The organism is Methanobrevibacter sp. (genome assembly GCF_045126245.1).
Taxonomy (GTDB): Archaea; Methanobacteriota; Methanobacteria; order Methanobacteriales; family Methanobacteriaceae; genus Methanocatella.
The window spans coordinates 1-47466 of sequence record NZ_JBGVOG010000037.1; the positions used below are offsets into that span (position 1 = coordinate 1).

Here is a 47466-nt window from a genome sequence, read left to right on the forward strand (position 1 = left end):
AATGGAAGTAATGAGGTTGTCCATGGTTTCTGCAGTTCCTTTCACTGCCCAGTCCTTGTCATTTTTAGGTTCGATAGCTTCGGTAGGGAACTCCAGAGGTTCAGCCATCTGTCCCAATGTACCGTCAGCAAGTACAACCACAGGATTTCTCCATTTGTCTGCAAGTTCAAAAGCTTTCATGGTCAAATCACACATTTCCTGAACGCTGTTAGGTGCCAAAACTATGTTTTTATAGTTTCCGTGACCTCCGCCCTTGACGATTTGGTTGTAGTCTCCCTGTTCGGGTCCGATGTTTCCAAGCCCAGGTCCTGCCCTCATGATGTCCACAATCACTGCAGGAAGCTCTGCACCTGCAAGGAATGTGAAACCTTCCTGCATAAGGCTTATTCCAGGTCCTGATGAGGATGTCATAACCCTGTGTCCGGTTCCTGATGCACCATAAACCATATTGATGGATGCCTCTTCACTTTCGGCCTGTACAAAGTTTCTTCCGACCATCGGGAAGTATTTGGACGCTTCATGCAATATTTCGCTTGCGGGAGTAATCGGGTATCCAAAGAAACAGTCGCAGCCAGCATACATTGCGCCGATAATAACGGCAGTATTTCCTTTTACCATTTGATTAGCCATTATTTTCCCCCTTTATTAGCTACTTTAGCCTTTATCATTCTTCCAACTTCATCGTTAACAATCTTTTTATATTGATGTACTTCCAGCGCCAAAGGTTCCGGGCATGTGAAATAACAGTCTTTACATCCGGTACATCCGTCGCCGCTGTAGAATGCAAATTGATATCCTGCGTCATTCATGTCTTGTGATAGTAATATTGCATTTTGAGGACATCCGACTATACATCTCATACAGCCTTTGCAAATCTCCTTATTAATAACTGGGTAAGATATTTCTTCTGTCATTTTATCCTCTATTTTGATCTTTTTCTCTAATTTCAACTCTCCTTGTTTTACCACTTATTGTCTCTGGCAGTTCATCAGTATATTCAACCATTCTTGGGTATTTATAAGGAGCTGTAACTCTTTTAACATGATTTTGAATGTCTTTAGTAAGTGATTCTGACGGTTCGAAGTCAGGCTGAAGGACAATTGTTGCCTTTACGATTTGACCTCTAACCTCATCGGGATAAGCTGTAATTGCACAGTGGCGCACAGCTTCGTGGGAAAGCACTGCGCTTTCCACTTCATACGGTCCTATACGGTATCCTGAAGATTTGATGATATCATCGTTTCTTCCAACGAAGTGAACATAGCCGTCCTCATCAACCCAAGCGGTGTCTCCACAATGGTAAAATCCGTCATGCCATTGTGCGGCCTGCTTTTCAGGGTCTTTATAATATTCTTTAAACAGTCCTGGTGGAACCCCTTCGGATACATCAAAACAAAGCTCTCCCTCATCACCAATTTCAACTGGATTGTCATCTTCATCGTGAAGTTCCAGTTTATAAAGAGGAGAAGGCTTACCGATTGATCCGACTTTCGCATCCAACCAGATGAATGTTCCGATTGACAGTGTGGTTTCGGTTTGTCCGAATCCTTCCTTGATTCTCAAGCCCGCAATGTCATAGAACCTTTCGGACACTTCAGGAGGTAATGGTTCGCCTGCTGTTGCAACATATTTTAGATTTGAAAAGTCATATCCGGAAATGTTTTCCTTAATCAAGAATCTGTAAACGGTTGGTGGCGCACAGAATGTGTCCACCTTATTTTCTATGATCTTTTCAAGCAGTTTTATTCCGTTGAACCTTACATAGTCATATATGAAAACTGCTGTTCCGGCAATCCACTGGCCGTATATGTTTCCCCAAACGGCTTTTCCCCATCCTGTGTCTGATGCGGTGTGGTGCACTCCGTCTTCCACAACATTTTGCCAATATTTTGCAGTAGGGATGTGGCCCAGACAGTAGGTGTGTCTGTGTGAAACCATTTTCGGAAGTCCGCTGGTACCTGATGTGAAATAAATCATGAAAACTTCATCGGACATAGGATTTTCATCTCCGGCAGGTCTTTCATAAACCGGGCTTTCGTCTTTTATCGCTTCGTTGAAATTGATCCATCCTTCCCTGTCGGTTTCAATCACGAGCTTTATTAAATCCCAATCAAGCTCTTTTTCAGCTTCTTCATAATCCGGAAGTAAGTTGTCTTCTTCTACAGACACGATAGCTTTTACTTCTGCTTGCTTTAATCTGAAATCGATATCATGAAGCTTTAGCATGTGGGTTGCAGGAATCGCTATGGCTCCGAGCTTGTGCAATGCAACCATACAAATCCACCATTCGTATCTGTTCTTTAGGGTAAGCATTACCTTATCGCCTTTTTTGATGCCTAATCTTTTAAATAGATTTACTGTCCTGTTTGAATATTCTTTCATGTCTTTGAATGTGAATGTATGCTTTTCATCATCGTTTGTCCAAATCAAAGCTATTTTTTCAGGGTCGATTTCGGCATATTTGTCTACCACATCAAATCCGAAGTTAAAGTCATCATCATATTTTAATTTAAAGTTTTTATAAAAGTCTTCATATGAGTTGAAATCAACTCTTTCAACAAAATCTCCTATTAGTGAAGTCATTCAATTATCTCCTATAAGCATTATATTATCACAGCTAAAAATTTAGCCGGTTTATCGTTAAGCGCTACCATCGCATGTCTGTGTGCTGAATCAAAGAAGATGCAGTCTCCTTCGTTTAATACTATTTCATTGTTGTGGATGTATATCTTAAGTGAGCCTTCAAGCACATAGTTGAATTCCTGACCGGGGTGTGAATTAAGTGAAGGCACGGGATTCTTTTCGGGGTCCACAACAACAAGGAATGTTTCAGCCTTTTTGTGAATGAAATTTGAGCATAGGTTTTCGTGGGTGTACTCTTTTCTGCGGTCAACTGAAACTCCTTTGTTTGCACGTGTAACATCAAAGATGCTCATTCTGCTTTCTTCGCCAGTTAATAATAATCCTAAATCAACTTTAAAAATATGTGCAAGTTCATATAAGAAGCTTGCAGGGATGTCTACTTCGCCTGTTTCATATTGAATGTAAGTTTCATCTTTAATATTTAATTCAGATGCAAGTTCACTAATTTCAATATCTGAAAGTTCTCTCAATTCTCTAATTCTATTCCCAATATCTTTGTTGTATTCATTCAAAATAAACACCTTATTTTTTTTTCAATTGATTATAATGATATAATAAATATTATAACATATAGTAAGTATGATTTTAACTTTATTTAAAGGTTGTTAAAAATCGTGATAATTCGTTATAAATTCACAAATTTTCAAAAAAATTAAAGTTTATATATTAAAAAAAATTAATTCTAATTAATCAATAATTTTAAAATGGTGAGCTGATGGCATCTTCAGAAATAGGTAACAATGTAACTTTCAAAAAGCAATTAGGTTTAAACTATGAAATCGACCAGAAGTATGTGGGAATTAAAATGAAGGAAAACAATATCTTGTCCTTTAATTTCAGAATTCCTGGAGCTTTAAAGGATGAAGTTGAAGCATATTTCAAAAGATTCAAATTGGGAGAGCCTATTTTGGTCGATATCGGTGGAACCGGAGATATCAGATGCGATTTTAAAGGTGTTTCACCTGTTTTGAAAAATAAGGATGAATTCGACCAGTATTTCATCTCAGCAACCTTGCAGGAAGACAAGAAATACGACCCTCTCGAAGAGGAAAAATGTGAAACCTGCAGCGGATGCGGATTCCACTAACCAACTCTTTTTTTAATTATATTTTATTTTCAATGCACCTATTTCATCAAGGATATATTTTATAAGAAGTATTGTGGACACTCCCACTAATCCTCCAAGCAAAATAATCCATGGAAACTGTGAAACCATCGCGTCAATGTTTATGACATCCAGCAGTGTCGCCACAAGATTGTTTATGAAGTGAACGCTCATGGGAATCAGGATATTGTCTGTTTTAAGGTATAGGATGCACATGCATATTCCGAAAAGAAATGCGCTTATTATTCCTCCAAAGTCATGGCCGATTGCAAAAATGAATGATGAAATCACCATTGCAGGAACGATTCCGGTTCTGATTTTCAGTCTGTTGAAGATCACTCCCCTGAATATCAGCTCTTCCATAACAGGGGCATATAATATTGTAGCTATTGCGCTGAAGAGGAATGCGCCGGGAGTCAAATCCACATGGTCAATGTCAAATCCGGTAATCCATGTCGGGTCAACGATTCCCATTGCAAAGTCCATGGCGACAATGACAAAAAGGAAGATAAACGCAAAGATAATGTTTATTGCAAAGACATAGAGTATTTCATTCATATTCTCCTTTAAAAAAAGCTTCTCAAAGTCTTCGCTCAATCCTACAGTGTCCTTTAGGCACCATGCGAAGAAAAACAGCATAAACGATAAAAGCAGTATGAAAAGCAGATCATCATTGTAATAGAATTCGGGAAATATCGCCACTACCACTCCGCTGAGAATGATTGAAATAATTATTCCAACAATAAGCTCTCTGATTCTAATTGTTCTGAGGCGAACATTAAAATCCCTCACCTGCCTGTCCATTATATTATCTCACAATACTGTTTTAAACCAGTTGATTGTTTCTTTCAGCTGTTCTTCAAAATTATCTGAATCGGATTTGAAATTGATTTTTTCAAGATTTGAAACGTCAGCCAGGGAATGCTTGATGTCTCCTGCTCTCTCGGGAAGGTATTCCGCTTCAACATCGCTTCCAAGAGTTTCCTTAATAATCTCATACAATCTGTTGACAGAAAGTTTCTTTCCTGAAGCGACATTGACTATTCCGTTATAATCGGATTCACAGGCCTTGATATTTGCCTGGACAATGTCCTTTACAAAAATGAAGTCTCTTGTCTGCTCGCCGTCACCATAAATTACAGGCTGTCTGCCTTCAAGAAGCGCACTGATAAAATTAGGTATCACTGCAGCATATTGTGAATTTTTGTCCTGTTTCGGTCCGAAAACATTGAAATATCTAAGAGCAGTGTAATTCAGACCATAGCTGTCATAAAATGACTGCAGATATAACTCACAGCTTGCCTTGGAAGCGGCATAAGGTGATGTCGGCATCGGAAGCTCACTTTCTTTAAGTGGCATATTGAGATTTTCCCCATAAACTGCAGATGATGAGGAAAATATGATTTTTTTAACGTCATTTTTCACGGCGGACTCTAAAAGCTTTATGGTGGCATTGACATTGTTTTCGGTACATCCTACAGGGTCATCAACACTTAACGGAACACTGGCCATGGCAGCCAAGTGGAAGATATAGTCGATATCCTTCAGCAATTCATCCAAATTTGCATTGCTTAAGTCTTCAATTACAATTTTCAAATTCTCGTGTTCTGGATTTTTTAAATTTTTTAAAGCCCCTGTGGAGAGATTATCAACAATTGTAATTTTATTATTGTCTATTAGCTCATCTGCGATATGTGAGCCAATAAATCCTAGTCCACCAGTAATTAAAATATTTTTATTCTTCATTGAGCCACCAATAATTAATTTAAATAATAATTAAGCTATTATTTATTATTTTTAAGTAACAATATTTATATATTTTTATATGTATATTTATTAGTTGAGAGGAGTCTAATAATATGTTTGATTTGGTGTATGATACCATATTTTTTGCTTCATATGGCAATATTTATGGAATTGGCAATATAACCATTGGTCCATTTGACATTTTGATGGCTTATATTGTAGCTATCGTAGTATCAATTATAGTAGCGTTAGTTTTAAGGATTCCATTATTGCCTGGCAAACCATATAGGTATTCTTTTGATGTGAGTGCATTATATCCTACTCCAATAATAGCCATGGGTATTTTTTCAATTTTCTTGGTTTTAAACTATACTTTCATTTATAATGGAATTGTATTGGCGGCTGTTATAGGTATTTTGTCCGCATTGTTTGTGAAATACTTATTTGATTTCGTATTTCCAAAGCCTTTGGATGAAAATGGTGGGGAGGATAGCAATGAATGAAATAATTGGAATTATAATTGCTGCTATTCTATGTTGGATTAACTTTGTTATTGTCGACACCTATTTCGGACTTCCTGAACAGCCTGGCGTTAGAGGAGCAAGGATTGTTGGTGAGGATGTCAAAAGAAGAGGTGGAGACATTGCTGGCGGATTTTTCCAAGGAAATATTTTATGTTCTCCGGATGCTTCTGCCGGTACATTAATGGCTTCCATCGGATATTTGCTTTTAGGAATTCCCGGAGGGATTATTGCGGCATTTCTTGTATGCATTGGTAACAGATTATGTGCTGATCCGGGATATGCCGGAACTGTTGGAAGTTTAACCGCAACAATTATCATATTTATTTGTTCATTTGTTGGTTTTACTCCTGAAATGTTTATTGTGGGGATGGTAATTGCTATTTTAACCATTCAGGGAATAGATCAGGTTAGGGCATCTATAATTTTAGGAAAGATAGCTCAGAAACTCAATAGGCATGCAGAGGAGTGATAACATGTATGTTGAAATTATTGGAATTATAGTCATTTTCGTAGCATTGAGAGCTTTGATAACTCAAAATAGGGCTGAAAAATTACTTTATTTGAACGTTATCGGATTTGGAGTTTCTGCAATTATTGCTTTAGTCATCAATACTCCATTTGCTCTTGTAGTTGCAGCTGCATTCTTTATTTGTTCCACAATCAGTGCAAATGCAATTGCATATACATTAAAAAGGCTGGATGACGAGATAATATTGGAGTGAGACAAAAATGGAAATCGTGTCAATAATCGCAATGGCTTTAATGCTTATAGGTGCGTTTGGGATAATATTTCTCAAAAAACCGTTAGATAAAGTCATAATGTTTTCAATACTTGATGCAGGATTCGTATTGGTTCTTGTCTTGTTCAAATATTTGGATGTGGCAATGTTTGCCGCTTTGGCAGACCCGTTATCCACATTGGTATTCATTCTGGCCATTGTGAAAATTAAAGAAATCAGAGAAAATAAGCTGAACAGTGGTGATATACAATGATTGACGTGCAGATATTCTTTTATTTCGGTATATTCTTAGCAATCGTCGGAAGCATTGCTACAGCATGGGGTCCGGGAGTAAACGACCCTATCGTAAGAACCTTCAATACTGAAGTGGCTTCAATCGGTGTATGCCTTGTGTTATTATGCTATAATCATGTTTTGGCATTATTGACATTGCTTGCAACCACTGTAATCATTACATTAATCTTATTTAGAGCTATTATTCGTTTAGAAGAGATGGGGGCAGACGTATGAGGATTGGAGTTTTATGGAATAAACTTGCTGAGCCTAAAAACATTCCTCGTCTTTTTGCTTTCAGTTTAGGAATTATCTTAATCATCGGTTTAATAGTGCCGATGGCATTGAATCCAGATCAAATTTATGTAAGGCCAGCCCCACAAGAGCAGGTGGATGACGGCTTGGCTATCGCTCCTTATGATAGGGGAGGGGAGGTTTTAAAACAACCTGGCAATATTAACCCTCAGTATCCGGATAATTCCGCTGAACTGGGTATGATAACTGGATATATGTCTCCTCTGGCGGAATGGGTGTCATCAATATCCCCATATTTCGGAACATCAATTTATTCATCTCCTGGTGGGCTTATAGATGAAATTTTATATTATACAAGGGGTTTCGATACAATATTGGAGTCCAGTATTTTAATGATGTCATTCATTATAGCATCATGGTTATCCGTTAACTATACAATGAATAGGAAAAATGAGGAAAACGAAATTAAGGAAGATGTTAAAAAGGCAATTAATAACTCTACACAGGTAGCTAATGAAGTTAAAGCCAGTGACCTCAAGGCCAGAACAAAACAATTGAGGAGGGATAACTGATGGTTCTGATACCTGCATTTGTTCCTGAAGCATTCATTGCAATGTATTTGCCTGCAATATATGCAGGTTTGATTGTCGGGTTCATAGCAACAATGGCAATCGCCATGAAAAGAGAGGAACTTCACATCCTCATTTTGACTGATTTGGTGGGCCTTGCCATGATATTCGTTGTTTCTGCAGTGGGAACAGACCTTGCGGAAGCGTTGATTTTACCTGGTCTGGTTGTAGAGTTGGCCGAAACTTTGGCAATTTCCGAGATACTGATTACTCGCGAAATGCGTATAATTGAACAGGACCCTAGAAGAAACTTAAGCAAGTCTGCGTCCCTGTTCCCTCAGCCGTTTTCATTGAATATGGAAATATTGACTACAGCTCCTAATTTCATAGCTTTGGTATTAATCGGTTATGGAATTTTCCTGACAGGATTTACCGGAGGGGCGGTAGCCGGTGGAGGAATTGTTTTATACGCACTGTCCAAAAAGGCAAGAGGATTGCCTGTATTGGTATTGGATGGAATTGCAGGAGTTTCCGGAATAGCTTGGTGTTTATGGATTATAGGATTTTTACTGTTCTTCGTAACACCTCAATATTGGTTATTAAGCTTATTCCTGGCGGCTTGCGGATTATTATTAAAAGTAGCTTCAAAAGTAGGATTGATTGGACTGCTTATGAGAGAGGACATTGACAAGGAGTAGGTGAGGAGTATGGATTTTGTTACACTTGGAGGAAATTTGCTTGGAACAATTCCACTTGGAGACATTGTGTTGTACATCACACCATTTAACCTGTTCCTTTTCGCAGTTTTACTGGGTTTTACTGCATTGATTGCATTCAGTAAACCTGAAACTCAGATAGAAGCTACCATGCATTATTTAAACAATACTGAAGTTAAGGTAGGTCCAAAGGAATTCAAGCAAAGAAGATTCCTGTCTGTAATCTGCGGTATAGCATCTGCAGGCGCCATGATAACAGGAGATTTATTTAATTTCACTCTGTTCATGGCTTTGGTTGGAATCTTGAATATAGGTATTGTATCCGCCGTAAAGCAGACAAGCGTTTTAAACTCAGCATTTAATTATGGTTTGATTGCCATGATGTGCAGTTTACCGCTGTTTGGTGGAGCGGCAATTATACTTGCATCAACAGGAACACTGTCCCTGGCTGTATTGTCTCAGATGCCTGCCAGTCCGATGGTCGTATTTGGTGCAGCATTGATGTTGATTGGAATCTTAGGTGAAAGTGGTGTAGCGCCATTCTTTGCAAGTAAGGCAGAAATGTTCAGGACTGCAGGTTCTCCGTTTATTGTCATTATTCACTTAAGTTCCCTGTTCATTATTGTAAGAGCTGTTGAAATTTTATTATTGGTATTGTGGTAGATGGTAGTATGGTTAGTCAGAAATTCACATGTATTGTATTATTGGCATTATCAACAATAGCTATCCTTGCCTGTCTGGTCATTGACTTTGAGGCATGGATTGTTTATACAGTTCCCATATTTGGCATTCCATTATGGATTTTATCTTTAGGTTTATTGACTATGGCTAAACCAAGGCCTGAAGATGCAGAAGAGAGGGTGAAAGAACCATTTACTGGGTATTAGAGTGGTATTATGAATTTGATGGCGGAAATTTTAATTCAGGTTATTATTGCATTTCTGGCGGGAAGCTTGCTTCTAGGATTGCACAGAAAAATCATGGCGCGTGTTCAAAAACGTCCGGGACCACCTATAGTCCAGCATTTGATACACTCTTTGAAATTTTTCTTTAAGGAAACTGCAATTCCAAAAACAGTTTCAAAGGTATTTTATATTGGTATCGTATTTATATTGGCTTTGGTTTGGATTGTAGGGGTTATTGTAGGGCCGGTAGCTCATGATTCATTATTGATACTGTTCGGTGTTTATGCGGTTTATAAGATTGTTGAACACAACTCAGGATCAAGTTCCGGTTCTCCATACGGTAAGTTAAGTTGCGTGAGGGCTGTCCTTTCAGCGGCAAGTGAGCTTCCTTTGTTTGCAGCAATCATATTTGTCTATATGGTAACAGGCACTATGAACATTGGTGAAATCATTACTTATCAATCTGCTCATGGCCCATTGGTATTCTCAATTCCTCTTGCGGCTTTGATGTTCTTCATGCTGATTATTACCAAATCCCCATATTCTCCATTTGCAATTACAAAGGATAAGGTTCTGATTTCCGGTTTTGAAACAGAACACTTCGGATTCTTAAGGGGATTCATGCTGTTTTCAGAGTCCATCGCATGGTATGTTATGCTTTGGACATTCCTGACAATATTCTTCGGTCCGTTGAATGCTGTGGGGTATCTCATAGGAATGATTGTAATCACATTCATTACAGGATTTATCAATGCTACAACTCCAATATTCAGTCCGAATCATTCAGTCATGACTCAAATTACTATAGGGGCAATATGCTTCTTTGGAACTTTACTTATGATATTTACAGGGGTGGTTGCATGAATAGTGAAGATGTAATTGTTTATTTAACCGCACTGGTTGCCGTTGGAGTAGTAGTCATCGGTATTTTGACAACAGTTTTCCACTCACTCATCATAGCTCCGATAGTAGTTATTGGAATAATATTGGCGGCATTCGTATTGCTTGCAAAAGGCAACTTTTCACATAGGATTGAAAGTATAGAGAAAATATGTTTTGTTATAACATTTATAGCAATAATTTGTTCATTTATATTGCTTTATAAACCGATGTAGGAGATATTATGTTAGATTATATGATTTATATACTCGCATTTGCTGTTGGGTCCATTGTTGGTCTTGTTTATAGTTACAAACAACATGGAGAACCATTTGTTGCAGTGACTGATATTAATATAATCGCACTTGTAATTGCAATTGTAGGATGGTTTTTAGCATTCAATTCAGGCAATGTTATTTTATCTGCTGTTGGTTTTCTTTTAGGCGGATTTATAATGGGTGAACGACCTGGGTACGGTAGAAAAGAAACAGCCATCGGTTTAATAATTGCAATAGTTGTGTATTTGATTTTAAGAGTAACAGTATGATGTGATTGGAATGGATGATGATGCTAAATTAAGATTGATGCAAAAAAGAATTATAAAAAGTTATGCTTGGCAAAGAGATGTTGTAGTTCCACTTTCCAAGGAATTCGATTGTACTGTTGATGAGTTGGAGGATGTTTTCTTCGATTTGTTTGATATGGATACTCTTCAGGCATTGCACGGAACATTCATGTCTGCCGAAGAGATTTGCCTTTCACAAAAGCTCAATGCAGATTTAAGGCTGTGCTGGTTCATTCAAACATTGGAAGCGATAACTCCACAAGATGGTGAAAAGCTTAAAGAGAAATTGATTGGGGAGTATAAGAACGGAAAATCTTATGATGAGATATTGAAAGAAGGTAGATTAGAATTATTCGAATTATTAAAAGAAGAATCAAAGCGTTAATGTTTATTATATTATAATAAAAAAGAGGGAGTAAAATGTTAAATGCTATTAGGGATGTTGTGAGGAAAAGCTCAATTCATGTCTGCATCGTCAATTGTGGCGGTTGTAATGGGTGCGATGTAGAATGCGTAGCATTGCTGTCTCCAAGATATGATTTGGAGCAATACGGTATATACGTTCACAATAATCCTCGTGAAGCTGATGTCCTATTGTTGACTGGTGCTGTCACCGAACAATGGATTGATAACTTAAAAAGAATATATGACAAGGCTCCTGAACCAAAAATTGCAGTAGCGGTAGGAAACTGCCCTCAGTCTGGAGATGTGTTTGCTCAAGAGGGTGGCCGTGTAAATGCCCCTGCTTCTGATTTCATTCCGGTTGCAGCGGCAATTCCGGGATGTCCTCCTAGACCTAGTGAAATATTGGAGGCCATTTTGGCTGTCGGACCACAAGCTATTGCAGATAGAGGGAGGGAAAGCCAATGATAGTACCTATTGGCCCAATTCACCCCGCTTTAAAAGAACCTATCAGACTTAAACTTAAAACTGAAGGTGAAAGGGTTGTTAAGGCGGAGATTGAATATGGTTATGTTCATAGGGGAATTGAAAAAATAATTGAAGGTAAAACCTGGCAGAAAGGTATTTATCTGTCCGAAAGGGTATGCGGAATCTGCTCATATGAGCACACACAAACTTTCGCGGAGACCATTGAGAAAATTTCCGATGTCGACGTGCCGGTAAGGGCGCAATTCTTAAGGGTAATTACAAATGAGCTGGACAGAATTCAAAGCCATTTTCTTGCTAATTCCACATTCTTCAAATCAATGGATCATGAAACCCTGTTCATGCATGTTTTGGAGTTAAGGGAATATGCCATGGATTCAATTGAACTTTTAACCGGAAACAGAGTCAATATGGGTTGGAATGTTGTCGGTGGTGTCAGAATGGATGCTGACGAACGCCATTTCAAACCGATACTTGAAAACCTTGACAAGATTGAGGAAAGCTTTGACAGGGTTCGCGCATTATTTGCAGAAGGTCCTGCACTTGCATTAAGATGCAAAGGCATAGGTTACATGTCTAAAAAGGAAGCAATCAAAGGAAGGGCTGTAGGCCCGATTGGAAGGGCTTCCGGAATCAAAGAGGATTTGAGAAACGGACATTACACCTATGATGATTATTTTGACTTTAAGGTAATCAGAAGAAATGAAGGTGACAATTACGCAAGGACTTTAACCAGGTTTGATGAGATTCCGGAATCAATCAGCTTAATCAGACAAGCTATTGAAAACATTCCTAAAGGGGAAGTCCGCACACCTGTAGACTTGAAATCAGGATATGCAATGCGAAGAAATGAGGCTCCCCGTGGAGAGGTTACCTATATGATAGAGACAAACGGTAACCTAATCAAAAACATTTCAATAAGAACCCCTAGTATTGCAAATATGGATTCATGTGCAAAATACATGATTCGTGATGTTCCGACAGTTGCCGATGCGGTATCTACCTATGCATCATGCGACCCTTGCGTTGCATGCGCTGAAAGGGTGGCGATTACCAACGAGCACGGCAAGACTGATATAAAAGACTTTTACGAGGTAATCTAAATGTCTTCACTGATGTGGTATATTTACGATTTTGCAAGAAGGGCATGGGCAGATGCATTCACAAATGCAAAAACCTCTCCTGAAATTGCTGAAAAGCCGGAAAGATTTAGAGACTTCCCGAAAGTCAACAAGGAATATTGTATAGGTTGTGGGGCTTGTACCGTATCATGTCCTTCACCAAATGCGATAAAAATCATAAGGGACAAGGACAATGAGGAAAGCGAAGGGCTGACCTACCCGGTAATCAATCCGAGCGCATGTATCCGATGCGGTTTTTGTGCTGAAGTATGTCCTACTGACCCTAAAACATTGGAATGTGGTTTAAACCATTTAATCTTACCTGAATTCAACATTATTCCATCTAAAAGGCAGTTCATAGTTGATGACTATTTATGCATCAAGTGTAAGAAATGCATGAAGCAGTGTCCTGTCGATGCAATTGAAATAGTCAATGACAAACTTCAGGTAGACCAGCTGAAATGCATCTCCTGTGGGGACTGTTTAAATGTTTGTCCGGTAAATGGAGCTATGAAAGGTGTGTTTGTTGAAAATTTACAGGACCAAAAAGATTTGATTCTTTTGACTGTAAATTACCTTGAAGACTACATCAACAGCAAAGAAGAGGACTTGAGGTCTTTAGAACAAAATGACTTGTTGCAATATGATGTTCCCCTTTCAGGAATATGGGATGAGGCATTGAATATCCTTCCTGATGAAGAGGTTTCTTTAGAGATTATTACTAATGCCGTAAACAGACTTAAGATTAGAATTATTGATTGGGACGAATCCAAATGTGAAAAATGTCAGTTGTGCGTCCCGGAATGCCCTACAGGCTGCATCACTTTTGATGAGGAAAATGATACTATTTCAAGGGATAAGGATAAATGTTTACGTTGCAGTATTTGTTACCAGACTTGTCCATTTTCAGTAATCAAGTATTTCATCGCCAAATTCTCCCTCGATGACGGTGAAACTATTCATACTACTGTAAAGGCATCCAATTTAAATGAGAATATTGTTATGGAGTGAGTGTTATGATTGATAGTTATACTAAAACACCAAGACCATTAAGGCACGTTGATGTCGATTATGTCATTGACCAGACAAAATGTGCGAAATGCAGTGACAAGCCTTGTCTTACATCATGTCCAATTGATGCAATTTATATGGATGAGGATGATGGCTTCATCAAATTAAGAAATACCTGCTTTGGTTGCGTATTATGTCGTAATGCTTGTCCGTTCGATGCAATCACTCTTGATGTTAAAATGGATCCTCCTTTAAAGGAAAATGTTCCAAACATCAATGTAAAACTTTGTAAGGCATGTGGAGCATGTGTTCAGGCTTGTAAGAACGGTTCCATTCACATTGTAGCTGACGGTAAACAGGAGCCTCACAGTGAAATCGATAAGGACACATGTATCCGTTGCGGATATTGTTTCAGGGTATGTCCGACCGATGCGATAAAGTATGGCCAATTGCTTCCTAAGACAGTTAAGGGAGGTAAGGCCATAGTTGTAAACCAGGATAAATGTATCGGATGCATGACCTGTACCAGAGTATGTCCGTCAATGGGTGCGATTAATGTGGCTAGAACAAATAAGCTGCCTTATATCAATCCGGGATACTGTGCCAGATGTGAGGAATGTATGCATTCATGTCCTTCAACAGCAATCAAGTATTCGTCACGTAAGAAAGCTTATAAAATGTACAGTGAGATTAAATCATTTGATATCGTATCAAGCATTGCCGATTATGATATGAAAAGGCTGTCTCTTGACCTGATTAGTTTAAATAAGGTCTTGGAAAAGGTAGGAAAATCCATTGCTTTGGAATTCGATGACCAGAACTTTGAAAACTTCATTGAATACAATGTAAATGACATGATGGAAAAGGAACTGAAAATTAGTTTGGATTCAAGCATTGAAATTGATAAGTTTTCAAAGCTGTTCGGATCCTATCTTATGGACAGAAACATTGAGGTCTATGACAACAAATGTATTGCCTGCGGGGATTGCTATAACGTATGTCCTGTAGGGGCAATAGAGACAAACGGTCCGAATCCAATAAAAATCAATGATGATTGTGTATACTGCGGAAAATGTGTCGAACAGTGTAAATTTGATGCCATAGGTGCTTATGATGATTATTTCTACAGTAGGGACACTGATTTGTACTATGCAAGGTCATTTCTGCATGGTCAAAGGAAAGGTGATTTCTCACTTTCACAAACAAAATGTCAGGCCTGTGCAATATGTGTTAAAAATTGCCCAACAAATGCATTGGCATTGAATGATGATAAAATAGACTTCGACAGCGAAAAATGTATTTATTGCAGAACTTGTGAGGCGATTTGTCCTCTTGCGGCTATAAGAATTGTTAACTTCAGGTGATTGGATGTTTGAAAAATCATTTATTACAGATTGTGAAGGGCCATTGACTTTAAATGACAACGCTTTTGAAATGTCAGCTCATTTCATAGAAGATGGCGACCAATTGTTTAAAGTTCTCAGCTTATATGATGATTATCTGGCAGATATAGTCAAGAAAGAAAATTATAAAGCTGGAAATACATTAAAATTAATCTTGCCTTTCTTTGTTTGTGAGAACATAAAAAATTCTGACTTGATTGATTTTTCACAAAAAAATATTTATGCAGTCAACGATTCAAAATTCCTTTTAAATTACTTGAAGGAATCAATGAATACTTATATAGTTAGCACCAGTTATGGCCAATATATTGAGGCTCTCTCCAATTATATGGAATTCCCATTCAAAAATACATTTTATACGAAAGTAGATGTAGATGCCTTGACATTAACTGGTGAAGAAATGGAAAAAATCACAGAATTCAAACATGAAATATTGGACAATCCTGAAAACTATGAACTGTTTGATGAAATTTTCTTTTCTGAAATTCCGAAGATGGGCATATATGAAGAGATTGAAAAAGTAAATGTTGTTGGAGGCCCGGGCAAAAAATTGGCTATAGATGAGATAATCGAAAGAGATGGCATCGATGTTGGTGAAATCCTCTACATTGGGGATAGTATTACCGATGTGGAACCTCTTGAATTTGCCAGAAAGAATAACGGAATCAGCATTTCATTTAATGGAAATGAATATCCGTTGAAAGTGGCTGAAATAGCTATTGTATCTCCAAGTGCAATTGCAACTTGCGTAATAGCAAATGTATATTCAGACACTAATCGGGCCAATGTTTTGGCATTCATAGATGAATATAATGATTGTGATGATTTAAAAGTCTTATTTGAAAAATATGGCGTTGATTTGAATGTTAAGGATAAGTTCTTTGATGTCTTTGACAATGAAGAATATCCAACAATCAAAATTATTGATGATGAAAACTACGAGGATATCCTAAAGATAAGCAAAGACATGCGAAACAATATTCGCGGAGAGGATATCGGGGGATTGGGTTAAGTTTAACGGAAGGTAATAGAATGAGTTATGAAAAGGTGCAGGATACATTTTTTGAAGCTTTTGAAGGTAAATGCGTAAGAGCTTTAATTACCGGACCAAACGAAAAAATTGTAAAAAGGGCGGCTTATGATTCAACTTCAACTCCAAGCGCCGTAATCGGCAGGGTTGAAGGAGGGGTTGAAGGATTTTTGGATAAAAGCGAAACTCCCGACGGCAGATTTGGTGCGGTTGTGCAATATTGGTTGGATGGAAACGACGTGGAAAAGTTCGCATTCGAATTATCTTACAGATTAAGGCAGGACGTTTTGGTTAAACCGTTCACACGCATATTTGACTATTCAACATCAAGCAATGACGAATTTATTGAAATGATGGACATTGTTGGTCATTGCGGAGATGGTTATGAATGGATTGTCGAGGATTATGGAAGAAAAATGATAAATGTTCCGATTGCAGTCCCTGATTTTCAGATTGAAGAGAGATTCAGGTTAAATGATGGAATCATGGGTGGAAACTTCTGGTATTTATGTTCAACCCCTGAGGCAGTTTTGGATGCGGGGGATGCAATAATCGATGCAATAATGAATGTTGAAGGGGCCACAACTCCATTTGACATCTGTTCTGCTGCTTCAAAACCTGAGACAAACTATCCCGAAATCGGACCGACCACAAATCATGTTTACTGCCCTTCCCTGAAAGATACTTTGGGCGAGGAATCGAAAGTTCCGGAGGGTGTTAATTATATTCCTGAGGTTGTTATCAATGCAATCGATGAGGAATCAATGAACAAAGCTATTAAGGCAGGTATAGATGCCGCTTTGGAGTTTGAAGATGTGATATGTATATCTGCAGGCAATTTCGGAGGAAAGCTTGGGGATAAAAACGTTAATTTATTGGATATTTTAAAGTAAGGTTTTAAAATGGAAATTTACGATAATGATCTTAATGCAGAAGTAATAGGATTCGGAGCATTGAATGTAGACAAGCTGTATTCAGTGGACAAAATAGTTTCTACTGATGAAGAAAGCTTCATTAAAAGTGAAACTGACGCACCGGGAGGTTCTGCAGCCAACACTATCGTTGGATTGTCCCGTTTAGGTTGTTCAACATCAATCATTGGGAAAATAGCCGAAGATGAGGATGGCGATTTGATAGAATATAATTTGGCCATCAACGGTGTTTTCACAAACAATCTGATTTATTCCGAGAAAGGATCAACAGGAAAATGCATTGGATTTGTTGATAAAAAAGGTGAAAGATGTCTCTACATATCTCCTGGAGTAAATGATGACATTAAAATCGATGAAATAAATCCGTTGAATATCATGAGATGTAAGATAATGCATTATACCTCTTTTGTTGGAGAATCATTCAATACTCAAATAGAGCTTTTGGAAAAATTGGGTAAGGAAACTCTCCTAAGTTTTGATCCTGGAATGCTTTATGTTGAAAGGGGATTCGATGAGCTGAGGCCGATTCTTGAGAGAACGGATATTCTGCTTATCAATGAACCTGAATTAAGATTGTTATGTAATAATAGTGATGCCGATTTAAAAGAGTTAACCACAGGTCTTTTGGACTTGGGAATCGGCACAGTTGTTGTAAAGCAAGGTTCCAAAGGTGCTTTTGCCGTAAGCAATTCGGAAGAATGTTTTGTTGAAGCATATGAATGTGATGTTGTTGACACTACCGGTGCGGGCGACAGTTTCAACAGCGGATTTCTATATTCCTTTTTAAAGGGATTCAGCCTTGAAAAATCTTGCAGGATAGGAAATTGGGTAGCCAGCAAAGCCATTCAAGGTTTTGGAATGGAAAAGTTTCCTACAGCAAAAGAACTGGAGGAGTTCTTTTAGATTAATAATGTTTATTAAATAATTAGTTAGTTGGTAATAATATGAATGTATCTTTTATAAAACAGATGAAAAACCTTGAACGTGAAGTTCTTTTGAAATCTGTTGAATTAGATGATGATGGAGATGATTTCCAATTTGAGCTGGAAGATTTCAGTACTGAAGAGGAAATTATAGCTGTCGCACCTAAATGTGTAAGATGTAATACCTGTGTTGAAGCATGTCCTGTTAATGCAATCGAACCAGCTAATATTTTTAGAATAGCTAAAATAACTGATAAATGTGTCAAATGTGAAATATGTGTTCAGACATGTCCTATTTCAGCAATTAAATTGATTTACAATTCAGTTATTTATGACCATGAGGAAGATAAAGATGTTATTGAATATGATTTGAGTAATGTCCGTTCCCCTCATAGGGTAGTTAGGATGAATGATATTTCAATTGACTATTCGGTTGATAATAATTGGGATGATTGCGCTAATTTGTGTCCGACAAATGCATTCTCTCTTGAATTTAAAGAGTTTTTCGATGATTTAAATATGGATGTGGGAATCGAATTGATTGAAGATGAGTTATATCCATATGTCAATGAAAAGATGTGCATTGGATGCGGGGCATGTGTTGCGATATCACTAAATGATAATGCTGTTGAACTTGATAGATATATAGGGCCTATTGTCCACAGCAGATGCATCGATATCAACCATGATGCATGCGTAAATTGTTATTTATGTGAAGAGAATTGCCCGACAGGGGCTATTGAATTAATGGATGGCGAAGTTGTTCTTGACAATGATAAATGTATTAGATGTGTGGAGTGCACTCATCATTGTCCTGTAGGAGCATTAAAACGTGTTGAAATGGAATAAAATTGGGGTTTGTTTATGAGAGCAAAAGAATTAATGGATAAAAATTTTGTATATTTGAACTGTGATGACAGTGTTGTTGAAGTTTCAAAAGTAATGGAAGAAATTAGACGTTTTACTTGTCCTGTTGTAAATGACAATAAGCAGCTGGTAGGATGGATAACTTCTTTTGACATTACTCGCGGATTAAGGGAAGGTAATGAGAAAATTTCAGAAATCATGAGCGATTATGAAGATATTGCGACAGTTAATGAAGAGGATCCTGCAAGAAAGGCAGTTCTATTAACCGCCAACAACAAATATGTGACAGTTCCTGTGGTAAATGATGATAATCAGGTAATAGGAATGGTTCGCGCTTGTGATATCGTTGAACTTCTATCTGATTTATATGACATTAAGGTTGAAAATTTATACAAGGCAATGCAAAACCAGCTCAAAGGCGTAACATGGGAAGAGTTAATGGCTGCATCCGCTTTGGTGTCTACAAAAACCACTGGAGTAAAGATTTCTGCTGAAGAATATGAGGCAAATATCACAAATTCCACTTTCGGTGAAGCAATCTGGGCAACCGGAGGGCTTGAAAAATTCTTTGCAGGTTTGATTTCTGTTGGTGAAATGGTTATTGCTCGCCGTGTTGGAAGAGCAAGAAAATAAATTTATTATGGATAATGCCGATTTGCAGCATTAATCAATTTTCATAGGCGGTACATTAAATATGCAAAAAATAATAAATTCGCATTGTCATATCTATCCTGAAAAAATTGCATCAAGGGCAGTTGAAGGAATTAGGGATTTTTATGATTTGGACATGTCTTTAAATGGTAGAGTAGATAATCTTATAGAGGATGGGAATAAGGTAGGTGTCACCCATTATTTAATTCATTCCGTTGCGACAAGTCCAAAACAGGTCAGATCAATAAATGAATTTATTAGCGGTGTTGTAAATAGTGATCCTGACCTTTTTTCAGGTTTTGGGACGCTTCACCCTGACAGTGATGATATTGAAGGAGATTTTGAACACCTGGTAGGTTTGGGCCTTAAAGGCGTAAAGCTCCACCCCGATTTTCAACAGTTTGCTTTAAATGAAGACAGGGCATTTAAACTTGGCGAGGTAATCGACAGAGGCAATGTTCCGGTGCTGATTCACTGCGGAGATTTCAGATATAATTACTCCAATCCGGAACAGTTAAAGCCGTTTCTTGAGAAATTCCCCGACATGCGGGTAATAGGAGCTCATTTTGCCGGATGGAGCGTATGGGGCCAAGCAACAGAAAAACTTGCAGGAACTCCAAATTTATATGTTGATTTAAGTTCAAGCCTTTATGCATTGTCTTCTGATGAGGCCAATAAGTTCATTCATGCATATGGCGTTGATAAGGTTTTATGGGGTACTGACTATCCGATGTGGGAAGCTGAAAGCGAAATGGAGATGTTCCATAAGATTGGCCTTACAAAAGAAGAGGAAAATTTGATTCTTTATGAGAATTCCGCTAAAATTCTTGGCTTAAAATAATTTAGGCAACTATTTTTTCATAACTTTTTTTTCGATGTAAAGGAAAGTATTTTATAATTTTATTCAGATATATATTATTAATCAAAATTGTTAGAATGTATTTTGGTATTATATTTGAAGATATTTAGATAAATTCGATTTATTTGTTATATTATTCAATATAATTTCAATAGTTTTTTATCATTCTTTTTAATAATTTGAGATAAATATTGGTTTTTTGTGATAAATATGGTGGAAGAAAATAGTAATATGTTATTGGGTGTTGCTGATAAACCGCCTGCACTTAGAATGGTACTATTGGCTATTCAGCATGTATGTGCAATGTTTGGTGCTACAATTTTGGTTCCTATTGTTGTAAACACTACTGCCGGCGCGGATATATTGTCAATACCTGTAGCATTGGTTTCCTCTGGTTTAGGTACATTAATTTATTTAATTTGTACCCGTAATAGAAGTCCAGTATATCTGGGAAGTTCGTTTGCATTTATTGCTCCAATGATTGCAGGTTATGCAATAGGGGGTACTGGAAGTGTATTTACAGCTTTAATGATTGTAGGTCTTGTTTATGTAGTTATTTCATTAATTATTCGTGTTTCTGGTCCTGGATGGATTAACAAGTTACTGCCTCCTGTAGTGGTTGGTCCAATGATTATGGTTATTGGTTTATCCCTTGCTCCGACAGCCATCTCAGAAATTGGTTTGGATTTAGCCGTAGTTCCGTGGAAAAATTTAATAGTTGCATTTATTTCCTTTTTAGTCACTGCATTAGTGGCAGTTCGTGGAAAAGGAATTCAACAGGTTATTCCATTTTTAATTGGTATTATTGTAGGTTATATTGTAGCAGCGTTACTTGGTATGGTAGATTTTACTCAAGCATTAACTGCTAATGTAATTGAAATCCCTAAATTTTACCTCCCCTTCATGAATTATGACCTAAACTTTGCAGCTGTTCTAACTATTGTCCCAATTGCTTTGGTGACAATGGTGGAGCATGTTGGGGACCATAAGGTTTTAAGTGAAATAATTGGTCGTGATTTAATCGAAGATCCGGGTCTTCAAAGAACATTGCTCGGTGACGGTCTTGCTACATTTCTTGCAGCATTCCTTGGAGGTCCTGCAAACACCACTTACGGTGAAAACACTTCAGTTGTTGGAATGACTCGTGTCGCATCCACTTATGTAATCGGTCTTGCAGCTGTGATTGCAATTGTATTCGCATTTTCAGGACATTTGACTGCTCTTTTAACTGCTATTCCAGCCCCTGTTCTTGGTGGTATTTCAGTATTATTATATGGATTTATCTGTGTAAATGGTCTTAAAATTTTAATTCACAACCAAGTTAACTTTAACAACACTAAAAATGTTGTTGTAGCAGCAACAATGCTTGTTTTAGGTTTGGGAGGAGCATCAATTTCTCTTGCATCTGGTGACTTATCATTAGCTATTTCCGGAATGTCTCTTGCAGCTATTGTGGGAGTATTGCTAAATATTTGCATACCGGAGGAAAAACATGAATGAATTTGTTTTAAATCATCCATTAATAACTCATAAGCTTGCAATTTTAAGGGATATCAATACAGGAACAAAAGAATTCAGGGAATTGGTTACTGAGATATCAACAATATTGATGTATGAGGCTATGAGGGATGCAAAACTTGAAGAAGCAACCATCGAAACCCCATTGGAAAAGATGGATACCGGAAAGCTGAATGAAGATAATTATGCCATCGTTCCGATTTTAAGGGCAGGTATGGGTATGGTTGATGGAATATTAAATGTTATTCCGAATGCAAAGATAGGTCACATTGGTCTTTACAGGGATGAGGAAACATTCCAGCCGGTAGAATATTATTATAAGATGCCTGATGGAATCGACAAGAGGGAAGTTCTTGTAATTGATCCTATGCTTGCGACCGGTGGAAGCGCATCAGCCACAATCTCAAGACTCAAACAGGATGGAGTAACAAAAATCAAGATGCTGTGCATTGTTGCAGCTCCAAAGGGTATCAAAACTCTTGAAGAGGACCATCCTGATGTGGAAATTTTCTGCGCAACTGTCGACAGGGAATTGAATGAAAATGCATATATCCTTCCGGGTCTCGGTGATGCCGGTGACAGGGTATATGGAACAAAATAGTGAAGTTTAGCTTCACTTTTTTATTTCTTTTTTTTATATCATTCAGGTGTTTTAATTGAACTGGAATCTGATTTGGCCAATACTGATTGTTGTTCTTTCGAATACCTTCTATAACATCTGTATGAAGTCAATGCCCAATGACGTAAACCCATTTGGGGCATTGATGATAACTTATATTGTGGCAGCCATAATTTCTGCAATTATTTTCATATACATGGTTGGCCCGTCAAATGTTGTTTTTGAAATTTCAAAGCTTAACTGGACATCAATTATTTTGGCATTGGCCATTGTAGGCCTTGAAGTGGGATATGTATTCGTTTACCGTGCCGGATGGACAGTAAGTACTGCTTCTGTCGTTGCAAATATCGGGCTTGCTTGCGTTTTAGTCGCTGTCGGATACTTCTTATATCGTGAAAATGTTTCTTTCAATCAGATTTTGGGAATAATTGTCTGCATGATTGGTTTGATTTTAATAAGTTTCTGACGATATAATTTTTTTTATATATCCCGTAATCGTTAAAGTCCATAAATTCTTTTTAATACGGTCTATTCAATTTTAACCAATATTTATCATTTAAAAATCCTTTTGTCTTTTTTTTAAAATAATATATATACTATTAAAAAAATATAATATATATTAAGGTTAATTAGCGATAATTAATAACTACTAATCGATGAAGTGGAGGTGAAAAATGAATAAAAAAAGGTTTATTGTCATATTGCTTGTATTGGCTATGCTCACTTTGAATTTTAGTGTCGCTCAAGATGTTGATTCTGCAAATGTCGCATCATCTTATTTGGATGGGCAAACACAATCAAACTCATCTTCACTGATTAAAACGGAAATTGACATTATGAGCTATTCCAATTATAATGCTGTTGGCGGAAATTTTAAAATTAAGCTGGTTGATGAAAATAAAACAGCGATTACAAATCAAAGTGTGATGTTTGACATTGAAGGAGTGGGCTATGATGGAATTACCGATGATGACGGAATCGCTTCCCTTAAGCTCAGATTGTCGGACGGATCATATAATGTTACAACAAGATTCTTGGGAAACTCCATTTATGAAGCATCATCTAAAACAACCTTAATCAGCATTAACAACACCCGTATAGTGGATGCTGGGTTGTCAAACTCTGAAATCCAGGAGATTATTGATAATGCTAAAGTGAACAATGTCATCCTGTTTAATGGGGACAGTTATGAGGATATTAATTTAGTCATTAATAAAAGTTTGTCACTGGTTTCCAATTCAAAAACAGTTTTAAAATCAAGTTCTTCCGCTCCGATAATCAGGATTCAAGGCGCATCTGCATCCTTAACAAAAATCAAAGGTTTTGTTATTGAAGGTGGGCAGAACGGTATTTTGGTTAGTGGCAGTGATTATGTAACTATATCAAACAATGAGATTGCAGGCAATGACAACGGTATTATTGCAGAGAATTCCAATTATCTTAATATTACAGATAACAGCATTGTTAACAATGGGAAAAATGGTATTGTAATTTTAAATGATAATTTTACTTACATTACGGGCAATGATATTTCAGGCAATGGCAATACAGGTATTTTGTTATCCAAATCAAACAATACTTATATTTATTCCAATTCCATAAAAAGCAATAAGTATTATGGTATTTCTGCTACAGATGCTATTGATGGTGTTAATTATGGTGAAGGGCCTGAAAATCTTCAAATTGTAACAAATACCATTAGTGATAATGGTGATACAGGAATTGACCTTTATCATGTAAAAGACAATCTTGAAGTAACCGGAAACACCATAAGTTCAAATAAATATGTTGGAATTGCCATGAATGATGTGGGCAGCAATTTAGTTCAGTCAAATGTGATTTCTAATCACAAACATATTGCAATTCAATTCACAGATGATTATATCCGGCCAAAAAATCAAGAAATTAGTTACAATGCTTTTATTCTCAATACCAAAGATTTGGAAGCTAGAGATACTGGATATGATGAGGACTTTAATCAATTAAAGCTTGAAGATAATTGGCATACCGATTATGGATTTGTTTGTCCTAAAATCCAAACCGGCAAAATAAAATTTTCAGTCACTCATCTTGGCGGCGACTATTTCCAGGCAACATTTTTGGATTCAAATGGAAATGTGGCCAGTTTGCTTCCTGATAGGACTTTAACATATCAAACTGATGATGGTAATCTCATAAGTCTTTCAGTATCTGGTGGAACTGCAGTATTTAGGGTAAATGACGTAAGTGCAGATATTTTTGAAGCAACTATTGACAGATCTCCGAGGACTGCGGATTATGATAAAGGTTCAGGGGAATTTAGTGAATACACAGGCAAATCTCCACAGTATTCCTATCCAAGCATTTCAGGCTATGGCCTTTATGAAGATATGGGAGGTCATGGTGATGGCGATTACATCGGTGAGATGGATGCTGGAGATGCCAATAAAGGCAAAGGAGATTCATCTGGACAAAGCAGGGATTTTACAGGCAATAGTACTACAAGTCAAAGGGCAGATCCAAGCAGCAGAGCCAACGGCCAAGTAAATGATGTTTCACAAAGTTCAGAATATGAAGCCACTACATCTGCAGCTAGTGCATCTCAAAGTAGTGGAGATTCTTCAGATGCCACTTCCGGTGAAAAGCAATCTGTTGTAAAGCAAATAATTATTGAGGATGAAGATATTTTTAGAGTAACTGGCATATCATTTATAATTTTGCTGATTTTATTGACAATCGGTTATTATTATAAGGATGACATCAAAGAAATGAAATCTAAAATGTAATCTTCTTTTTTTCTTTTTTTTATGAAAAATTAAGTTTTTAAAATATTTTTTAAACAACGAATATAATTCGGTTATATTAACTATTATACTCTATGAATTTTTGTTTTTTTGATTTGACCATCATATGGTTTTATTAATGTTTGCATCTTTATTTTTTCATGTTATTATATAAATGACATTTCCGACATTCATGTTTATTGAATATATGTTGTTCAAGAAGAGTAATTAATAATTTAAGAGTATTAATTTTTAATTAATAAAAATCAAGTGAACTATTTTAGTTTTTAGCAATAAATAGGGCTTTTTTTGGATTTTTACCATTGATTTTAAGTTTTTTTATCCAAAACATTTAAATGTCTTGAATGTTAAAGATATTAAAAAAAGTTAGTTATACAGTCAAATTAAGAAGTCTGAGAATTTATAGAAAAAAATGTTCATGGCTGTAGATTTATGAAGTTTATATGGAAAATTTTTTAAAAATTCTTATCATGTTTATTTTATTATAATTTGGTGTAAGTATGAAAATTAAAAATAAAATAATTTTCATTAGCTTAATATTGTTGGTATTATTGAGCATTACTTGTGTGAGTGCACAAGAAACTGCTGCTGATAATACGTTTACTGCTAGTGATTCAAGTATCAGTGAAGTTTCGACTTCATATGATAATATAATTCAAAGTAATGAATCAAATTCTGAAATACTGGGTATTTTCGATGATTCACAAATGAATGTTCTTAATTATAACGGTTTGGATGACACATCTCTTGGCGATGGTGCTGTTTCAACCAAACTTATTACTCCTAGTAGAACCATTAATATTGAGGATGCTGTTTCAGGTTATGATTATCAGATTATTCTCAGGGATATAAATGGTAATCCTTTATCCGGTAAGGCGGTGTCTTTTGATTTTAATGGAAAAACTTCTACTGAAATTACAAATTCCAATGGATGGGCTACTACTAAATTGACTGCAGATACTTCAGGCAACTTTGATGTTAAGGTTACATTTAAAGGTGATGCAGATTATAAGGGAGTTTCCCAGGTTGGAAACATTAAGATCATTAAAAATGAAGTAAATTTTGTTGCTCCGGACAGAACTCTTTATTTGGAGGATATTGCTGCCGGCTACAGTTATCCTGTAATCCTTAGGGATAGCGAAGGCAACGCATTATCCAAAAAACAGGTTACCTTAACTTTCAACGGTAAAAAACTAGTCGGAACAACTGATAACCGAGGTTATTGTTATTTCACAATATCCGCTGATAAGGCCGGATCTTATGGTGTTAACCTTAGGTTCGACGGTGATCAGTATTATTATGGAAAATCATGTTCAAACTTTAAAACTGTTGAAGTTATAGAAAGGAAAAATGTCACTTTCATTGCTCCGGACAGAACAATTCATGTGGAAGACATTTCAAGTGGTTACAGTTATCCTGTTCTTCTTAAGGACAGTGACGGCAATGCTTTGGCCAAAAAGCAGATCAGCCTTATTTTCAACGGCATAAAGTATATCGGTACAACCAATAGTAGAGGGTACTGCTATTTTGACATAACTGTTAACAGGGCAGGTTCATACCCTATCACTCTTAATTTTGAAGGGGACAGATATTATTATTCTAAGAATGAACTCCACTTCAAAACAGTAAATGTCATTAAATGGGATGTTGAATTTGTTGCTAAGGACAAGTCTGTTTATTTGGATGATATTTCCGGAGGTTATAAGTATTCTGTTAGTCTTAAAGATAGTGACGGCAATGCTTTGGCTAAAAAACAGATTACCCTTACTTTCAATGGCAAAACATTAACAGGAACAACTAATAGTAACGGCAACTGTTATTTCAACATAACCGCTAGTAAAGCAGGATTATATGGTGTTTCTCTTAAGTTTGCCGGTGATAGGTACTGCAATTCAAAATCATGTTCCAATTTCAGGACTGTTGAAGTAATTGTTATGAAAAACGTTACTTTTGTCGCTCCGGACAGGACTCTTAATTTAGAGGATATTTCCGGTGGTTACAGTTATCCTGTTCTTCTCAGAGACAGTGACGGTAAGGCTTTGGCAAATAAAAAGATCAGTCTTACTTTCAATGGCCAAAAGCTGACAGGAACTACTGATAGCAAAGGCTATTGCTATTTTAATATAAAAGCGGATAAAGTCGGTTCTTATGGTGTTACTCTTGAGTTTGCAGGTGACAAGTATTATTATCCTAATTTAAGCCAAAATTATAGGACTGTTACTGTTAATAAAGAGGGTGTTAATTTTGTTCTAGAAGATAAGGACATTCCTTTAGATAAAATCTATTTCGGCTACAAGTATCCTGTACTTCTTAAGGACAGTCATGGAAATGCTTTGGCAAACAAGAAGATAACCCTCACTTTCAACGGCAAGAAGTTGACCGGAACTACCGACAGCAAAGGTTATTGCTATTTTGAATTGACTTATGATAAGATGGGCACATTCGATATTACCGTTGAGTTTGCCGGCGACGGACACTATACTTCTAAAATCTATTCAAAATCCGTTAAAGTTACTGAATCTACAAATCCTTATGGAAAGAAAGCTAAAAAAGCTTGGATTAATACAGATTCAGGCAGTGATGACATGAAAAATGCCGTTGCCAATTTGCTTAGGAAATTAGGTTGGGAAGTTTATGTTAGCGGAACAGGTCCTGGCTATCACTACTATGACTATTTCAATGTTTATGACGACTATGTTTATATAACCATGTACAACGGTTTTTGTGCAGGAACCGTCCGTGAAGCATATTCATCATCAATACAGCGTACTTTGGAAAGAAAAGATGTTCAATTGGTGATTATGTGGGACACCAGGGATTGGACCAATCCTCAGGGAATGGCACCATATAGGTATGGTGATTTCACTGGTTATACTGCTCATAGAGCATGGGACGATGATTTCAGCCCAACCGATCCGACAATTGTTGATGTGGGGTCATGGTTGAAGAGCCAGAATTCAAAATACTGTGCATACCCGTCAGCTGAAGGCCTTGTGGCTCAGTTCGTGGCAGGCGGTTATTTTGCATATTCCGGCAAATAGTCTCCTAACAGATTATTAACAACTTAAGAGATTAATAAGATTAATCTCATAACTTATTTTTTTTATTATTATTTTAAAATTATTAACTGTTGAACTTAGTTCATAAAGTTATTTTATAATGCTTTTTTTGAAGAATATCGGCTAAAAAACCTAAACTTATTTAATATATTTAAAACAAACTTATTATCATATTACCTTTGGAGGATGAATATGAACAAAAGTGATTTAAAAAGAGATTATTATATGCTTAAAGGCCCGCTTGCCAAAAAAGGTTATGACTGGTGGTGGCATTCCTTTACAGGATATAATAAAAAAACAGGTGAAGCAAAACCTTTTTTCATTGAATATTTTGTTTGCAACCCTGCATTAGCTGAAGAAGAACCTACATTAGGTCAAGACCCGGAAAATCAACGTTTAGGCAAAAAACCATCTTATTTCATGATGAAGGTGGGATGTTGGGGTAAAAATCCAAAACAGATTCATAACTTCTACTCAATGAAGTATTTTGATTGCCCTGATGATGAGCTGAACATCAGTGTTGGAGATTGCAGCCTAACAGAAACACATATGCAAGGATTTTGCCGAGTATCTGAGGAAGATGCTGAAAATCACCCTGAATACATGTGTGATGCTGGAGATATGATGTGGGATTTGGACATTGATAAGCAAATCACTTTTAATGTCGGTTATGGAGCAAATTCATTGTTTAGAAAATTAAACTCCTTTGAAATGTTCTGGCATGCAGAAGGAATCAAAACCCAATACAGCGGAACCGTCTGGCTTGATGGGGAAGAGTATGAAGTGATTCCTGAAAAATCCTACGGTTATGCAGACAAAAATTGGGGTGGAGACTTTACATCCCCATGGCTCTGGATTTCATCATGTAACTTAACAAGCCTCATAACAGGTAAAAAATTAGAGAACTCCGCATTTGAAGCGGGCGGGGGTAAGCCGAAAGCTTTCGGTATTTCAATTCCTCGTAAATTATTGATTGGATTTTACTATGAAGGAAAAATGTATGAATACAACTTTGCAAGATTCTGGAATTTGGTCAAAATCGACTTTGACTTTGAGGAAGGTGAAGACGTACATACATGGAGAGTAAATGCAAGCAACAGAAATTCCAGAATGGAAATGGTACTTTACTGTAAACGTGATGAAATGATGTTATTCAACTATGAAGCTCCAAATGGTAAAAAACTACACAACCGTTTATGGAATGGTGGAAACGGTTGGGGTGAAATCAAACTATACAAAAAGGACGGAACCCTAATCGACCATGTTAAAATGGAAAATGCAGGTTGTGAATATGGGGAGTATGATAAAGAATGATATTCACAGACATCCTTGCATTAATTGTGGTATATATCTATGTAATTCTCATTTTCATAGTATCCGAATTTGTTTTAAATACACGGCCTGAAGTTTCACGTAAGGTTTTACATATTATGGTAGGTAACATGATATTTGCCATGCCATTCTTTTCAAGTACTTGGGTAATGGTTTTGGGATTGACATTGCCAGCATCAATCGGAACTTTCCTTCTGACTGAATACTCACCAATTAAAATAGAAAACAGTATAACTGAATCCGGCCATGCATTAGGACTATTTTTCTATGCTGCTATTTGGACAATTCTAATTATAATATTCACACTTATTGCTCCTGCAAACGACCCTAAATTTTATATTTGGATTGTTGCACTAGCTATTGTACCTATGGTGTACGGTGATGGATTCGCAGCTTTAATCGGTCAGAAATTCGGAAAACTTAAATACACAGTATTCGGCGGTCAAAAGTCTGTCGAAGGATCACTCACCATGTTCGTCATTACAACTGTAATGAGCGTATTTGTGTGGATGGTTTTCGCTTCAATCGGATGTGCAATGCCTGAATTCAATATTGTTTACATTATACTTATTTCAGCTGTTGCAACCGTATGTGAAGCTTTAAGTTATGGTGGAATCGATAATTTGACAGTTCCTGCCTTGACTTCTATTTTATATTTCTTGGTAGCTGTATTATAGCTACTCAACTTTTTATTTTTAACCACTATTTTTTGCATTTCAATCAACAATTTCTGCATCTTGGAGGCATCGCCAAATAGCCATTTATATAGACTTTTACTAAGTTATATTATCGAATGATTACGGTGATATAATGGATTTAAGAGAAGTTGCAGAAAAGAGAGCTGATGCAAAAATCAAATTTGAAGAAAACTTATATAAATATCTGATTGTAAATGTAATATTGGCCATAGTATCCTTTGTGTTTCTAAAAAGCTTTTGGTTATTGGTTTTCGTTATGTTTTTCTGGGGAATCGGTGTTTTATCTGATTTTTTTGAAGCATACTCATTTGAAGATATTATGGGTATAAATTACAGGGAACGCAAAATTCAAGAAGAACTTTCAAAAATGGGTGAATAAGATGTCTGACAGTTTAAGATCAAGAGCGGAAGAAAGGGTAGATGCAAAGATTAGATTTTATGTGGATTTTATTATTTATGTAATTGTTAATTCAATACTGTTTGTAATCAATTGGTTATACACTCCTGAATTCTGGTGGGTGGCATTTCCACTATTTTTCTGGGGAATTGGAGTGTTTGTGAAATTTTTAAAAGCATTTGTATTTGTTGATAAGTTTAACGAAGATTACAGAGAACGTAAAATTCAGGAAGAAATGGAAAAATTGGGAAAATAGATTATGAAAGTGAATTTGTTTGTTTCAAGAGATATAGATGAACCCCATGCGGATATTCACACAAATGAGTTGACTGATAACGTCACAAAAGCGATATCAATTTTGGAAAGTGAAGAGTCAAATGATATGCTGGCCGTAAAAAAAGGATCAGACATTACTCTTTTAGAGCTTCAGGATGTTTTCATGTTCCGGGTTGAAAATAAACAGGTTAAGGTTTACACTCAGGGCAATGAGTATCTAATCAAAAAACCATTATATCAAATTGAAGAAGGTTTAAACCAATCATTTGTACGTATTTCAAAGACAACTATCGTTAATTTGAAAAAAATTGAAAGGGTGGCTCCGTCCCTTAAGGGGATGATGTTCATTGAGCTTAAAAACGGTTTGAAAGATAATATATCTAGAAAATATTTGCCGGGTTTTAAAGAGGCTTTGGATTTGTAGGTGATTAAATGAAGTTTGTTGATATAATTGAAAAACTTGCTTTGGGGGCTTTTGTCGGCTGCTTTATTGTGCTTCTTGTAGCGGTCCTGATTTCATATAATGTCGGTCCGTCAGTAATCAGATTTAGTGGAACAGATATTATTAATGCATTTTTCGGATCAATCGTTGCAGGATGGGCATTTTCATTAAGCGGAATGATATATGATAGGGATGATATAGCACTACCTTTACAAGTGATTTTCCAAATGGGTATTGGAATGGGTGTACTGTTCATAATAGCCATATATCTGAAGTGGATGCCTATCGATTTAGGCTGGGAACCTGTAATTGTATGGGTTTTAATAGCTTTGGTGTTTGGAGTGGTTTTCTGGTTTGGTTTTTATATTTATTATTATCTGATGGCTCGGGATTTAAACAGTAAGATAAAAAATTAAAAAAAAATAAGTTGGGTAAATAGTAAAACTATTTACTCCTCGCTTTTTGTCCTATAACCAATAATCAATGCCAAGAATACGATGACTGATAGTGCCAAGAAGTATTCAATATGTGCGGAAGCTTCTTTTACTACTGAATTTTTTTCATTCAATTCATAAGCGTTTTTATATGTTCCGACAGTTGTTGAATTTCCCATCACGACATCGCTTGATGTGAATTGTTGTGATGAACTGTTAGAAATAGCATTGCTTGCAGTTTGGTTATTGGAGCTTATAGGAATTAAATTTTGATTTGATGTATCTCCATCAATAACTTCTTTTTCACCATTATGGTTTATATTGAAGTTATTTCTGATTATGTCATCATATTTTTTCAATAAACTCATATCCATTTCATTTAATAGGTTGGATTCAACTGTTGATGATACGGGTCTGCGTTTACTTATAATTACTCCATCCGGATCAATTATTGAAGGATCATTTGGATCTTCATCTCCCCAATCATTATCATTAAAGTATGGGAATAATAACTTGGTTTCTTTCCATTTAACATAAATCTCCTTTCCAAGAGGTGAGTTATTGTTTGTTATTAAATTATTTTTGAGAATAAATCCAGCATTTTCCTTATTCATTGGTTGTTGAATGTATAATGCCCCTCCTGTTTTCTGCCCGGTGTTGTTGACTATGATGGAATCAACGATAGTAATATTTGCTGAAGCCATTATTGCACCACCGTTAGTGCCTGCAGTATTGTTTGCAAATACGCATCTTTCAATAACGGACGCTCCGACCCAGCTGTAGTATGCGCCACCCCATTCTTTTGCGGAATTAAACATAAAAATGCAGTCCTGAACATTACCGTGACCTTCACGATTTATTCTTACCGCACCACCATCACGACCTGCTGAATTATTTATAAATAAGGTATTATAAATATCTGTGTTTGCAAAATCTGTTGTAATTGCACCGCCATCGTGGTCAGCATGGTTGTTAATAAAAACGGAATTATTCACGAACAAATAAGCATAGGTGTTAGGTTTTCTGTCTTTGAGTGGAACCCCGTAATTATTGCCGTTATCAATACCGAAATTGGCTATTGCTCCGCCAGCACTCTTTAAAGCAGTATTGTTAATGAAATGGCAGTTGTCTAGATATACATTTCCGCTATACATGGAAATTGCACCGCCATAGTCTTTTGTCACACCATTTATAAATGTGATGTTGTTAAATCTGGCATGAACTGACTGGCTTTCCACAAGGAAGATAAGGGACTTCTTTTCGCCATCAATGATTATGTCTCTCGGATTTCCGTTACCCTGCAATGTAATATTTTTGGTTATATTGACATTATGCACTGTATATGTTCCAGGCTCTAAGATAATCACATCATTAACATCAGCATCAGTAATTACTTGCTTTAAGTCCTGTTCTGGTGTAACGGTTATCTGATTTCCATTAGATGGCTCTAACTGATTATTAGAAGTTAAAATATTGCCGTCCAGTTCATTAGCACTGATTGCAGAAATATTTACCAAAATAAAAATTATTGAAAATATGATGAACAGTTTATTTATATTCGTCTTAATTTCTTTCACCTCCTTTGATTTTTTAACCATATTAATTATATGTATTCCATCGTTATAATATACTTTTTGCATCGATTTTTTTTTAAATTATTTTTTTATTTTATTATTTAATAATAATAACAGCGTTATTTTATTAAAATTGAACATTAGGTATTTTTTTTTAAAAAATCAGTTTATTGTGGGAGTCTTTTTATCAAATCATGTCTATTTATTTAATTAAATTAAAACGATAATATTTATATTACATATCGGATATAATATAACACAACTGATATTACGAATAAAATTTTTTTCATTCATTGTTTATTTTTATTGTTAGTTATAATTTAATTAAACGGAGAAAAAGATTATGGTTAATAAAAAGATATTGATATCCTGTCTTTTAATTTTATTAGTCGCCATTTCCGTAAGTGCAGTATCCGCAGCTGATGATGTTGCTGATGTTGCTGCCGGTGATGACAGTAGTCTTAGCGCTGGTAAAATCATCCATGTTGACGGAGATGATGATGTGGCTGTCAGCAATGCTATGGCAAGTGCTGAAGATGGTGACATAATTGATTTAGGTAATACAGGATATACTTTTAATAAAGGTATTGAAGTAACAAAAAGATTAACTTTCGCAGGTGAAGATGCAGTAATTTATGCTAATGGTTCCAATATGCCTGATGGTGTTTTTGAAGTCATGGCTGATGGATCAGGAACTGCATTTTCAGGAATTTCATTTATAAATGTTGATGATGGAGACAACTATTTATACAAATACAATGGAATGATTGATGCTAAAGGTAAAAGTGTAAAAACTTCAGTGGGAATTGCTATTGACCTTTATTCTGGTGCAAACAACGTGATGATTGATAATTGTATTTTCCAGGATTGGTTTAATAATGCTATTGGAGTTAACTCTGCAAACTATGCAACTATCAGAAACTCCCAATTCTATGGTGGAAGTGCAACTTTCATCAACAACATTCCGGACGGACCTAAAGACAGAGGTACCTACCACATCAGTGTAATGAGTTCCAGAGGTACCACTGTAGACGGTTGTTTGTTTGCAGGACAGGTCTGTGACGGTGTTTCAGTTGCAGGTGGTTCTTATGATTCCACTATCATTAACAACATATTCGAATTAAATGCATTTTCCATTTACTTTGGAGGAAAATCCACTGAAGGAACTTTAATTAAAAACAACACCTTCATCAACTGTGGATGGTTTGTATCCCCAGTATATGGTCCTGAAGGTGAAACTGGTGAAACTGTAGACTTCCAAGACTTACCAGTCATCAGTGTTCAAAAATCCTCTGATTCATTTGTAATCACAAACAACACTTTCTATGCAAGAAATGCTAATGTATTAATTAAAGCTTTAGAAGGAAGTACTGCTCACGGTGGTGAAAGTAACATCGGAAACATCACTATTACTGATAACGTAGTATTAGGTTTAGACAAATATGATATAGGTGCTGAAAAAGTTATTTTAGCTTCCGTAGATTTAGTATATATTGAAACCTACAATGATGTCATCAGACCTACTGGTGAAATTATAATCGCTAACAACATACTCAACGGTGCAAGAGCTGCATCCTACTGGACCCAAAAATGGGGAGATGACAAAGGTGATGTATCCATCAAAACCGCAGAAGTTCCTACCACAATAGCTATCACTTCCCTTAGAGATTCAACCATTAAAGGTTCTTTAAAAGACTTCTACGGAAAAGCAATAGCTGGCGAAACTATTTCTTACACTTCTGCTGATGCTAACGGTACTGTCGAAACTGAATTTGACGGTTCCTTCGTTATTAAAGGCGTATCCGAAATTGTTGACTTGGCATTTGCTGAATCCGGTATTTACTTAGGCACTACCGCTACTGTAGACGTAGCTCCAGGTACACCTGTATACCCTGCTTTCATTGTTGTTGAAGACCTTTTCGTTGATTATACCAGTGTTGTATTACAGGCTGTTTTAATAAATGATGAAACAGGTGATGTTATCAGAGATGCTCCTGTAACATTTGAAGTTAATGGTAACACTTACGATTCCGTAACTGATCAAACTGGTAAGGCTACAACTGATCTTACTGGATTAGCTCCAGGCACTTATACCGCAGCAGTTTCATATGCAGGTGATAAAGGTTTCACTCCTTTCAATACAACATTTGAAGTTGAAGTAAGCAAAGTTAAAACTGTAATTGATGCATACTACGATGCAGAGAATAATCAGATTGTTGCTACTTTAATTAATGACGCTACCGGTAAAGGTATCAAAGGCGGTACTGTTGGTTTTGTTATAAACAAAGTTAAAACTTTAGTAAAATCAGGCAATGGCGGTAAAGCTGTATTGTCTCTTGAAGGTTACGATTTAACTTCATTTAAAGTATCTGTTTCATATGGAGGAAACACCAAATACTTCGGATCTGTAAGAGCAGTATTCGGCGCAGTTAATAAAACCGCTACCGAAGCTTCAGCATATTATGATAAAGAAACCGGTGAAATTGTTGCTACCGTAACTAATGTTGCAACAGGTAATTTCATTAAAGGTGCTACTGTAGGTATTGAAATAAACGGTGTAAAAAACATTGTTAAAACAGATGCTAACGGTGAAGCTAGAGTTGCAATTACTGATTTAGGTGCTGGTGCATATACTGTAACCAGTTCATATTCCGGAAACACCAAATACTCTGGAACAAGTGAAACTGTAACTCTTGTAAAATCAACATACGACTGTGAAGATTTATAGTTTAAAATTCTAAAATAAGGGAGATTTTACTCTCCTTAACTTTTTTTATTTTTTTAAAGTTTGTTTCAATGTCCATTCAATAGGAATATAACAATAGTTATTAATTATTTTTTCAGGTGAGTTAAAAAGAATAAATTAATATTGCGATATGAATATAATTATATATTATACGAAAAAAATTTGCGAATTTACGATTTATTAAAGTGATTAATTATGAAATTGAAAAAATTATTATTGATATTCACTATTTTTGTGGTATTTATTGGAATAAATGCCGCTTCAGCTGCAGATTCCGGCAATATTGATGATGCTATATCATCTATTTCCAATGAATCTGTAGGTAGTGATAGTTCAATTTTAAAAATTAACGAGGGTAATCAGAAAGCATTTCGGGGGAACATCATTGTTATTAATGCCGAAGACAATCACAATGAAATGGATGATCCTACAATTCAGCCGGCAATTAATAATGCAAATGCCAATGATACAATAATCATCACAGGTAAAAGCTATGTTCATTGTCATTTTGTTGTAGATAAGCCATTGACAATTATAAGTAATGTTTCAACATCAATGACTCCTTGTCCAAGCAATTCCCAGGGATCAGGTTATCGTGGAATTTTCTATATTGCTCCCGAAGCCAGCGGCACTGTAATTGAAGGTTTTACAATAAACAATAATATGGTGTCAGGAGAAAACGATTATGGCGTGCTGATTAGGGGTGCATCTGATGTCATCATCAGGAACTGTGAAATAATCAGTTCTGCCAGTGCAGATGCAGTTAGAGTTGAAAATGCAAAAAACACTCTTATAGAAAATATTTCCGTAAACAGCCCAATAAATGCTATTAGAATTAAAAATTCACAGGATACTGTAGTAAACAATTCTAATGTAAAAAATTCAAATATTGGGGTTAATCTTATAGAATCTGTGCAAACAGTATTGGAAGGCAATGTCATAACATCAAATAAGGCTTCAGGTATTTATATTGATGATAAGACTAGTAAAACAACAATATTTTCTAATAATATTACAAATAACAATGGAAAAGGTATAGATGCGGCATCCGCAAATGGTTTGAATGTATTAAATAATTATATTGCTTTTAATAAGAATGGCGAATCCGGTGCAGGAATCTACATAAACTGTGACGTGGATGATCTTGTTATTAAAGGTAATGTATTGCAGGAAAACGGTAATTATGCGATACTGTATGATTATCGCGTGAGGAACATAGGTCCTGACGGTTTGGGTGAAAATGTGGCAAGCGTAGATTATAATTACATCTTTGGACATACCGACAGGGCAATTTATCATATTACCTATAATAAGGATTCCAAGGGAAGCTTCATCTATGATGCGGACAATGATGAATACACTGCAGTAGGATATGGGAACGGCGATTACAGTATAAGTATGACCACCGCATATTTGGGCTATTCATATCTGATAAATGAACAGTTATGTCCATCTATTTTCTTCACATGGGGTAAACTTTGGTCTGCAGGCAATTACAGATTGACTTTATCCAATATCTCCCAAATTAATAAGGGAGTATATGAAATTTCAGTTGCCGACCCGAATGGGGACATTGCAAAGGATTTAAGCTCAGTATATGTGACATTTTATCTCAATAAAAACGATAACAAACCAACACCTCAAGAGGGTGATGTTTATAAAACAGTTTTAATTCAAAATGGAACAGCAACAGCCAGATTTTATGCTGATGATTTCAATGAAAAGGACAATGTTTTGACTGTTTCATTCCCGGGCAATAATCCGACTTTAACAGGTAATCCTTATAAGCGTTTTGATATTCCTGATTCAGAGATTCCTAGCGTAACAAAAGAGACTACTTTAACATTGTCTAACTTAACAACATATCCGAATTCCGGAGAATATGTCATTGCAAACCTTAAAGACAGTGATGGATATGCTCTGTCAGGTAAAAATATCACTTTTGTAATCGATTCTCAAAGATATGTGGTTGGCAGTGATGGGCAAGGAAATGCCAGATTCAAGGCATCAATTGCAAAAGAGGGAGCTTATGATTTAACCGCAACCTTTGAAGGGGATGATATTGATTACTTTGGTAGTGAAGCGCAATCAACTGTTGTTGTCAGAAAAGTGACTACAATCATTGAAAGTGAAGACTATTATGTTGTGCCGGGAATTTCAGACAGCTATTCAATAACCTTAAAAGATGAATCCGGCGACATGGTATCATATCAGGATGTGACTTTCAATCTGGACGGTAACGATCAGATTGTAACTACAGATTCACAGGGTAAAGCTAGCTTGAAGGTTTCATTCAAAAATAACAACACCGATTATAAAGTTACAGTAACATATCCTGGAAGCGATAAATATGTCGGTTGCTCAAATTCAAGCTTTATTTATGTCAGATATTCATCAAAAGATGTTGAACTTGTAGTTCCGTTTGTGAATTCTCTTCCAAATGACAAAATAAATTATACAGTAACCTTAAAAGGTTTCAACGGCAGAATACATAAGAATGAATTATTGGTTGTCAATATTGATGGTGTGGAGTATAAAAAGAAAACAGATTCCAACGGACAGGTAGTAATTGAACTTCAATTAAGCGAAATAAAAGATTATGAAGTGGTCGCTTCATATGGTGGAAGTAAGATATATAAAAGCGTTACAAATTCATCCTACATCAGAGTTGCGAAAGCAGACACTGAATTCGTTGCTCAAAACATGACTGTTCTTCCAAAAGTTGAAGCGCAGATTTCCGTTGCATTGGAAACTTGTGATGGGGATAGCTTGTCCAATCAGGAATTCACCTATGAAATTGAGGGCAAAAAATATTCTGATGTGACTGATGCTAACGGTGAAGCTGTAATTAGCCATAAATTTTCAAAAGAGGGTCTTTATCCAGTTGAATTAACTTATACCGGCTCTGATATCTATAAGGATACTTCTGCCATAATATATGTAAATGTCAAAAGGATTACTTCTGTAATTGAAAGTTATGATAAAACATTTTCAAAAGGTTCATCCCAAAATTTCACAATCACTTTAACTGATGGAGACGGCAATGCAATGGCCAATCAAAAAGTTGTTTTCACAGTCAGCGGTAAAAATATTAGTGGAGTGACTGGTTCAGATGGTATGGCCGGAATAAATGTCGCTTCAAAGGCAGGATCTTTCGATGTCAAAGCAACTTATGCTGGCAGTGACAAATACAGTCCAGTTTCCAAAACCAATAAAATCACAGTCTTGAACGAAGGAGATATTGTTTATGTGGACAGCGGTTTGCCTAACAGCGAGATTCAAAGAATACTGGATAGCTGTGATGATGGGGATGTTGTAAAATTCTTAGGCAATTCATATGAGAATATCTCATTAACCGTATCAAAAGAGATAAGTATTTCACCTAAAGGAAAAACAGCACTTCATGCTAAAGAGCATTCTCCTGCATTCATGGTGGTGGCTGATAACACTGTCATTTCCGGTTTCAGCATTGTTGCAAACTCAGGTGATGGAATCGATGTTGATGCAAATGGCGTCAAACTCAAAAACAATATCATTACAAACGAATTGGATTCCTCAAAAAGCAGGCAATACAATGAAAGTACCATTCCATTGCCGGGATACGGAATTAATGTTTTCGATTCAGTTGATGTGGAAATTATAAACAATACAATATCCTTATTTGAAAGCGGAATATTCGCTGAAAAATCTTCAGAATTGATCATTGATGAAAATACATTAAAAGAAAACAATTATGGTATTAAGTATGGCTTTGAAGTATCAGATTCTGAGATAACAAATAATTTAATCACACAATCCATCGGCCTATACACAATGGAAGTTCCAGAAGGCCCTAGAGGTTATGGAATATTTTTAAACAATTCCGCTGCCAATGTCTCAATCATTGGAAATGTCATTACATGGAATCATTTGGGCATTTCCATCGATGCTAACGGCAGTACAGGAATTGTAGTCACAGGCAACCTCATAACCGACAGTGTTCTTGAAGGAATCAGATTCAATGCAGGTTATGATTTGGCAAAGGATGCTGTTGAGCCTTTAATCACAGACAATGCAATTTACAGAAATGCAAGAGGCCCTAGTATGATGATTTTAGGTGAGATGAGTGCAAATCCTGGTGGAATTTATGGTCCTGGCGAATGGGATGACGATGCCAAATTGCACATAGATGCAAACTGGTATGGTGTCAATTCATTGAGGACATGGAATAACGATACTGGAATCGTCGGTATCGGAACCATGTGTCCAAGAATCAAGACATATGAAATCAAATTTGACACAATCGTTGTGGAAGCTCCGGGGTCATACTCAATTACTTTAACAAAAGACGGCGAAACCGCTTCAAACCTCTGTGAATTTGACTTGTATGCCACTTTAAATAAGGGCACTGAATACGAACAGGAAGTTAACTTCAATGTCACTAATGGTGTTGGCCAGTTCAGCTTCGATACAAGCAAGTTCATAAATGATATTAATGTCATTGACATATCCGTCGGTTCATTGAACAGTCAGGAAAGGGTTTTCAGGTCATTTTATACCTATAGAATTAAGATTGACACAAACCTTTCAGCGGTTTACAATGCCAACACTAAGGAACTGTACATTTCTTTAATCGGTGCTAACGGCCAGCCTATCAGAGGATCCAATGTTGCAGTCAGTTTCGATGGCAAGTCCCAGACTGTCAAAACAAATTACACTGGCCAGGTTAAAGTTTCTGTTGCCGATGCGGCGCCGGAAACCACCAGCGTAGCCATCTCTTATGCAGGCAGCACCAAGTACAATCCTTCAAGCATAACTGTTGACATTACAGGCAAATTATGGACCCATTTTGTTTCAGAGGATATCTTTGCGGAATATGGTGATGTCGAGTTGACTGCAGTTTTAGTCAATGACGCTAACGGCCAGGCTGTTAAGGGAGCTACCGTAGGATTTAAAATAAATGGAAAATCCTATAAGGCCAAAACAGATTTGAACGGTAATGCTAAAGTCACAGTTTCAGGTTTGGCTCCTGGAAATTATAGTGCTTCTGTTTCCTACAATGGAAATACCAAGTATCACCCTGCAAGCGAAACATTCACTGTTGCTGTAAATAAGATTACTACCAGAATCACTGCTTATTACGATAGCCAAAGCAATGAAATTGTCGCCACATTGATTAATGAGGCTACAGGCAAAGGAGTATATGGCGGTACTGTAGGTATTGTATTAAACAATGTTAAGCATCTTATAAAAACAGATAAGCAAGGTCAGGTCAGGCTGTCTTTAGGTGACGTGGATCCGAATACATTCAAAGCTTCCGTTTCATATGCCGGAAATGCAAAGTACTTTGGCTCTGTCAGAGTGATATACGCTGCAGAAAATAAGATTGCAACATACATTTCTACAGTTTATGACAAACAAAGCAATGAAATTGTCGCTACCTTGATTAACAATGCCACAGGCCAGGTCGTTAAAGGCGGTACTGTGGGAATTGTGATAAATAATGTAAGAAGCATTATAAAAACAGACATTAACGGTCAGGCGAAGGTTTCAGTAGCTGATTTGGATGTGAATGCATATTCTGTTTTCAGTTCATATTCCGGAAATACCAAATATGCCGCAACAAGCGAAACCAAAACTTTTGTAAAAATATAAGGGGATTCATACTCTCCTTAATTTTTTTATTTTTTTAAAAAATTAGAAAATATGATTTTTAGCATACTATTTTTGTTTCATCTACATAAGTCAGGTTTATTATTAAATTCTTTAATGTAGATGTTATAATATTCATTGATTATATTGGTAAATGAGGTAGAAAAATAAAAACTATAAATTTAATTAATCATATTTTTCATTTAATCAATTCAAATCCGCACTCGCTACAGGCTTTTGTCTGGAATTTTATGATTCCGCCACATTCTGGACATAACCATTTTTGTCTGTCTTCACTCATCATGCGTCCGATACCGGTAGTCTTGATTCTTTTTGCACTGTCAAGTGTGTTCAGGTCATGCCTTTTGACATATTTTTTTGAATGTTTTTTCATTAATGGACATGGAAATTCGCTGCATCGCCCGCAATAGCTGAAATTTTTGCCGTCAAAACAAGTCTTGATTTTACATTTCAAACTAGCTTTGCTTTTACCGTCATCACTTATCAAACAACCTGCACAAGGGTTTTGAAACTTTTCACAGCTTATGCAGTTTATTCCACAAGGGGCTAAAAGTTTTGAATCTAGTTCTTCAGGCATTTTCATAGTATTTAATCTCTTTTAATAAGTTTATATATTTATCTTAATTGTGATTTTTACGATACATTTATAAATACATAAAACAAATAGTTGATTACTGTTATTTTATAGCAGTGCTAAAATACTTTTTTTGGGATAAGTTCCCAATTGGATGTGGCCGCTAATGGCTGAACAAAAAGGTGTTATTTATGTATAAATATATTAGAGAAGCATGGAAAAACCCAGATGAGTCTTACGTACGTGAACTCATGTGGCAAAGAGCTCCTAAATGGAGAAAACAAAAAGCTGTTCAAAGAATTGAAAGACCTACTAGACTCGACAGAGCTAGAAGTTTAGGTTACAGAGCTAAAAAAGGTTTCGTTTTAGTAAGAACCAGAGTAAGACGTGGTGGAAGAAGGAAAACCCGTCGTTTCAATGGTCGTAAACCTAAAAGAATGGGTGTAAATAAAATTACTCAAGCAAAATCTATTCAAAGAATTGCTGAAGAACGTGTTGGCAAAAAATACCCTAACTTAGAAGTATTAAACTCCTACTGGGTATGGTCTGACGGTAGATACAAATACTACGAAGTAATTTTAGTAGATCCAAACAGTCCTTCCATTATCAACGATAAAAAAATCAATTGGATTTGTTCCAAAAAACACACTAACAGAGCTCTCAGAGGCTTAACCAGTGCAGGTAATAAAGGACGCGGAATCAAATCTAAAGGAAAAGGCTCTGAACAAGCTAGAAGAAGAAAAATCTAATTTTTCTTCTAAATCCTTTTTTTAGATTAAAATGATTCATAACATTAAATTTCGCGCTTTCGTTTATGAGGATGAAAGTGCCGATGAAATTTCACAAGCTATTTTAAATATTCTTCCCGAAGCGGAAATCGAAGCTGAAGACGCCGAAGGAATGTTGGAGGATAAGATAATAATTTTATCCGGTACAGTATCCAAGAAAAGATACACAAAGACTTTTTTTAACACACTTATAGAGTGGACAGATTTGGATAAATTGAACGATGATTTGGAGCGCAAAATTGATGAGAAGGGAAACTGGTTTTTAAGATTTGACAAAAAAGACGCTCTTGATGAAAAATGGACTATTTTGGATTCTGGCGATTCAATTCACCTTAAGATAAAAATTGCCGCATATCCTGCAAAAAAGGAAATCGCCATTGAAAAAGTTCGTGAAGCTATTTTAAACGATTAGGACCACATTGCTTAGAACTTGAATTAAGGAAAAAGTTAACTTTATTTGATTACTTTTCCAATATATAATTAAGGTGGTCTAATGGAAAGACAAAGTTATTATTTAATAATTTTATTAGTTGCTTTTTGCGTTTGCATTGGTGTTTTTTTATTTCAATATAATAATGATGTAGCTACTTTCATTATCCTTAATGAAACTCAAGTAAACGAAGACGGCTCATTTTCAGGAATGTTGATGGATGCTTACAGTCAAGGAGTTCCTAACAAAACAATCACATTCCACAAACCAGGCAGTGAAAACGGAGCGCTTGGTGATGCAGTAACTGATGAAAAAGGAGAATTTACAATTAAAAATGCCGAATATTTCCCAAATGCAGGTAAAGGAAACTATTATGGTGACTTTACTTTTGATGGTGATGGAAAATATAAGGGCTGCACATATGAAGGTAATGTAACTGTTGTTGCGAAATAATTTCTTAAATAACTATTTTATACAATTAATTAAATTTTAGGTAGTAATATTGAAAATTGTAGGGATTTTCGCTGTTTTCATATATCTACACTTATTTTTATAACATTAGGGTATGTTTTAATAGCATTTCATTTATAATCTTTACAAAATTTTCCGATGGCTACAGAATGTCCCAAATTACAATAATACTCAACTATCCCTTCACTATCAAAATCACCAACAATCATTCCTCCGCTGTCTAAAAATTCTTCGTAGAAATGTTTGCATTTAAAACTGCAGTAACCTCCATTAGTCATTTCATTCTCTTTATGTTTCATTTCTTTTTCTTTACGCTTCATTTCTTTTTCTTTACGTTTCATTTCTTTTTCTTTTGCGATTCTGGCTTTTTCCTGTTCTTTGATTGCCTTTTTCAATTCTGTTTTTATGAAGTGTTTAATTTCGTCATCACTCATAGTTTCTCTATTATTTATGAGCTTATTTTTTAGACTATTTTTAATGGAAATTACATATATTTGCTCAATACTGTTTTTTATTATTTCTGATCTGATTTCATCAGATTCAAATATTTTATCAATTGTTTTTAGTTTATTCTTTTCTTCTTCTTTTTCAGCTTCTTTTTTTTCTATAAAGTCCCTTACTGTATCCAATAAATTTTTGTTCTGTTTAATATCGGATTTGTCTATTTTAGTTCCGCAGTTACCGCAAAAATTATCCTCTTTTCCTAATTTAGTCCCGCAGTTAGCACAAAAATTGGCCATATCATACACTTCCAAAATCTGTCTTCCTAAACAAATTTCAGTCAAATAACTTATTTATATATTGTGTATATTTTTTTAATTTATGCATAAATTGAAATTAAATGAAAAATATAAAAAAGTAAATTAAATGGATTTTTTAATTCATGCAGGTCACAAAATAAAAAAATAATAAAATTTGCAAGAAAAACTTGCAAATAATAAAAACTATAGTTTTTTACGGGTTCATTCTCATTTTTCCAGTTTCTTAAATGATTTAATGATTTCTTCAATGCCTTTTCCTTCAGATGCGGCATCAAATACATCTTTAATCACGTCTAAAAGATTGTGTTTATGGGCCTCAGGAGATTCAGAAGCTTTTGGAGTGTCAATAGCTAAAGCAATATCTTCTGCTTTTACAGTTTTTCTATTTGCATATTTAGCGTAGGTAATTGCTTTTTTAGAGACTTCCTCTGCATAATCTTCTAAGTATTCCTCTAATGCATCAACTGCATCAGCACTTACTCTTTCAGCACCGGCTTCTTGGATAATTCTTTTTACAGGAGCCTTAGGAATTGCCATATTTTTCACCTCCGTTATAATAGCGTTATATTATTATATAACAATAATGCATTGTTAATTTTCTTCTATTTTTACTTAAAATTACTTAATTTTCATATAAAAAGATTTAACTTAAAAAAATATTCATAACTCATGTTTTTTACACTGAAAGTTATAAATATCCTTTTTAGCAATTTCTTTTTTAATTAACTTATAAATCACATATCAGTTCGCGTTTTCTTTAATATTGTCCAAATTTGTTTTCAGAATCCTGTAGATGTTTTCCGCACCTACAATCTCTTCATCCGGAACATTCCAGTCTGAAGGATATAAGATGAATGGTTCTGATTGACTTCCTCCAACTCCACCGTGGCTTCCGACCAGCTCTTCAAAGGCGCAGACCTCGTCCTTTTCAGCGTCATAAAAGCTGTTGACTAAAATATCTGGAGTGTATTTAAATGAACTGTTTCTTTTTAAATGTTGGGCGATGTTGTCTCCAAAACCTTCAAGAGGATTTTTACCTTCTATTTCACCATCATCTAAGTAATATATTCCATTTTTACCTATTGCCATGTCCCCTTTTTGAGATGATCGGACTAAAACAAATCCGACGTATTCATTATTGACGATTTCATAAATCAGCTCTGGAAACATTCTGTTGATTTCCTCATAAGTCAGTCTGTGGCTCCATTGGGTTAGATAAATCATTGCAAGATTTCCTGATGCAAGAACTATAACTTCAGAGTCTGACAGCACTTTTTCTTCATCTTCTTTGTTCCTGTTTTTAATGAAATCAATCTTATCAGAAAACGGAACGTATACTTCCGCAAAGTGGTCTTCGTTTGAAGACATTTTGGCATATATGCTCATGTCCTGAGGAAGCAGGGATTTGACAAAGTCTTCGAATGATTCACCGTATCTCTGTTTGAATGTAGCTCCATTGGTTTGGCCATGGTCTGACTGTATCACGAATTGATATTCTCTTGGTGAATATTTATTTCCATCAAGCAGACGTTTTATCTGTCTGTCCATTCCTTTAAGGGCAAACCATACGTCCTCGTCACGAACTCCCGAATGGTGAGCAATCTCATCATAACCCAAATATGTGGAATATGCAACATCAATATCTCCAACCATAATGTCCCCAATCAGTGTTTCGGTGTTGATTTCTCTCATGAATACATTTGTCCCTGCTCTTGTCGGGATATATGCGATTCCTCGTGAAATCCTTGGTTGAATGTTCAACACCCTGTGTTTCAACTGGGAGTATATTTCATGAATCATGTCTTCAATGACCAGTACGACTATACGTGCGAAATCGTTTGGATTTGAAAAGATGGAAAACCATGCGCCGTTATACAGCTTTCTCAAGTCAGTTATTTTGCTGAAGGTGAAAATCACATTGTCGGTATCGCCTGAAAATAGGTTGGATCTGCTAGCGCCATTTTCAACAAGCAATCCGTTTCCATCTGATATTCTTTCTTCAAGTATTTTGACCTTTGTAACTCCTGAACATTGCATCATCTGATTGTCATTTTCTTTTTCAATCCATCTAAAAGCGGTGATGTTTTCATTATTCCCATGAAGGATTCCAGCCTGACTGGCTCCTGTTTGTGATGAGAGATCAGTTTCCCATTTCTTAAGGATGTGGGTCTTTCCATCTATCATTGACTTGACGGTAGGCATAACTCCCCTGTCGACAGCTTCACGTAAAACGTCGTAGGCAAGCCCATCAAACTCCACGATTATCACTCCAGGATAATCCTTAATTTCCCCTTTTCTTTTAAGTTG

50 protein-coding genes and 1 pseudogene are annotated in these 47466 nt (G+C 36.0%); 40 read left to right on the top strand and 11 right to left on the bottom strand.

The genetic code is table 11. The annotated features are described in order from the left end of the window. The 4 genes and pseudogenes from ACJMLZ_RS02855 to ACJMLZ_RS02870 form a co-directional block, all read right to left on the bottom strand. Nucleotides 1-630: pseudogene (locus ACJMLZ_RS02855) on the bottom strand (3-methyl-2-oxobutanoate dehydrogenase subunit beta); the annotation flags it as partial. Further along, the gene (locus ACJMLZ_RS02860) at nt 630-914 is read right to left on the bottom strand and encodes a 4Fe-4S dicluster domain-containing protein (RefSeq protein WP_405303859.1); all 285 of its coding nucleotides are present in this window, start codon (nt 912-914) and stop codon (nt 630-632) included. The gene ACJMLZ_RS02860 and the pseudogene ACJMLZ_RS02855, both read right to left, overlap by 1 nt. Nucleotide 915: 1 nt before the next feature. After that, nucleotides 916-2583: an AMP-binding protein gene (locus ACJMLZ_RS02865; RefSeq protein ID WP_405303860.1), complete on the bottom strand. Its 1668-nt coding sequence runs from the start codon at nt 2581-2583 to the stop codon at nt 916-918. Nucleotides 2584-2603: 20 nt separating this feature from the next. Continuing rightward, on the bottom strand, nt 2604-3164 hold the full coding sequence (locus ACJMLZ_RS02870; protein WP_405303861.1) for a helix-turn-helix domain-containing protein: 561 nt from the start codon (nt 3162-3164) through the stop codon (nt 2604-2606). A 194-nt stretch (nt 3165-3358) separates the two neighbouring features. Here ACJMLZ_RS02870 and ACJMLZ_RS02875 point away from each other — a divergent pair, with 194 nt between their 5' ends. Further along, nucleotides 3359-3730 (top strand): hypothetical protein, encoded by a 372-nt coding sequence (locus ACJMLZ_RS02875; RefSeq protein ID WP_405303862.1) that lies wholly within the window; start codon nt 3359-3361, stop codon nt 3728-3730. A 12-nt stretch (nt 3731-3742) separates the two neighbouring features. Here the strand turns inward: ACJMLZ_RS02875 and ACJMLZ_RS02880 are convergent, their stop codons facing one another. Both ACJMLZ_RS02880 and ACJMLZ_RS02885 read right to left on the bottom strand, forming a co-directional pair. Then, the gene (locus ACJMLZ_RS02880; RefSeq protein WP_405303863.1) at nt 3743-4552 is read right to left on the bottom strand and encodes a CPBP family intramembrane glutamic endopeptidase; all 810 of its coding nucleotides are present in this window, start codon (nt 4550-4552) and stop codon (nt 3743-3745) included. A gap of 9 nt (nt 4553-4561) precedes the next feature. After that, on the bottom strand, nt 4562-5494 hold the full coding sequence (locus ACJMLZ_RS02885) for an NAD-dependent epimerase/dehydratase family protein (protein ID WP_405303864.1): 933 nt from the start codon (nt 5492-5494) through the stop codon (nt 4562-4564). Nucleotides 5495-5607: 113 nt separating this feature from the next. On the opposite strand from ACJMLZ_RS02885, the gene ehaA reads away from it, so the two are divergent. The 34 genes from ehaA (at nt 5608) to ACJMLZ_RS03055 (ending at nt 32145) form a co-directional block, all read left to right on the top strand. After that, complete coding sequence (gene ehaA, locus ACJMLZ_RS02890; RefSeq protein WP_405303865.1) at nt 5608-5997, top strand: energy-converting NiFe hydrogenase A subunit EhaA; 390 nt, start codon at nt 5608-5610, stop codon at nt 5995-5997. Next, nucleotides 5990-6487, top strand: a complete 498-nt coding sequence (locus tag ACJMLZ_RS02895) for a hypothetical protein (RefSeq protein ID WP_405303866.1) — start codon at nt 5990-5992, stop codon at nt 6485-6487. Before ehaA ends, ACJMLZ_RS02895 begins: the two co-directional genes overlap by 8 nt. Before the next feature lie 4 nt (nt 6488-6491). Continuing rightward, entirely contained in the window at nt 6492-6740 is a 249-nt protein-coding gene (locus tag ACJMLZ_RS02900; protein ID WP_405303867.1) for a DUF2109 family protein, read from the top strand. Nucleotides 6741-6747: 7 nt separating this feature from the next. Further along, nucleotides 6748-7011: a DUF2108 domain-containing protein gene (locus ACJMLZ_RS02905; protein WP_405303868.1), complete on the top strand. Its 264-nt coding sequence runs from the start codon at nt 6748-6750 to the stop codon at nt 7009-7011. Then, nucleotides 7008-7268 (top strand): DUF2107 family protein, encoded by a 261-nt coding sequence (locus ACJMLZ_RS02910; RefSeq protein WP_405303869.1) that lies wholly within the window; start codon nt 7008-7010, stop codon nt 7266-7268. Before ACJMLZ_RS02905 ends, ACJMLZ_RS02910 begins: the two co-directional genes overlap by 4 nt. Then, nucleotides 7265-7858 carry an EhaF family protein gene (locus ACJMLZ_RS02915; RefSeq protein WP_405303870.1) on the top strand — a complete coding sequence of 198 codons (594 nt, stop codon included), beginning with the start codon at nt 7265-7267 and terminating at the stop codon, nt 7856-7858. The genes ACJMLZ_RS02910 and ACJMLZ_RS02915 overlap by 4 nt, the downstream gene beginning before the upstream one ends. Continuing rightward, the gene (locus ACJMLZ_RS02920; RefSeq protein WP_405303871.1) at nt 7858-8553 is read left to right on the top strand and encodes an EhaG family protein; all 696 of its coding nucleotides are present in this window, start codon (nt 7858-7860) and stop codon (nt 8551-8553) included. The genes ACJMLZ_RS02915 and ACJMLZ_RS02920 overlap by 1 nt, the downstream gene beginning before the upstream one ends. Nucleotides 8554-8562: 9 nt before the next feature. After that, nucleotides 8563-9234 (top strand): hypothetical protein, encoded by a 672-nt coding sequence (locus ACJMLZ_RS02925; RefSeq protein WP_405303872.1) that lies wholly within the window; start codon nt 8563-8565, stop codon nt 9232-9234. Nucleotides 9235-9242: 8 nt separating this feature from the next. Beyond that, a complete protein-coding gene (locus ACJMLZ_RS02930; RefSeq protein ID WP_405303873.1) occupies nt 9243-9458 on the top strand; it encodes a DUF788 domain-containing protein in 216 nt (71 codons plus the stop codon). A 9-nt stretch (nt 9459-9467) separates the two neighbouring features. After that, entirely contained in the window at nt 9468-10340 is an 873-nt protein-coding gene (locus tag ACJMLZ_RS02935; RefSeq protein WP_405303874.1) for a respiratory chain complex I subunit 1 family protein, read from the top strand. After that, complete coding sequence (locus ACJMLZ_RS02940; protein ID WP_405303875.1) at nt 10337-10591, top strand: hypothetical protein; 255 nt, start codon at nt 10337-10339, stop codon at nt 10589-10591. The genes ACJMLZ_RS02935 and ACJMLZ_RS02940 overlap by 4 nt, the downstream gene beginning before the upstream one ends. A gap of 8 nt (nt 10592-10599) precedes the next feature. Beyond that, nucleotides 10600-10902, top strand: a complete 303-nt coding sequence (locus ACJMLZ_RS02945) for an energy-converting hydrogenase subunit EhaL family protein (protein ID WP_405303876.1) — start codon at nt 10600-10602, stop codon at nt 10900-10902. A gap of 10 nt (nt 10903-10912) precedes the next feature. Then, on the top strand, nt 10913-11305 hold the full coding sequence (locus ACJMLZ_RS02950) for a DUF1959 family protein (RefSeq protein WP_405303877.1): 393 nt from the start codon (nt 10913-10915) through the stop codon (nt 11303-11305). A gap of 35 nt (nt 11306-11340) precedes the next feature. Next, entirely contained in the window at nt 11341-11790 is a 450-nt protein-coding gene (locus tag ACJMLZ_RS02955; RefSeq protein WP_405303878.1) for an NADH-quinone oxidoreductase subunit B family protein, read from the top strand. Further along, on the top strand, nt 11787-12911 hold the full coding sequence (locus ACJMLZ_RS02960) for a nickel-dependent hydrogenase large subunit (RefSeq protein ID WP_405303879.1): 1125 nt from the start codon (nt 11787-11789) through the stop codon (nt 12909-12911). The genes ACJMLZ_RS02955 and ACJMLZ_RS02960 overlap by 4 nt, the downstream gene beginning before the upstream one ends. Next, nucleotides 12912-13940, top strand: coding sequence for a 4Fe-4S binding protein (locus ACJMLZ_RS02965; protein ID WP_405303880.1), 1029 nt, complete (start codon nt 12912-12914; stop codon nt 13938-13940). Further along, nucleotides 13937-15304 (top strand): 4Fe-4S binding protein, encoded by a 1368-nt coding sequence (locus ACJMLZ_RS02970; RefSeq protein WP_405303881.1) that lies wholly within the window; start codon nt 13937-13939, stop codon nt 15302-15304. The genes ACJMLZ_RS02965 and ACJMLZ_RS02970 overlap by 4 nt, the downstream gene beginning before the upstream one ends. Before the next feature lie 4 nt (nt 15305-15308). Continuing rightward, nucleotides 15309-16355 (top strand): hypothetical protein, encoded by a 1047-nt coding sequence (locus ACJMLZ_RS02975; RefSeq protein ID WP_405303882.1) that lies wholly within the window; start codon nt 15309-15311, stop codon nt 16353-16355. 20 nt (nt 16356-16375) lie between these two features. Then, nucleotides 16376-17266: a formylmethanofuran--tetrahydromethanopterin N-formyltransferase gene (locus ACJMLZ_RS02980; RefSeq protein WP_405303883.1), complete on the top strand. Its 891-nt coding sequence runs from the start codon at nt 16376-16378 to the stop codon at nt 17264-17266. Between the two features lie 9 nt (nt 17267-17275). Further along, nucleotides 17276-18208 carry a carbohydrate kinase family protein gene (locus tag ACJMLZ_RS02985; protein ID WP_405303884.1) on the top strand — a complete coding sequence of 311 codons (933 nt, stop codon included), beginning with the start codon at nt 17276-17278 and terminating at the stop codon, nt 18206-18208. Between the two features lie 41 nt (nt 18209-18249). Then, the gene (locus tag ACJMLZ_RS02990) at nt 18250-19077 is read left to right on the top strand and encodes a 4Fe-4S binding protein (protein WP_405303885.1); all 828 of its coding nucleotides are present in this window, start codon (nt 18250-18252) and stop codon (nt 19075-19077) included. A 15-nt stretch (nt 19078-19092) separates the two neighbouring features. Continuing rightward, complete coding sequence (locus ACJMLZ_RS02995) at nt 19093-19728, top strand: HPP family protein (RefSeq protein ID WP_405303886.1); 636 nt, start codon at nt 19093-19095, stop codon at nt 19726-19728. 61 nt (nt 19729-19789) lie between these two features. Beyond that, entirely contained in the window at nt 19790-20587 is a 798-nt protein-coding gene (locus tag ACJMLZ_RS03000; RefSeq protein WP_405303887.1) for an amidohydrolase family protein, read from the top strand. 228 nt (nt 20588-20815) lie between these two features. Continuing rightward, nucleotides 20816-22105 (top strand): uracil-xanthine permease family protein, encoded by a 1290-nt coding sequence (locus ACJMLZ_RS03005; RefSeq protein ID WP_405303888.1) that lies wholly within the window; start codon nt 20816-20818, stop codon nt 22103-22105. Beyond that, nucleotides 22098-22724 (top strand): uracil phosphoribosyltransferase, encoded by a 627-nt coding sequence (upp, locus tag ACJMLZ_RS03010; protein ID WP_405303889.1) that lies wholly within the window; start codon nt 22098-22100, stop codon nt 22722-22724. Before ACJMLZ_RS03005 ends, upp begins: the two co-directional genes overlap by 8 nt. Before the next feature lie 55 nt (nt 22725-22779). Continuing rightward, on the top strand, nt 22780-23208 hold the full coding sequence (locus ACJMLZ_RS03015; protein ID WP_405303890.1) for an EamA family transporter: 429 nt from the start codon (nt 22780-22782) through the stop codon (nt 23206-23208). Between the two features lie 208 nt (nt 23209-23416). Next, a complete protein-coding gene (locus ACJMLZ_RS03020) occupies nt 23417-25507 on the top strand; it encodes a nitrous oxide reductase family maturation protein NosD (protein ID WP_405303891.1) in 2091 nt (696 codons plus the stop codon). Between the two features lie 518 nt (nt 25508-26025). Next, nucleotides 26026-28566, top strand: a complete 2541-nt coding sequence (locus ACJMLZ_RS03025; RefSeq protein WP_405303892.1) for an Ig-like domain-containing protein — start codon at nt 26026-26028, stop codon at nt 28564-28566. Nucleotides 28567-28776: 210 nt separating this feature from the next. Then, nucleotides 28777-29898, top strand: a complete 1122-nt coding sequence (locus ACJMLZ_RS03030; protein WP_405303893.1) for a tocopherol cyclase family protein — start codon at nt 28777-28779, stop codon at nt 29896-29898. Beyond that, nucleotides 29895-30593, top strand: a complete 699-nt coding sequence (locus tag ACJMLZ_RS03035; protein WP_405303894.1) for a diacylglycerol/polyprenol kinase family protein — start codon at nt 29895-29897, stop codon at nt 30591-30593. Before ACJMLZ_RS03030 ends, ACJMLZ_RS03035 begins: the two co-directional genes overlap by 4 nt. A 133-nt stretch (nt 30594-30726) precedes the next feature. Then, entirely contained in the window at nt 30727-30993 is a 267-nt protein-coding gene (locus ACJMLZ_RS03040; RefSeq protein WP_405303895.1) for a 2TM domain-containing protein, read from the top strand. A gap of 1 nt (nt 30994) precedes the next feature. Further along, nucleotides 30995-31267, top strand: coding sequence for a 2TM domain-containing protein (locus ACJMLZ_RS03045; RefSeq protein ID WP_405303896.1), 273 nt, complete (start codon nt 30995-30997; stop codon nt 31265-31267). Between the two features lie 3 nt (nt 31268-31270). Further along, nucleotides 31271-31711, top strand: a complete 441-nt coding sequence (locus tag ACJMLZ_RS03050) for a LytTR family DNA-binding domain-containing protein (protein ID WP_405303897.1) — start codon at nt 31271-31273, stop codon at nt 31709-31711. A gap of 8 nt (nt 31712-31719) precedes the next feature. After that, nucleotides 31720-32145, top strand: a complete 426-nt coding sequence (locus tag ACJMLZ_RS03055) for a DUF3021 domain-containing protein (RefSeq protein ID WP_405303898.1) — start codon at nt 31720-31722, stop codon at nt 32143-32145. Nucleotides 32146-32177: 32 nt separating this feature from the next. On the opposite strand, the gene ACJMLZ_RS03060 is transcribed toward ACJMLZ_RS03055, so the two are convergent. Continuing rightward, the gene (locus ACJMLZ_RS03060; protein ID WP_405303899.1) at nt 32178-33680 is read right to left on the bottom strand and encodes a hypothetical protein; all 1503 of its coding nucleotides are present in this window, start codon (nt 33678-33680) and stop codon (nt 32178-32180) included. Between the two features lie 400 nt (nt 33681-34080). Between ACJMLZ_RS03060 and ACJMLZ_RS03065 the strand changes: the two genes are divergently transcribed. Both ACJMLZ_RS03065 and ACJMLZ_RS03070 read left to right on the top strand, forming a co-directional pair. Beyond that, nucleotides 34081-36465: a right-handed parallel beta-helix repeat-containing protein gene (locus ACJMLZ_RS03065; RefSeq protein WP_405303900.1), complete on the top strand. Its 2385-nt coding sequence runs from the start codon at nt 34081-34083 to the stop codon at nt 36463-36465. A 213-nt stretch (nt 36466-36678) separates the two neighbouring features. Next, nucleotides 36679-42117 carry a right-handed parallel beta-helix repeat-containing protein gene (locus tag ACJMLZ_RS03070; RefSeq protein ID WP_405303901.1) on the top strand — a complete coding sequence of 1813 codons (5439 nt, stop codon included), beginning with the start codon at nt 36679-36681 and terminating at the stop codon, nt 42115-42117. 196 nt (nt 42118-42313) lie between these two features. Here the strand turns inward: ACJMLZ_RS03070 and ACJMLZ_RS03075 are convergent, their stop codons facing one another. Then, nucleotides 42314-42718 (bottom strand): DUF3795 domain-containing protein, encoded by a 405-nt coding sequence (locus ACJMLZ_RS03075; RefSeq protein WP_405303902.1) that lies wholly within the window; start codon nt 42716-42718, stop codon nt 42314-42316. A 182-nt stretch (nt 42719-42900) separates the two neighbouring features. Between ACJMLZ_RS03075 and ACJMLZ_RS03080 the strand changes: the two genes are divergently transcribed. From ACJMLZ_RS03080 to ACJMLZ_RS03090, 3 genes are all read left to right on the top strand, one after another. Next, nucleotides 42901-43458 (top strand): 50S ribosomal protein L15e, encoded by a 558-nt coding sequence (locus ACJMLZ_RS03080; protein WP_405303903.1) that lies wholly within the window; start codon nt 42901-42903, stop codon nt 43456-43458. Between the two features lie 31 nt (nt 43459-43489). After that, nucleotides 43490-43909 (top strand): RNA-binding protein, encoded by a 420-nt coding sequence (locus tag ACJMLZ_RS03085; RefSeq protein WP_405303904.1) that lies wholly within the window; start codon nt 43490-43492, stop codon nt 43907-43909. 81 nt (nt 43910-43990) lie between these two features. Further along, a complete protein-coding gene (locus ACJMLZ_RS03090; protein WP_405303905.1) occupies nt 43991-44380 on the top strand; it encodes a hypothetical protein in 390 nt (129 codons plus the stop codon). 128 nt (nt 44381-44508) lie between these two features. Here the strand turns inward: ACJMLZ_RS03090 and ACJMLZ_RS03095 are convergent, their stop codons facing one another. The 3 genes from ACJMLZ_RS03095 to ACJMLZ_RS03105 all read right to left on the bottom strand — a co-directional run. Continuing rightward, the gene (locus ACJMLZ_RS03095; RefSeq protein ID WP_405303906.1) at nt 44509-45183 is read right to left on the bottom strand and encodes a zinc ribbon domain-containing protein; all 675 of its coding nucleotides are present in this window, start codon (nt 45181-45183) and stop codon (nt 44509-44511) included. A gap of 183 nt (nt 45184-45366) precedes the next feature. After that, entirely contained in the window at nt 45367-45696 is a 330-nt protein-coding gene (locus ACJMLZ_RS03100; protein WP_405303907.1) for a histone family protein, read from the bottom strand. 204 nt (nt 45697-45900) lie between these two features. Beyond that, the coding region (locus ACJMLZ_RS03105; RefSeq protein ID WP_405303908.1) for an alkaline phosphatase family protein at nt 45901-47466 on the bottom strand (1566 nt) is incomplete at its 5' end.

What these genes read in the sequence shown, in the direction of transcription:
- ACJMLZ_RS03090 (WP_405303905.1), top strand. Translation starts at nt 43,991, where the DNA reads ATGGAAAGACAAAGTTATTATTTAATAATTTTATTAGTTGCTTTTTGC.
- ACJMLZ_RS02900 (WP_405303867.1), top strand. Translation starts at nt 6,492, where the DNA reads ATGTATGTTGAAATTATTGGAATTATAGTCATTTTCGTAGCATTGAGA.
- ACJMLZ_RS02945 (WP_405303876.1), top strand. Translation starts at nt 10,600, where the DNA reads ATGTTAGATTATATGATTTATATACTCGCATTTGCTGTTGGGTCCATT.
- ACJMLZ_RS03020 (WP_405303891.1), top strand. Translation starts at nt 23,417, where the DNA reads ATGAATAAAAAAAGGTTTATTGTCATATTGCTTGTATTGGCTATGCTC.
- ACJMLZ_RS03055 (WP_405303898.1), top strand. Translation starts at nt 31,720, where the DNA reads ATGAAGTTTGTTGATATAATTGAAAAACTTGCTTTGGGGGCTTTTGTC.
- ACJMLZ_RS02865 (WP_405303860.1), bottom strand. Translation starts at nt 2,583, where the DNA reads ATGACTTCACTAATAGGAGATTTTGTTGAAAGAGTTGATTTCAACTCA.
- ACJMLZ_RS03045 (WP_405303896.1), top strand. Translation starts at nt 30,995, where the DNA reads ATGTCTGACAGTTTAAGATCAAGAGCGGAAGAAAGGGTAGATGCAAAG.
- ACJMLZ_RS03000 (WP_405303887.1), top strand. Translation starts at nt 19,790, where the DNA reads ATGCAAAAAATAATAAATTCGCATTGTCATATCTATCCTGAAAAAATT.
- ACJMLZ_RS02880 (WP_405303863.1), bottom strand. Translation starts at nt 4,552, where the DNA reads ATGGACAGGCAGGTGAGGGATTTTAATGTTCGCCTCAGAACAATTAGA.
- ACJMLZ_RS03035 (WP_405303894.1), top strand. Translation starts at nt 29,895, where the DNA reads ATGATATTCACAGACATCCTTGCATTAATTGTGGTATATATCTATGTA.
- ACJMLZ_RS03065 (WP_405303900.1), top strand. Translation starts at nt 34,081, where the DNA reads ATGGTTAATAAAAAGATATTGATATCCTGTCTTTTAATTTTATTAGTC.
- ACJMLZ_RS02960 (WP_405303879.1), top strand. Translation starts at nt 11,787, where the DNA reads ATGATAGTACCTATTGGCCCAATTCACCCCGCTTTAAAAGAACCTATC.
- ACJMLZ_RS02920 (WP_405303871.1), top strand. Translation starts at nt 7,858, where the DNA reads ATGGTTCTGATACCTGCATTTGTTCCTGAAGCATTCATTGCAATGTAT.
- ACJMLZ_RS02935 (WP_405303874.1), top strand. Translation starts at nt 9,468, where the DNA reads ATGAATTTGATGGCGGAAATTTTAATTCAGGTTATTATTGCATTTCTG.
- ACJMLZ_RS02930 (WP_405303873.1), top strand. Translation starts at nt 9,243, where the DNA reads ATGGTTAGTCAGAAATTCACATGTATTGTATTATTGGCATTATCAACA.
- ACJMLZ_RS02995 (WP_405303886.1), top strand. Translation starts at nt 19,093, where the DNA reads ATGAGAGCAAAAGAATTAATGGATAAAAATTTTGTATATTTGAACTGT.
- ACJMLZ_RS03040 (WP_405303895.1), top strand. Translation starts at nt 30,727, where the DNA reads ATGGATTTAAGAGAAGTTGCAGAAAAGAGAGCTGATGCAAAAATCAAA.
- ACJMLZ_RS02990 (WP_405303885.1), top strand. Translation starts at nt 18,250, where the DNA reads ATGAATGTATCTTTTATAAAACAGATGAAAAACCTTGAACGTGAAGTT.
- ACJMLZ_RS03070 (WP_405303901.1), top strand. Translation starts at nt 36,679, where the DNA reads ATGAAATTGAAAAAATTATTATTGATATTCACTATTTTTGTGGTATTT.
- ACJMLZ_RS02985 (WP_405303884.1), top strand. Translation starts at nt 17,276, where the DNA reads ATGGAAATTTACGATAATGATCTTAATGCAGAAGTAATAGGATTCGGA.
- ACJMLZ_RS02895 (WP_405303866.1), top strand. Translation starts at nt 5,990, where the DNA reads ATGAATGAAATAATTGGAATTATAATTGCTGCTATTCTATGTTGGATT.
- ACJMLZ_RS02925 (WP_405303872.1), top strand. Translation starts at nt 8,563, where the DNA reads ATGGATTTTGTTACACTTGGAGGAAATTTGCTTGGAACAATTCCACTT.
- ACJMLZ_RS02975 (WP_405303882.1), top strand. Translation starts at nt 15,309, where the DNA reads ATGTTTGAAAAATCATTTATTACAGATTGTGAAGGGCCATTGACTTTA.
- ACJMLZ_RS02885 (WP_405303864.1), bottom strand. Translation starts at nt 5,494, where the DNA reads ATGAAGAATAAAAATATTTTAATTACTGGTGGACTAGGATTTATTGGC.
- ACJMLZ_RS03100 (WP_405303907.1), bottom strand. Translation starts at nt 45,696, where the DNA reads ATGGCAATTCCTAAGGCTCCTGTAAAAAGAATTATCCAAGAAGCCGGT.
- ACJMLZ_RS02980 (WP_405303883.1), top strand. Translation starts at nt 16,376, where the DNA reads ATGAGTTATGAAAAGGTGCAGGATACATTTTTTGAAGCTTTTGAAGGT.
- ACJMLZ_RS02940 (WP_405303875.1), top strand. Translation starts at nt 10,337, where the DNA reads ATGAATAGTGAAGATGTAATTGTTTATTTAACCGCACTGGTTGCCGTT.
- ACJMLZ_RS03075 (WP_405303902.1), bottom strand. Translation starts at nt 42,718, where the DNA reads ATGAAAATGCCTGAAGAACTAGATTCAAAACTTTTAGCCCCTTGTGGA.
- ACJMLZ_RS03050 (WP_405303897.1), top strand. Translation starts at nt 31,271, where the DNA reads ATGAAAGTGAATTTGTTTGTTTCAAGAGATATAGATGAACCCCATGCG.
- ACJMLZ_RS03030 (WP_405303893.1), top strand. Translation starts at nt 28,777, where the DNA reads ATGAACAAAAGTGATTTAAAAAGAGATTATTATATGCTTAAAGGCCCG.
- ACJMLZ_RS02905 (WP_405303868.1), top strand. Translation starts at nt 6,748, where the DNA reads ATGGAAATCGTGTCAATAATCGCAATGGCTTTAATGCTTATAGGTGCG.
- ACJMLZ_RS03025 (WP_405303892.1), top strand. Translation starts at nt 26,026, where the DNA reads ATGAAAATTAAAAATAAAATAATTTTCATTAGCTTAATATTGTTGGTA.
- ACJMLZ_RS02965 (WP_405303880.1), top strand. Translation starts at nt 12,912, where the DNA reads ATGTCTTCACTGATGTGGTATATTTACGATTTTGCAAGAAGGGCATGG.
- ACJMLZ_RS02910 (WP_405303869.1), top strand. Translation starts at nt 7,008, where the DNA reads ATGATTGACGTGCAGATATTCTTTTATTTCGGTATATTCTTAGCAATC.
- ACJMLZ_RS03005 (WP_405303888.1), top strand. Translation starts at nt 20,816, where the DNA reads ATGGTGGAAGAAAATAGTAATATGTTATTGGGTGTTGCTGATAAACCG.
- ehaA (WP_405303865.1), top strand. Translation starts at nt 5,608, where the DNA reads ATGTTTGATTTGGTGTATGATACCATATTTTTTGCTTCATATGGCAAT.
- ACJMLZ_RS02860 (WP_405303859.1), bottom strand. Translation starts at nt 914, where the DNA reads ATGACAGAAGAAATATCTTACCCAGTTATTAATAAGGAGATTTGCAAA.
- upp (WP_405303889.1), top strand. Translation starts at nt 22,098, where the DNA reads ATGAATGAATTTGTTTTAAATCATCCATTAATAACTCATAAGCTTGCA.
- ACJMLZ_RS02955 (WP_405303878.1), top strand. Translation starts at nt 11,341, where the DNA reads ATGTTAAATGCTATTAGGGATGTTGTGAGGAAAAGCTCAATTCATGTC.
- ACJMLZ_RS02915 (WP_405303870.1), top strand. Translation starts at nt 7,265, where the DNA reads ATGAGGATTGGAGTTTTATGGAATAAACTTGCTGAGCCTAAAAACATT.
- ACJMLZ_RS02875 (WP_405303862.1), top strand. Translation starts at nt 3,359, where the DNA reads ATGGCATCTTCAGAAATAGGTAACAATGTAACTTTCAAAAAGCAATTA.
- ACJMLZ_RS03085 (WP_405303904.1), top strand. Translation starts at nt 43,490, where the DNA reads ATGATTCATAACATTAAATTTCGCGCTTTCGTTTATGAGGATGAAAGT.
- ACJMLZ_RS03080 (WP_405303903.1), top strand. Translation starts at nt 42,901, where the DNA reads ATGTATAAATATATTAGAGAAGCATGGAAAAACCCAGATGAGTCTTAC.
- ACJMLZ_RS02950 (WP_405303877.1), top strand. Translation starts at nt 10,913, where the DNA reads ATGGATGATGATGCTAAATTAAGATTGATGCAAAAAAGAATTATAAAA.